This window comes from Kitasatospora sp. GAS204B (genome assembly GCF_029892155.1).
Taxonomy (GTDB): domain Bacteria; phylum Actinomycetota; class Actinomycetes; order Streptomycetales; family Streptomycetaceae; genus Kitasatospora.
Map to the genome: position 1 here is coordinate 56,219 of NZ_JARZAG010000025.1, position 56,438 is coordinate 112,656.

General features: G+C 71.6%; 57 protein-coding genes (2 of these 57 running past the window's edge). 28 read left to right on the plus strand and 29 right to left on the minus strand.

The genetic code is table 11. The features are described from left to right. The 5 genes from P3T41_RS28495 to P3T41_RS28515 form a co-directional block, all read right to left on the minus strand. A protein-coding gene (locus P3T41_RS28495) for an OsmC family protein (protein ID WP_280693411.1) crosses the window boundary here: on the minus strand, nt 1-98 show its 5' portion. The gene continues 346 nt to the left of window position 1, outside the view; 98 of the gene's 444 nt are visible here — the first part of the coding sequence; the start codon lies at nt 96-98; the stop codon falls past the left edge of the window. After that, nucleotides 95-400, minus strand: coding sequence for a GNAT family N-acetyltransferase (locus P3T41_RS28500; RefSeq protein WP_280693412.1), 306 nt, complete (start codon nt 398-400; stop codon nt 95-97). Before P3T41_RS28500 ends, P3T41_RS28495 begins: the two co-directional genes overlap by 4 nt. 91 nt (nt 401-491) lie before the next feature. Further along, entirely contained in the window at nt 492-1,412 is a 921-nt protein-coding gene (locus tag P3T41_RS28505; RefSeq protein ID WP_280693413.1) for a glyoxalase, read from the minus strand. A gap of 57 nt (nt 1,413-1,469) precedes the next feature. Continuing rightward, a complete protein-coding gene (locus P3T41_RS28510) occupies nt 1,470-2,192 on the minus strand; it encodes a YoaK family protein (RefSeq protein WP_280693414.1) in 723 nt (240 codons plus the stop codon). 87 nt (nt 2,193-2,279) lie between these two features. Then, complete coding sequence (locus P3T41_RS28515) at nt 2,280-4,169, minus strand: amidohydrolase (protein WP_280693415.1); 1,890 nt, start codon at nt 4,167-4,169, stop codon at nt 2,280-2,282. Between the two features lie 313 nt (nt 4,170-4,482). On the opposite strand from P3T41_RS28515, the gene P3T41_RS28520 reads away from it, so the two are divergent. After that, the gene (locus tag P3T41_RS28520; protein WP_280693416.1) at nt 4,483-5,145 is read left to right on the plus strand and encodes a hydrolase; all 663 of its coding nucleotides are present in this window, start codon (nt 4,483-4,485) and stop codon (nt 5,143-5,145) included. A 35-nt stretch (nt 5,146-5,180) separates the two neighbouring features. Further along, a complete protein-coding gene (locus P3T41_RS28525; protein ID WP_280693417.1) occupies nt 5,181-5,663 on the plus strand; it encodes a DoxX family membrane protein in 483 nt (160 codons plus the stop codon). Between the two features lie 81 nt (nt 5,664-5,744). Here the strand turns inward: P3T41_RS28525 and P3T41_RS28530 are convergent, their stop codons facing one another. Further along, complete coding sequence (locus P3T41_RS28530) at nt 5,745-6,176, minus strand: MarR family transcriptional regulator (protein ID WP_280693418.1); 432 nt, start codon at nt 6,174-6,176, stop codon at nt 5,745-5,747. Nucleotides 6,177-6,264: 88 nt separating this feature from the next. Between P3T41_RS28530 and P3T41_RS28535 the strand changes: the two genes are divergently transcribed. Further along, nucleotides 6,265-6,996 (plus strand): hypothetical protein, encoded by a 732-nt coding sequence (locus P3T41_RS28535; protein WP_280693419.1) that lies wholly within the window; start codon nt 6,265-6,267, stop codon nt 6,994-6,996. A 156-nt stretch (nt 6,997-7,152) separates the two neighbouring features. On the opposite strand, the gene P3T41_RS28540 is transcribed toward P3T41_RS28535, so the two are convergent. The 5 genes from P3T41_RS28540 to P3T41_RS28560 all read right to left on the minus strand — a co-directional run bounded on the left by P3T41_RS28540 (nt 7,153) and on the right by P3T41_RS28560 (nt 11,098). Continuing rightward, nucleotides 7,153-7,671, minus strand: coding sequence for an ATP-binding protein (locus P3T41_RS28540; RefSeq protein ID WP_348533703.1), 519 nt, complete (start codon nt 7,669-7,671; stop codon nt 7,153-7,155). A gap of 370 nt (nt 7,672-8,041) precedes the next feature. Beyond that, the gene (locus tag P3T41_RS28545) at nt 8,042-9,271 is read right to left on the minus strand and encodes a helix-turn-helix transcriptional regulator (protein ID WP_280693421.1); all 1,230 of its coding nucleotides are present in this window, start codon (nt 9,269-9,271) and stop codon (nt 8,042-8,044) included. A 281-nt stretch (nt 9,272-9,552) separates the two neighbouring features. After that, complete coding sequence (locus P3T41_RS28550; protein ID WP_280693422.1) at nt 9,553-10,185, minus strand: glyoxalase; 633 nt, start codon at nt 10,183-10,185, stop codon at nt 9,553-9,555. A 5-nt stretch (nt 10,186-10,190) separates the two neighbouring features. After that, the gene (locus P3T41_RS28555; RefSeq protein ID WP_280693423.1) at nt 10,191-10,655 is read right to left on the minus strand and encodes a helix-turn-helix transcriptional regulator; all 465 of its coding nucleotides are present in this window, start codon (nt 10,653-10,655) and stop codon (nt 10,191-10,193) included. 32 nt (nt 10,656-10,687) lie between these two features. After that, entirely contained in the window at nt 10,688-11,098 is a 411-nt protein-coding gene (locus P3T41_RS28560; RefSeq protein ID WP_280693424.1) for a VOC family protein, read from the minus strand. Between the two features lie 135 nt (nt 11,099-11,233). Between P3T41_RS28560 and P3T41_RS28565 the strand changes: the two genes are divergently transcribed. After that, nucleotides 11,234-11,761: a hypothetical protein gene (locus P3T41_RS28565; protein ID WP_280693425.1), complete on the plus strand. Its 528-nt coding sequence runs from the start codon at nt 11,234-11,236 to the stop codon at nt 11,759-11,761. Nucleotides 11,762-11,785: 24 nt separating this feature from the next. Here the strand turns inward: P3T41_RS28565 and P3T41_RS28570 are convergent, their stop codons facing one another. From P3T41_RS28570 to P3T41_RS28625, 12 genes are all read right to left on the minus strand, one after another. Further along, nucleotides 11,786-12,589: an ABC transporter permease gene (locus tag P3T41_RS28570; RefSeq protein ID WP_280693426.1), complete on the minus strand. Its 804-nt coding sequence runs from the start codon at nt 12,587-12,589 to the stop codon at nt 11,786-11,788. Between the two features lie 7 nt (nt 12,590-12,596). Continuing rightward, on the minus strand, nt 12,597-13,517 hold the full coding sequence (locus P3T41_RS28575) for an ABC transporter permease (RefSeq protein WP_280693427.1): 921 nt from the start codon (nt 13,515-13,517) through the stop codon (nt 12,597-12,599). Beyond that, nucleotides 13,517-14,719, minus strand: coding sequence for an ABC transporter substrate-binding protein (locus P3T41_RS28580; RefSeq protein ID WP_280693428.1), 1,203 nt, complete (start codon nt 14,717-14,719; stop codon nt 13,517-13,519). The genes P3T41_RS28575 and P3T41_RS28580 overlap by 1 nt, the downstream gene beginning before the upstream one ends. A 17-nt stretch (nt 14,720-14,736) precedes the next feature. Next, the gene (locus P3T41_RS28585) at nt 14,737-15,792 is read right to left on the minus strand and encodes an ABC transporter ATP-binding protein (protein WP_280693429.1); all 1,056 of its coding nucleotides are present in this window, start codon (nt 15,790-15,792) and stop codon (nt 14,737-14,739) included. A gap of 122 nt (nt 15,793-15,914) precedes the next feature. Continuing rightward, entirely contained in the window at nt 15,915-17,342 is a 1,428-nt protein-coding gene (gene rox / locus P3T41_RS28590; RefSeq protein WP_280693475.1) for a rifampin monooxygenase, read from the minus strand. A 316-nt stretch (nt 17,343-17,658) separates the two neighbouring features. After that, nucleotides 17,659-18,003, minus strand: a complete 345-nt coding sequence (locus tag P3T41_RS28595; protein WP_280693430.1) for a DUF1036 domain-containing protein — start codon at nt 18,001-18,003, stop codon at nt 17,659-17,661. 12 nt (nt 18,004-18,015) lie between these two features. After that, entirely contained in the window at nt 18,016-18,291 is a 276-nt protein-coding gene (locus tag P3T41_RS28600; RefSeq protein ID WP_280693431.1) for a hypothetical protein, read from the minus strand. A gap of 181 nt (nt 18,292-18,472) precedes the next feature. Continuing rightward, nucleotides 18,473-19,900 (minus strand): FGGY-family carbohydrate kinase, encoded by a 1,428-nt coding sequence (locus tag P3T41_RS28605; protein ID WP_280693432.1) that lies wholly within the window; start codon nt 19,898-19,900, stop codon nt 18,473-18,475. A gap of 72 nt (nt 19,901-19,972) precedes the next feature. Beyond that, the gene (locus P3T41_RS28610; RefSeq protein WP_280693433.1) at nt 19,973-21,436 is read right to left on the minus strand and encodes an FAD-binding oxidoreductase; all 1,464 of its coding nucleotides are present in this window, start codon (nt 21,434-21,436) and stop codon (nt 19,973-19,975) included. A gap of 63 nt (nt 21,437-21,499) precedes the next feature. Continuing rightward, entirely contained in the window at nt 21,500-22,276 is a 777-nt protein-coding gene (locus P3T41_RS28615) for an SDR family NAD(P)-dependent oxidoreductase (protein WP_280693434.1), read from the minus strand. A gap of 63 nt (nt 22,277-22,339) precedes the next feature. Next, nucleotides 22,340-23,809, minus strand: a complete 1,470-nt coding sequence (locus P3T41_RS28620; protein WP_280693435.1) for an NAD-dependent succinate-semialdehyde dehydrogenase — start codon at nt 23,807-23,809, stop codon at nt 22,340-22,342. Nucleotides 23,810-24,134: 325 nt separating this feature from the next. Beyond that, complete coding sequence (locus tag P3T41_RS28625) at nt 24,135-25,118, minus strand: IclR family transcriptional regulator (RefSeq protein WP_280693436.1); 984 nt, start codon at nt 25,116-25,118, stop codon at nt 24,135-24,137. A gap of 367 nt (nt 25,119-25,485) precedes the next feature. Between P3T41_RS28625 and fae the strand changes: the two genes are divergently transcribed. From fae to P3T41_RS28650, 5 genes are all read left to right on the plus strand, one after another. After that, nucleotides 25,486-26,043: a formaldehyde-activating enzyme gene (gene fae / locus P3T41_RS28630; protein ID WP_280693437.1), complete on the plus strand. Its 558-nt coding sequence runs from the start codon at nt 25,486-25,488 to the stop codon at nt 26,041-26,043. 84 nt (nt 26,044-26,127) lie between these two features. Further along, the gene (locus tag P3T41_RS28635; RefSeq protein ID WP_280693438.1) at nt 26,128-27,042 is read left to right on the plus strand and encodes an NAD(P)-dependent oxidoreductase; all 915 of its coding nucleotides are present in this window, start codon (nt 26,128-26,130) and stop codon (nt 27,040-27,042) included. A gap of 323 nt (nt 27,043-27,365) precedes the next feature. Next, the gene (cyaB, locus tag P3T41_RS28640; RefSeq protein ID WP_280693439.1) at nt 27,366-27,926 is read left to right on the plus strand and encodes a class IV adenylate cyclase; all 561 of its coding nucleotides are present in this window, start codon (nt 27,366-27,368) and stop codon (nt 27,924-27,926) included. Between the two features lie 193 nt (nt 27,927-28,119). Further along, entirely contained in the window at nt 28,120-29,160 is a 1,041-nt protein-coding gene (locus tag P3T41_RS28645) for a hypothetical protein (protein ID WP_280693476.1), read from the plus strand. A 186-nt stretch (nt 29,161-29,346) separates the two neighbouring features. Then, nucleotides 29,347-29,757 (plus strand): PPOX class F420-dependent oxidoreductase, encoded by a 411-nt coding sequence (locus P3T41_RS28650; protein ID WP_280693440.1) that lies wholly within the window; start codon nt 29,347-29,349, stop codon nt 29,755-29,757. A 107-nt stretch (nt 29,758-29,864) separates the two neighbouring features. Here P3T41_RS28650 and P3T41_RS28655 read toward each other — a convergent pair whose 3' ends face one another. Further along, nucleotides 29,865-30,425 (minus strand): TetR/AcrR family transcriptional regulator, encoded by a 561-nt coding sequence (locus P3T41_RS28655; RefSeq protein ID WP_280693441.1) that lies wholly within the window; start codon nt 30,423-30,425, stop codon nt 29,865-29,867. A gap of 85 nt (nt 30,426-30,510) precedes the next feature. On the opposite strand from P3T41_RS28655, the gene P3T41_RS28660 reads away from it, so the two are divergent. After that, a complete protein-coding gene (locus P3T41_RS28660; protein ID WP_280693442.1) occupies nt 30,511-31,359 on the plus strand; it encodes a patatin-like phospholipase family protein in 849 nt (282 codons plus the stop codon). Nucleotides 31,360-31,574: 215 nt separating this feature from the next. Here P3T41_RS28660 and P3T41_RS28665 read toward each other — a convergent pair whose 3' ends face one another. Together P3T41_RS28665 and P3T41_RS28670 are read right to left on the minus strand one after the other, a co-directional pair. Next, on the minus strand, nt 31,575-32,924 hold the full coding sequence (locus P3T41_RS28665) for an MFS transporter (RefSeq protein ID WP_280693443.1): 1,350 nt from the start codon (nt 32,922-32,924) through the stop codon (nt 31,575-31,577). A 260-nt stretch (nt 32,925-33,184) separates the two neighbouring features. Further along, nucleotides 33,185-33,934 carry an SDR family oxidoreductase gene (locus P3T41_RS28670; RefSeq protein ID WP_280693444.1) on the minus strand — a complete coding sequence of 250 codons (750 nt, stop codon included), beginning with the start codon at nt 33,932-33,934 and terminating at the stop codon, nt 33,185-33,187. Between the two features lie 91 nt (nt 33,935-34,025). Between P3T41_RS28670 and P3T41_RS28675 the strand changes: the two genes are divergently transcribed. Both P3T41_RS28675 and P3T41_RS28680 read left to right on the plus strand, forming a co-directional pair. Further along, entirely contained in the window at nt 34,026-34,424 is a 399-nt protein-coding gene (locus P3T41_RS28675; RefSeq protein WP_280693445.1) for a helix-turn-helix domain-containing protein, read from the plus strand. Beyond that, nucleotides 34,417-34,857: a hypothetical protein gene (locus tag P3T41_RS28680; RefSeq protein WP_280693446.1), complete on the plus strand. Its 441-nt coding sequence runs from the start codon at nt 34,417-34,419 to the stop codon at nt 34,855-34,857. The genes P3T41_RS28675 and P3T41_RS28680 overlap by 8 nt, the downstream gene beginning before the upstream one ends. On the opposite strand, the gene P3T41_RS28685 is transcribed toward P3T41_RS28680, so the two are convergent. Further along, entirely contained in the window at nt 34,833-35,162 is a 330-nt protein-coding gene (locus P3T41_RS28685) for an antibiotic biosynthesis monooxygenase (protein WP_280693447.1), read from the minus strand. The genes P3T41_RS28680 and P3T41_RS28685 overlap by 25 nt on opposite strands. Nucleotides 35,163-35,739: 577 nt before the next feature. After that, nucleotides 35,740-36,282 (minus strand): flavoprotein, encoded by a 543-nt coding sequence (locus tag P3T41_RS28690; protein ID WP_280693448.1) that lies wholly within the window; start codon nt 36,280-36,282, stop codon nt 35,740-35,742. A gap of 86 nt (nt 36,283-36,368) precedes the next feature. On the opposite strand from P3T41_RS28690, the gene P3T41_RS28695 reads away from it, so the two are divergent. From P3T41_RS28695 to P3T41_RS28710, 4 genes are all read left to right on the plus strand, one after another. Further along, complete coding sequence (locus tag P3T41_RS28695; RefSeq protein ID WP_280693449.1) at nt 36,369-37,166, plus strand: helix-turn-helix transcriptional regulator; 798 nt, start codon at nt 36,369-36,371, stop codon at nt 37,164-37,166. A gap of 81 nt (nt 37,167-37,247) precedes the next feature. After that, a complete protein-coding gene (locus P3T41_RS28700) occupies nt 37,248-37,850 on the plus strand; it encodes a hypothetical protein (protein WP_280693450.1) in 603 nt (200 codons plus the stop codon). Next, entirely contained in the window at nt 37,805-38,779 is a 975-nt protein-coding gene (locus P3T41_RS28705) for a terpene synthase family protein (protein WP_280693451.1), read from the plus strand. The genes P3T41_RS28700 and P3T41_RS28705 overlap by 46 nt, the downstream gene beginning before the upstream one ends. Further along, the gene (locus tag P3T41_RS28710; RefSeq protein ID WP_280693452.1) at nt 38,779-38,973 is read left to right on the plus strand and encodes a hypothetical protein; all 195 of its coding nucleotides are present in this window, start codon (nt 38,779-38,781) and stop codon (nt 38,971-38,973) included. Before P3T41_RS28705 ends, P3T41_RS28710 begins: the two co-directional genes overlap by 1 nt. 405 nt (nt 38,974-39,378) lie before the next feature. Here P3T41_RS28710 and P3T41_RS28715 read toward each other — a convergent pair whose 3' ends face one another. Further along, complete coding sequence (locus P3T41_RS28715) at nt 39,379-40,743, minus strand: hydrolytic protein (protein WP_280693453.1); 1,365 nt, start codon at nt 40,741-40,743, stop codon at nt 39,379-39,381. Nucleotides 40,744-40,954: 211 nt separating this feature from the next. Between P3T41_RS28715 and P3T41_RS28720 the strand changes: the two genes are divergently transcribed. The 12 genes from P3T41_RS28720 to P3T41_RS28775 all read left to right on the plus strand — a co-directional run. After that, nucleotides 40,955-41,677, plus strand: coding sequence for a LuxR C-terminal-related transcriptional regulator (locus tag P3T41_RS28720; protein WP_280693454.1), 723 nt, complete (start codon nt 40,955-40,957; stop codon nt 41,675-41,677). 159 nt (nt 41,678-41,836) lie between these two features. Then, nucleotides 41,837-45,040 carry a hypothetical protein gene (locus P3T41_RS28725; protein ID WP_280693455.1) on the plus strand — a complete coding sequence of 1,068 codons (3,204 nt, stop codon included), beginning with the start codon at nt 41,837-41,839 and terminating at the stop codon, nt 45,038-45,040. Further along, on the plus strand, nt 45,037-45,789 hold the full coding sequence (locus P3T41_RS28730) for a DUF4255 domain-containing protein (RefSeq protein ID WP_280693456.1): 753 nt from the start codon (nt 45,037-45,039) through the stop codon (nt 45,787-45,789). The genes P3T41_RS28725 and P3T41_RS28730 overlap by 4 nt, the downstream gene beginning before the upstream one ends. Continuing rightward, nucleotides 45,786-47,876, plus strand: coding sequence for an ATP-binding protein (locus P3T41_RS28735; RefSeq protein WP_280693457.1), 2,091 nt, complete (start codon nt 45,786-45,788; stop codon nt 47,874-47,876). Before P3T41_RS28730 ends, P3T41_RS28735 begins: the two co-directional genes overlap by 4 nt. A gap of 151 nt (nt 47,877-48,027) precedes the next feature. Continuing rightward, entirely contained in the window at nt 48,028-49,566 is a 1,539-nt protein-coding gene (locus P3T41_RS28740; protein WP_280693458.1) for a phage tail sheath family protein, read from the plus strand. 96 nt (nt 49,567-49,662) lie between these two features. Further along, a complete protein-coding gene (locus P3T41_RS28745) occupies nt 49,663-50,103 on the plus strand; it encodes a phage tail protein (RefSeq protein ID WP_280693459.1) in 441 nt (146 codons plus the stop codon). After that, nucleotides 50,100-50,555 carry a hypothetical protein gene (locus P3T41_RS28750; RefSeq protein ID WP_280693460.1) on the plus strand — a complete coding sequence of 152 codons (456 nt, stop codon included), beginning with the start codon at nt 50,100-50,102 and terminating at the stop codon, nt 50,553-50,555. The genes P3T41_RS28745 and P3T41_RS28750 overlap by 4 nt, the downstream gene beginning before the upstream one ends. Continuing rightward, nucleotides 50,552-50,710, plus strand: a complete 159-nt coding sequence (locus P3T41_RS28755) for a DUF6760 family protein (protein WP_280693461.1) — start codon at nt 50,552-50,554, stop codon at nt 50,708-50,710. The genes P3T41_RS28750 and P3T41_RS28755 overlap by 4 nt, the downstream gene beginning before the upstream one ends. A gap of 2,546 nt (nt 50,711-53,256) precedes the next feature. Further along, nucleotides 53,257-53,544: a hypothetical protein gene (locus tag P3T41_RS28760; RefSeq protein ID WP_280693462.1), complete on the plus strand. Its 288-nt coding sequence runs from the start codon at nt 53,257-53,259 to the stop codon at nt 53,542-53,544. A 59-nt stretch (nt 53,545-53,603) separates the two neighbouring features. Next, nucleotides 53,604-54,029, plus strand: coding sequence for a phage tail protein (locus tag P3T41_RS28765; RefSeq protein WP_280693463.1), 426 nt, complete (start codon nt 53,604-53,606; stop codon nt 54,027-54,029). 70 nt (nt 54,030-54,099) lie between these two features. Continuing rightward, nucleotides 54,100-54,822: a LysM peptidoglycan-binding domain-containing protein gene (locus tag P3T41_RS28770; protein ID WP_280693464.1), complete on the plus strand. Its 723-nt coding sequence runs from the start codon at nt 54,100-54,102 to the stop codon at nt 54,820-54,822. Next, nucleotides 54,819-56,438, plus strand: partial view of a VgrG-related protein gene (locus P3T41_RS28775; protein WP_280693465.1) — the 5' portion only. It continues 186 nt past the right edge of the window; 1,620 of the gene's 1,806 nt are visible here — the first part of the coding sequence; it begins with the start codon at nt 54,819-54,821; its stop codon lies off the right edge, out of view. The genes P3T41_RS28770 and P3T41_RS28775 overlap by 4 nt, the downstream gene beginning before the upstream one ends.

Here is a 56,438-nt window from a genome sequence, read left to right on the forward strand (position 1 = left end):
CGGATGTCCACCCGGTGGTCCTCGCCCGTGCTGGTGACCAGGGCGGCGGCGGACCGGACGAACTCCTCGGCGGCAGCGGCGGCGGCGGTGGTGCTCACAGGCCGAAGCGGGTGCGCTGGGCCGGGGGGACCAGGTCGACGTAGTCGGGGTGCTTGGTCAGCCAGGCGCGGATGAAGGGGCAGTACGGGAGAACGTCCGCGCCCTGCTCCCGGGCGGAGTCGAGGGCGGCGCGGGCCAGCACACCGCCGAGGCCGCGACCCCCGAACGCGGGGTCGATCTCGGTGTGGATGAAGGCGAGTTCGTTCTCGTGCCGGAAGTACTCGGCGAAGCCGGCGAGTTCACCGTCGTCCGTGATCTCGAAGCGCGAGCGGTCGGGGTTGTCCGTCACGGTGGTCGTCATCGTTCCACGCCTCCTGCTGTGGGGCGGCGCGCCGGGGGCCCGGGCGCCGCATTTAATTTATCATTCAACAAGATGGTGATCAAGCACGCGGTTACGACCGCGAGCCGCCGTCGTGGATCTCGGCGATGTAGCCGCCGGGGAACTGCACCATCGCGCTGTCGCGCTGCGGGGAGGCGTACGGGCCCCAGAGCACGGTCGCGCCGGCGGCCCGGGCCTTGGTCAGGGTGGTGGCGAGGTCGTTCACGGCGTAGCCGGTGCTCTCGCGTCCGAAGGGGTAGGGCAGGTGCCCGTCGGTGACCGCGACGGAGGTGTCGCCGAACGGTGAGCTGATCCGGATCCGCCGGTAGCTGGTGCCGGGCAGGCCGAGTTCGGCGCCCGGTGCCTGCCGGTCGTCGGAGACCACCCGGCCACCGGTGAAGGCCAGGTAGGCGTGCAGGAAGGAGCGGGCGGCGCTGCTCGGCAGGTACAGCCGGTTCTCCGGCACGGAGGCCAGCGCCGGGTACGAGGGTGCCTTGGTGTGCCAGTACAGCTGCGCGTCGATGCCGCCGGGGAACTGCACGACCGCGTCGCGGCCGATCGGGTCGGCGAACGGCGTGACGACCGTGTTCGCCCCGTCCGACTCGGCCTTGTGCACGCCGCGGTCCAGGTCCGTGACGAGCCAGCCGGTGCGCTCGGCGCCGAACGGGTAGGGGGCCGGCGTCTGGTAGTCGAAGACGGAGAGCGTGCCGACCGGGGAGAGGATGAGTTCGGACTTGGTCAGGCTGGGGGTCGGGGTGACGTCGACGGTGGCCTGCGGGGTGTTGGTGCCGCCGAAGGTCGACTCCCAGCTGCCGACGAAGGAGTCCATCGTGCCGGGCGTCACGTAGACGTGTGCCGTGTCGTACTGGGGGCCGACGGCGAGGGAGGGACGTGCCGAGTCGGGGGCCGCAGGGACCGACGGCGCGGTGGCGAAGGCCAGGGCGGTGACGGCGGTGACCGTCGTCAGCAGTCGCAGGGGCAGGCGCATGGTCATCTGAAGTGTCCTTCCGGGGGAGGGAGTTGACGGAGAGAGTGCGGGAGGGCGAACGCCTCAGTCGCGTTCGCGGTAGCCGATCGCGATCGCGGCGACCAGGAGAGTGCTGGTGAGCAGCGCCCACGCGAGGTGCCCGTGGATGACGAGCGCGGCTCCGGGCGCGGCGCCCGCGAGCATCGCCAGGACCGCGTAGAGGCGCCGGCCCAGGCGGGGGTTGGTGCCGCCGGCGAGCGAGGAGTCCGCGGCGAGGCCGGTCAGGGTGAGGGTGAGCACCGTCGTGGTCAGGTCCGGCACGCCCAGCTTGCGGACCGTGCCGTTGCGCAGGCCCATGGCCACGGCCAGCAGCGCGATCAGCGCCTCCTGCTGCGTCCGCCCGCTCGCGGTGAACGCGATGACGGTCGCCGCGGCCTGCAGCGCCGTCTCGGCCAGCAGCGCGGTGCGCAGCCAGCGCGACCGGCGGCCCTCGCGGTGCCGCAGGGCCAGCCGGCCGGCCAGCACCGAGCCCAGCAGGAAGGCCGCGAGCGAGGTCAGCGAGCCGGCGAGCGAGAAGCCGGGCGTGCCGACGAGGGCGAAGGCGACCACGACGACGTTCCCGGTCATGTTCGCGGTGAAGACGTGGCCGAGCCCCAGGTAGCTGACCGCGTCGATCAGGCCGCTCACCACGGTCAGCGCGAACAGGGCCAGGGCCAGCGGGTGGCGGTCGCGGATCTGTCCGGCGGCCACGGGTGCGGCGGCTGCGGGTGCGGCGGCCACGGTGCTCTCGGGCTGAGGTGGCGTCATCAAGGCGTCCTTTCAGGGCGGCCCGGCACCGCGCGCCGCCGGGCGGCGCGCGGTGGAGAGGGTGGAGACGGCGGAGACGGAAGGCGGTCAGAAGAAGCAGGGGTCGTCGAAAGTCGGTCCGCCGTGGCCGGGGACGAACTGCCCGCGGGCCTGGCGCCAGTCGCGCTGCTCGTCGGAGGCGGCGGCCGCCTCGACCACCAGCTCGGCCTGGCGGACGCCGGTCAGGCTGGGTGCGGGGGTGGCCTGGTAGCCGCCGAAGCGCGCCACCGGGCTCCACAGCGGGACCACGGCGGGCAACTCGGGGGCGAGGCCCTCGTGTTCCTGGGCGCTGTGCACGATGCGGCCGCCGACCACGGTGAGGACGGACTCGATGTGCGGGATGTCGGCCTCGTCCACCGTCAGGTAGTCGGCGCTGAGCACCGCCAGGTCGGCGTAACTTCCCACCCGCAGGCGGCCCTTGAGCTCCTGCTCGCCGGTGAGCCGGGCGCCGCCCAGGGTGTAGAGCTCCAGGGCCTCCTCGCGGCTGAGCCGGTTGCCGGACGGGTACAGCGTGCGTCCGCTGACGGCCCGCCCGGAGACCAGCCAGTGCAGTGCCACCCACGGGTTGTAGGAGGAGACCCGGGTGGCGTCGGTGCCCCCGCTGAGCGCCAGTCCGCGCTCCAGCATCGCCCGCACCGGCGGCGCGGTGGCCGCCGCGGCGGCGCCGTAGCGGTTCACGAAGGCCTCGCCCTGGAAGGACATCCGGTTCTGCACCGAGATGCCGCCGCCGAGTGCGGCGATCCGGTCCAGGCTCGCGGGGGAGACGGTCTCGGCGTGGTCGAAGAGCCAGCGGTTCCCGCCCGGGAAGAGGCCCTCGGCGGCGAGCTTCTCGAAGACGGCCAGGTGGCGGCGGATCGTCTCGTCGTAGCTGGCGTGCAGCCGAAAGCCCCAGCCGTTCTCCATCAGCAGCCGCACGGCCTGCTCGAACCCGGGTTCGTACGGGCCGAGTTCGGGCCGTGGCTCGGTGAAGTTCTCGAAGTCGGCGGCCGCCCAGGTGAGGTTCTCGCCGGCGCCGTTGAGGCGCAGCCACTCGTCCCCGTCGCCCGGCCGGACGGTGGCCACCCAGCGCGCCAGGTCGTCGAGTTCCTGTCCGGCGGTCTGCGGGAAGAGGTGGTAGGCGATCCGCAGGGTCAACTCGCCTGCCTGCGCGAGCTGCATGACGGTGCCGTAGTTCTCCGGGAAGCTCTGGAAGCCGCCGGCCGCGTCGATCGCCGAGGTGAGGCCGAAGCGGTTGAGCTCGCGCAGGAAGTGCCGGGTGGAGGCGGCCTTGTCGGCCTCGTCCAGGGTCGGCGCCTTGGCGAGCGTGGAGTAGAGCAGCAGGGCGCCGGGGGCGGCCAGCAGCATGCCGGTCGGCTGCCCGTCGTGGCCGCGCACGATCTGCCCGCCCCGCGGGTCCGGGGTGTCGCGGTCGAACCCGGCGGCCCGCAGCGCCGCCTTGTTGAGCAGCGCCGACTGGTACAGGTGCAGCACGAAGACGGGGGTGTCGGGGGCGGCGGCGTTCAGCTCGGCCAAGGTGGGCAGCCGGCGCTCGGCGAACTGATCCGCGGACCAGCCGCCGACCACCCGTACCCACTGGCCCGGCGGGGTGCGCTCGGCCTGGATGCGGAGCATGGCCAGCGCCTGACGCAGCGTCGGCACGCCGTCCCAGCGCAGCTCCAGCACGTAGTTGAGACCGCCTCGGATCACGTGCAGGTGGGCGTCGTTCAGGCCGGGGACGGCGCGTCGGCCGAGTGCGTCGACGACCCGGGTCCGCGGGCCGATCTGCGGTATGACGTCCGCGTCGTCGCCGACGGCGGTGATCAGGCCCGCGCGGATCGCCACCGCGCTCGCCGCCGGGCGCGACGGGTCGCCGGTGTACACCTTGGCGTTGCGCACCACCAGGTCGGCGGCGTGGTCGGGATGGCCGGCGTGGAGCCCGGCAACGGGCATGGTCGACATGGGGTCTCGCTCTCAGGAGGCCGGGCGGCGTCATTCGGAGCCAATCTAGGGAGGCCTCGAGCCGCGACTTTCCTCTGCACGCACCGGCTCTGTCCTGCGCGAGCAGGGACACCTGGACGTGGTGGAGCGCGGTGCCGTGCAGTGTGGGAACAGCCCTGGGCGCGGCGGGAGAAGAGATGTTCGGACGCCACTGGCTAGCGTCGTGGCTGTGCCGGAGCGCCTGCGGCACCGCTCGGGTTCCGAGCCTTCCACGCCTTGCGACGTCCGCGCAGACGTCCCCGTGACACCTCATCAGCCGAAAGAGAGAACCGCCATGGTCGACTTCGACTTCGTGCACGCCGCCCCCAGCTCGGACCTGCTGACGCCGGACAACTCGATGATGCTGTTCGTCGACCACCAGCCGCAGATGTTCTTCGGCACCGGCAGCGGCGACCGCACGGCGATCATCAACGCCACCGTCGGCCTGGCCAAGTCCGCCCGGGTCTTCGACGTCCCGGTGGTGCTGTCCACGGTGGCCGCCGAGTCCTTCTCCGGCCCGATCCTGCCGCAGCTGAAGGCGGTCTTCCCCGACCACGAGGTGGTCGACCGGACGTCGATGAACGCCTGGGAGGACGCGGCGCTGGTCGAGGCGGTCAAGGCCACCGGGCGCAGCAAGATCATCCTTTCCGGCCTGTGGACCGAGGTGTGCCTGGTGCTGCCGGCCCTCTCGGCGCTGGACCAGGGCTACGAGGTGTACGTGGTCTCGGACGCCTCCGGCGGCGTCAGTCCGCTGGCCCACGAGCACGCCCTGCACCGGATGACGGCGGCCGGTGCGGTGCCGGTGACCTGGATCCAGGTGCTGCTGGAGCTGCAGCGCGACTGGGCCCGCACCGGGACCTACCTGCCGGTCATGGACGTGATCAAGGAGCACGCCGGCGCCTACGGCCTGGGCGTGGTCTACGCGCAGACCATGATCAACGAGCACGCGGCCGGCTGACCGGCAACCGGGCATCAGGAAAAGGGAGTTCGTCAGTGAACACAGGTCTCCTGCTGCTCCGGCTGGTCGCCGGACTGCTGGTCGCGGGGCACGGAGTCCAGAAGGTCAGCTTCCACCTGGGCGGTCGGGGGTTGGCCGGCGGTACCGAGGAGTTCCGCGGTGACGGATTTCGCGGCGGGGTGTTCACCGCGCTCACCGCGGGAGGCACCCAGGTCGGGGCGGGGCTGCTGCTCGCGGCGGGCCTGCTCACGCCGCTGGCCGCCGCCGGCACGATGGGTGTGATGACGGTGGCGATGACCGTCAAGTGGCCGCACGGGATCTGGGTGCAGAACGACGGGTTCGAGTACCCGCTGGTGCTGATCACGATCGGCGCGGTGCTGTCCGCCACCGGCCCCGGCCGCTGGTCGCTCGACGCGCCGCTCGGGCTGCTGGCCTGGCCCGCCTGGTGGCTACCGGTGGCCGTAGTCGCCGGCGTGGGCGGCGGCCTCGCCACCCGCCTGGTCCTGCACCGGCGTTGAACCCGCGCTGTCGGCACCTGCGGATCCACCGTTGAACCCACGCTGTCGGCACGGGCGGATCCGCACCCGTGCCGGCGGCGCTCAGGCTTCTGCGATGTTGCCCTGGAGCTTGCCGAGCACCTCTTCGAAGACGGCGGTCTCCTGCTCGGACAGGCCGCGGCGCAGCCGCTGGTCGAAGGCCAGCGCGGCGCCGCGCATCGAGTCGAACGCGGACTCGCCCTTCTCGGTCAGCTCCACCTGGTGGATGCGGCGGTTGGCGGGGTCGCGCCGGCGCGTGACGAGTCCGTCGGCCTCCATCGCGTTCAGGTGGTGGGTGAGCGTCGCGCCGCGGATGCCCACCGCGTCGGCCAGTTCGCGCTGGTTGCCGAGCTGGTGCGTCTTCAGCGAGATCAGGATCAGCCAGGTCGGCATCGACCCGCCGACCTCGGCCAGTGCGTCGTCGAAAGCGCGGCCGACGTTCCTGGCGGTGCGGGCGAGGTGCAGGCCGAGCGGGGTGTGGGCGGGTCGTGGCATGGCTCGATGGTAGCACAATCAATAGATGTCGAAGCGTTTGACGTAGAAGCGTTAGAGGCCTAACGTTGCCGCTGAAGGAGGCAACGTCATGGAACTGCGAATCGTCAACCCGCGGCGCGAGTACGCGCCGCCCTCGTTCCTCGAACCCCCGCCCACCGGGTACCTCCACCTCGCCGCCGCCGTAGAGCCGGCGCGCGGGCGGACCCCGTTCCCCGGGGGCGGCACGCGCAAGGCGGCGCTGCTGAACCGGCTGAAGGTGCTGACAGCGGAGCTGGAGCAGCTGGACACGGTGCGAAAGGCCACCGTCTTCCGAGCCGTCCTGCTCCCACCGGCGCCGGCGGCCGCCGCGCACCCGGCGCGCTTCGACGTGGTGGTGCTCGTGGAGGCGGCCTCGACGGACGTTCTCGACGAGATCCGGTCGTCGGAGCCCTACCAGCGGATGGTCGCCGAGGTCACCGAGGTCGCGAGCGACACCCACGAGATGGCGGCGAAGTGCCTGCGCTACCTGGGCGATGTCGACAAGAGCCGCCAGGGGCTGTTCCTGTTCAACTACTTCGCGGCCGAGGACGCCGAGGTCGCCACCCGGCTGTGGGAGCACCTCGCCGGCTGGTACGTCACGGAGACCGGCCTGGACAACTCCACGCTGCTCGCACCCATCGGCCCGGCCGACTACGTGTTCGTCAACCACGCGCGCTGGGACACTGGCCTGCTGGGGTTCGCGGCCAAGCAGTTCAGCAAGAGCTCGTTCCGCAGCTACGTCCTGGCGAACCTGCGCGCCAACGACACGACGGCGATGCCGATCCTCTATCGGAAGGTCTGATCATGTCCGGGACCGACACGTTCGCCGGCAAGGTCGCCCTGGTGACCGGGGCCAGTCGATGGAGCGGCCCGCACCCTGACGTGCGGCTGCTACCGGGTCGGCCTGTGGCAGGCCTGTCCAGGCGCCGGAGGCTCGTGCGCATCGCTCCCCGGGCCGTCAGCCCGAGAGGCGGTCGAGGACCTGGGCTTTCGCGGCGTCCACCAGGACGGCCAAGCGCCGGTCGCCGGTCACCACTTGGTCGGACGCGACCTCGAACCACACCACCTTGCCCGCACCCGCCGGGGCCCAGCCCCACGAGTGCGCCAGTCCGGCGACCAGCAGCAGCCCCCGGCCACCGGTGACCATGTCCTGCGTGGTCGCCGGATCGGGCAGGTGCAGGCTGGTGTCCGCCACCTCCACCCGCAATCGCAGGCCCGTCCAGCGAACGGTCACCATGCACCGGGCCTTCGTGTGCTCCACGGCGTTGGCCAACAACTCGCCCGCGCACAACTCCACATCCCGCAACGCGTCGTCCGACAACGGGACCTTCCAGAACCGGGCGATGTCGACGATCAAGCGCCGGGCCGGCGGAACAGCAGCCGCGTCAGGCTCAACACCCCACTCGTACGGGACTGGGAACGACGCCGTATTCAACGGGCTCATCAGCGCGCCCCCGTCTCTGGTTGGGGGCTGCATTCGAAGGCGGTCGCGGAGGGTGGGGCGTCCCGGGCAGAGGAGGCGTTCAGCAGCTCACTCCGCCGGCGCTGCTGGCCTGCGGTACGCCGTGGCCGCCGGCCATCGGTCGGGTGGAGGGTGGAGCCGTCACGTGGGGCCGTCCACTCCGCTCCACCGCCCGGGGGTCGAAGGTGGTAGGAGTAGACACCCTCGCCGGGGACATCGACCACAACGCCAATGCGCTCAACGAGCGAGTCCCGTGCCAGGTCTCCCAACCGGGGCGTCCAGCTCGATGCGGGGCCGTTCGCGTCTGCGGGTTTGATACGTCGTCCGCTCATGGAACAGACAGTAGGCGGCCGACTACAGCTGAATATGAATCAGCGGAATACAGCTATCCGTCCAGGTGGAAGCGGTCCGACATGCGCCGCAGTTTCTCCCGGGTGCTGCTTCGCTCGGCGTACACGATCTTGCGCAGGGTGGCCCGTGCTATCGGGTGGTTCCGGACGAGTTGGGGGGCGATGCGCTCGGCTTCCTCCAGTTCGGCGAGTGCCTTGTCCCGGTTGCCGTCCCACAGCCAAGCGCGGGCCAGGTCCATCCGGTGGTGACCACGTCGGGAGTTGGGGAGCGTGGCGACCTGCGCGGGGTCTGCGCGCTCGTGCAGCATCAGGGCCTTGGAGTGGTCTCCCATCTCCAACTGGACTGAGACGGAGTGGATTTGAACGTTCCCGGAGGAGAAGGTCAGCGAGTGCCGATCGAACACGGGAACATCCGTGGCCGCCAACCTGGCTGCTGCTGCCCGTGCATGGGAAATCCGGTCTTCGGTCTCCCCGGGGCTGCCGGCGCGAGCGGCCGAAACGGCTGCGCGAAGTTGCAGGGTCCCCCAGGCCCGGACGGCGAGGGGTTGGCCGGCCTCATACTCCGCGTCGATCGACCTGAGTGCCTTGTTCGAGAGCGCCAGGGAATCCTCCCAGTCGGCGGTGGCCCACATGTCCCAGACCCGCATCCAGTCGGCCACGGCCGGCAGCACCGTGTCCCCAGATCGACCGGCGGCCCATGCCGCACGCTCGCAGGCCATGGCGATCAGCTCGGGGTGGCCGAGGGTGTGCGCTGCCGTGTGGGCGAACTTGCAGCAGACCGCGTAGATTCCGAACGCCTCTTCCCGTTCGTGGCCCGTGGCGGTCTCCGCCAGAGCGCGGGCCTCGCGCAGGAGGTCAGGCAGCACACGCAGAATCGCGACGTTCGCGGCCGCGTCGCGGAGCCGGTGAAGCCGCGCGGTCTCTTGCCACAGAGTCGCAGAGGGACGAGGGACGCCGTCGAACACGGGCACCAGGTCGTAGCGGCGCAACTCCCGGAGGATCGATGCCGCAGCCACCTGCCACTGGTTCTCGGATGCCTTCCCCGCGACGAAGGGTCGTTCGATCAGGTCGTTCGGGTGGCAGTGCAACGCCGCCGCAACCTCGTTGATGACGGCGGCGCGATCAAGCTCGATCAGCCCACGCTCGACCTTCGACACCCATCCCTGCGTCCTGCCCACCGCCGCCGCGAAGTCGGCTTGCGGCATGCCCAGTCGGAGTCGTTGACGTCGGATGCGCTTCCCGATCGACTCGCGTTCCTCAAGCACCGTGGCCCTCCCCACCGGTCCGCAATGACGCCGTCCGTACCTGACGGCTCGGCCTCCTGAGCGACAGTACCCGGAGCACGTGCCGCCGAGTGCTGGACCGACGACGATCCCCCGATCGAGACCCGGGCCTGCGGCCGCAGCGCCGTAGCAGCACGGCCGCGCGCCCGGGTCGCTCGGTGCGCATTGGCAGGGCGGCGAGGTTCTCGGCGAGCCACGCCGTTGTGGGGCTCGACTGGGGGAGGGCGGCTCGGCGGCCAGGGCAGGCAGGCAGCAGTAACGCCTCAGGGCGTGAGCGCCGACGGTGCCGCTGCGGCCTCCCAGGTGAAGCCGTCCGGGTCGGTGAACGGCCCGGTGGTGCTGTTGATCGCGAGGCGGTGCGAGCCGGTGCCCTCGGGAGAGACGCCGGCGTCCTTGGCGAGGGCGCGGCGCCGGTACAGCCCCAGCTTGACGGGGCTCGATCCGGCGGCGAACTCGACGTACATCCGGCCGAAGCTCTTCGCCACGGTGAGGCCCCGGTCGACGTAGAACCGCTTGCTCGCGGCCACGTCCGCGACGCCCAGCAGGAGCACGAGATCGTCGAACTGCCGGGTGGCCGGGCCGGTGTCCTTCTTCGCCGAGGTCGCGACCTTCCAGATCGCCCCGTCCGGGGCCTGGACGGTGCCGCCGTAGCCCCAGAGCGACTTCGCGGCGGGCTTCAACACCGTGGCTCCGGCGTCGAGCGCGGCGTCGATGAAGCCGTTGACGGTGGCCGGCTGGGAGACCGTGAGCGAGAGGGTGAACCCGCGGAAGCCGGTCGTCGGTTCCTGCGAGGAGCGCAGGCGCAGCTGGGTGTCCAGGCCGAAGGCGGTGGTGTAGAAGTGGTCGGCGGCCGTGGGGTTGGCCACGTCGAGGATGATGGATTCGATGGTTGCCATGGCCCTCACGCTAGTTGCGGCTCGGTGACCGGTGCTTCTTGATTCCTGACCGGTCTGGTCACCTGTTTCGCCACGCACGCCGGCATCCCAGCCGTCGTGCGCGCCGCGTCGCTGCGGTAGACGCTGGGCGGCACGCCGACCAGTTCAGTGAAGCGGGTGCTGAAGGTGCCCAGCGAGGAGCAACCGACCGCGAAGCAGACCTCGGTGACGCTGAGGTCGCCGCGACGCAGCAGCGCCGCCGCGCGCTCGATGCGCCGCGTCATCAGGTACGCGTACGGCGATTCGCCGTAGGCGAGCCGGAACTGGCGGCTGAGGTGCCCGGCCGACATGTGTGCGCCGCGGGCGAGTGCCTCGACGTCCAGCGGCTGCGCGTACTCCCGGTCGATCCGGTCGCGGACGCGGCGCAGCCGTGCGAGGTCGTGCAGGTGCTGCGCCGCGATGCGTGCGGGGCCCCACGAGGGGTGGCACATGTGTGGACTCCTCACCTCGCCGGCCGGACGGGTCAGCGGAGCTCCTGGATGCGGACCAGGTTGCCCGCGGGATCGCGGAAGGCGCAGTCGCGGACGCCGTACGGCTGCTCGGTCGGCTCCTGGACGACCTCGGTGTCGCCGGCCTGGACCTTCTCGAAGGTGCCGTCGAGGTCCCGGGTGGCCAGCAGGATCCAGCCGTAGGTGCCCTTGGCCATCATCTCGGCGATGGTGCGGCGCTCGTCCTCGGTGATCCCGGGGTCGGCGGCCGGCGGCGCCAGCAGGATGGAGGTGTCGGGCTGGCCGGCGGGGCCGACCGTGATCCAGCGCATCTTGCCCTGTCCGACGTCGCTGCGGACCTCGAAGCCGAGGACGTCGCGGTAGAAGGCCAGGGACGCGTCCGGGTCGTCGTGCGGGAGGGCGCTCATGTGAATGGTGATGTCCATGGCGGTCATGCTAGGTGCGGCTCCGTGACCCGCGCTTCTCGATTCCTGATCGGTTCGGCCACCCCGGTTCCTTGACACGCGTCGTCGTTGTCAAGGAACCTTGACACACGTTTTCGGCGGCGGAAGAGGTGCGGTATGCGCTGGGTTGATGAGACCGGTCGTCACGAGGGGTATCTGGCAGCGGTGCTGGCGGACGGGAGCGAACCGGGACCGGTGGCGGACGGACGCACGACCTGGTGGCTCTACAACGGGGCGGACGGCCCGCGCGCGGTGGGGGTCCGGGGAGCCTGCGAGTGCGGCTGGCGCGGCGCCGAGACGCATCCGATCGACTTCGGGGATGACGAGGCGACCGAGGGCGTGGAGCAGCGCACCGGCCCGTACGCGGACTGGGAGTACCACGTCGACCAGGCCGAGGGGATGGTGCCGCGCGATGTGGAGCAGTTGCTCGCCGCGCTGGAGAAGCGGATCGGGCAGCTGTCGGAGCGTCAGTCGGTCACCGCGCTGCGGGTGGTGGCCCGTGTCGAGAAGGCGGTCCCGGGCTACGGCATCGGCGCCGTCCGGGCCGCCCGCGCGAACCTCGTGTCCTGGGAGGCGATCGGCAAGGCGCTCGGCTGCAGCCGGCAGGCCGCTCACGAACGGTTCGCCCGCCACCTCAGTGACTGACCCCCGGGGGGCAGCGGACAGGCCCTAGCGCAGCGGCTCGCCGGAGAGGCGTTGGGCCAGGTAGACCGGCAGCACCGCCAGGACGATCAGCACCGCGGCCACGACGTCCACCACCGGGCCCTGGTTGGGGCGGGCCAGGTTGTCGAAGATCCACAGCGGCAGCGTCTGGGTGCCGGGGCCCGCGGTGAAGGTGGTCACCACGATCTCGTCGAAGGAGAGCGCGAAGGCCAGCAGCGCGCCGGCGAGCAGCGCGCTGCGCACGGCCGGGAGCGTGACGTACCAGAAGGTCTGGAACGTGTGCGCCCCCAGGTCCGCCGACGCCTCCTCGGCCGACGGCGCTATCCGTCGCAGCCGCGCCGCGACGTTGTTGAAGACCACCACGATGCAGAAGGTGGCGTGTCCGACCACGACGGTGAACAGGCCGAAGCCCACCCCGAGCGGAGTCAGCACGGTGCGGAACGCGGCGTTGAGCGCGATGCCGGTGACGATGCCGGGCAGGGCGATCGGCAGGATCAGCAGGAAGGAGACCGACTGTCGGCCGTAGAACCGGTAGCGGGTCGCGGCGAAGGCCGCCATGGTGCCGAGCACCAGCGCCACCGCGGTCGCGCCGAGCCCGGCCTTCAGCGAGGTGGCCAGCGCCGCGCGCAGCCCGGTCTCCTGCCAGGCCGCCGCCCACCAGCGGGTGCTGAAACCGGACGGCGGCCAGGCGAAGGAGCGCGAGGCGTTGAAGGAGTTCACCAGGACCAGCAGCAGCGGGGCGTAGATCACGGCGAGCCCCAGTGCCGTCGCCAGGCGGAGCAGGATCCGGGCGGTGCGGGAGAGTTGCATCAGGCCCTCACAAGCTGTCCAGCGCACCGGTGCGGCGCACGGCGAGCAGGTAGCCGATGATCAGCAGCACCGGCACGCAGGACACCGCCGCCGCCAGGGGCAGGTTGAGCGTCACGTTGGACGCGATGACGTTGCCGAGCATGGACGTGGTGCCGCCGACGATCTGCACCGCCAGGTAGTCGCCGAGGCTGAGTGAGAAGGTGAAGATCGACCCGGCGATGAGCGCCGGCCTGACCATCGGCAGCACCACGGTGCGCAGGGTCCGCCAGGGTCCGGCACCGAGGTCGGCCGCGGCGGCGAGCAGGCTGTCGGGCAGCTGCTCGAACGCGGTGCAGAGCGGCAGCACCATGTAGGGCAGCCACAGGTACCCGAGCACCATGACCACCGCCGGCACCCCGAAACCGGGGGAGTGCCCGCCGAAGGGGGCGGTGACCCAGTCCAGGACGCCGCCGTGACTGAGCATCACCCACCACGCGTAGGCCTTCACCAGGTAGCCGGCCCACAGCGGCGTCAGCACCGCCACCAGCAGCAGGCGCCGGCTGCCGGGTCTGGCCACCCGGCCGATGTAGAAGGCCATCGGAAGCGCGATCACCGCGTCGATCACCGTCACCGACGCCGCGATGCCCAGCGTGCGCAGCGCGACCGTCCGGTACTGCGGATCGGTCAGCAGCGAGCGGAAGTTGTCGGCGGTCCAGCGGTACTCGATGTTGGAGGTGAACTCGTTGGTGGTCCAGAAGGCCGACAGCAGCAGCACCGTCAGCGACCCCAGGTACGCCAGCACCAGCCAGGTCATCGGCGCGGCCAGCAGCGCCGCCAACCGCAGGCCGGGGCGCCGGTGCAGCGCCCCGGCCAGCCTGCGCACCGGCGTACGGGCCGGCAGCCGGTCCGGTGTACGGTCCGGCGCACGGGTCGCGGCGGGGGCGGTCATCAGCTCTTGATCCCGTTCCAGGCGGTGACCCACTGGGCGTACGTGGTGCAGTCGTTGCGACCGCCGCCGTCGGCGCACTGCGCGGTGGGCGTGGTCCAGTAGTAGACGTTCTTCCACCAACTCTCGTCGGTGGCGTGGTAGTCGGTGCAGAAGTTCGGGTTGTCGGTGATCTGCGCGCAGGCCTTGGAATTGGCCGGGGCCTCGCCGAAGTACTCGGCGACCTGGGCGTTGACCGACGGCGAGACGATGTAGTTCATCCACTGGTACGCGCAGTCGGGGTGCTGGGCGTGCGCCGAGATCATCCAGGTGTCGGACCAGCCGGTGGAGCCCTCGCTGGGCAGGATCGCCTGGGTCCTCACCTTGCCGTCGGCGGCGACCGCCTGGTGGATCACCTCCCAGGTGGTGCCGATCAGGTCGTCGCCGGAGTCGAACGCGGCCTGCTCCTTGGTGTAGTCGCTCCAGTAGGAGCCGATCTGCTTCTTCTGGACCTTGAGCAGGGCCACCGCGGCGTCCAGCTGCGAGGTGGTGAGGGCGTAGGGGTTCTTGATGCCGAGCTCGGGCTTGGTCTTCATCAGGTAGAGCGCGGCGTCGGCGATGTAGATCGGGCTGTCGTACGCGGTGAGGTGCCCGGCGTAGGGGGAGTCGGCGGCGAAGACCGAGCCCCAGGAGGTCGGGGCGGGGGCGACCTTGTCGGTGTTGTACATCAGCAGGTTGGCGCCGCGCCCGTGCGGGATCCCGTAGGCCACGCCGTTGACCGAGTTCCACGGCTGGTTCTTGAGACCGGGGTAGATGTCGGCGTAGTTGGGCACCAGTGCGGTGTTGACGGGCGCGACGTCGCCCCCGGCGATCAGCCGCAGCGTCGCGTCGCCGGAGGCCGAGACGGTGTCGTACTGGCCCGTCTTCATCAGCGCGACCATCTCGTCGGAGGTGCCCGCCACCTTGAGGTTCACCTTGCAGCCGGTCTGCTTGGTGAACGGGGTGACCCAGTCGACGGTCTTGCTGTCCTGCCCGGACTCGACGTAGCCGGCCCAGGCGACGATGTTGACGGTGCCCTCGCCCGGGCCGAGGGACTTCTGCGCGGGGATGTTCGGCGCGGCGAACCCCGTACTCGCACTGTTGCCACCGGCGTTCGAGCCGCACGCGGCGGCCAGCAGCAGGGCGGCGGCGGCCGCCAGGGTGCGGAGCGGGTGACGGATGCTCATGAACGTCCTCACGGTGATCAGGGGTTGATGCGGACGGTGTGCTGTCGCTGCCAGGCCAGCAGGACGGCCGACCCCCGGTGCCGGGCGGCGTCGGCGCCGGACTCCTCGAAATTCTGCCGGACGGCGACCAGTTGGCCGCCCGCTTCCAGGTCCACCAGGAAGCGGGTCTGCGCGCCCGCGTAGACGACCTCGCCGATCGTCCCGGTGACGGCGTGCTCGTCGGGCCCGGTCGGGTCGTCGGGGTGGGCGACGCGGATCTTCTCGGGACGCACCGAGTACGTCCCGGACTCGCCGAACACCTGTACGGCACAGGGGCCTTGGAGCAGGTTGGAGGTGCCGACGAAGCCCGCCACGAACGCGGTGGCCGGCCGCTCGTACACCTCGGCCGGCGTGCCGACCTGCTCGATCCGCCCGGCGTTGAAGACCGCGATCCGGTCGCTCATGGTGAGCGCCTCGTCCTGGTCGTGGGTGACGAGGACGAAGGTGATGCCGGCCTCGCGCTGGATCTGCTTGAGTTCCAGCTGCATCTCCTGACGGAGCTTCAGGTCGAGGGCGCCGAGCGGCTCGTCGAGCAGCAGCACGGACGGGCGGTTGACCAGGGCGCGGGCCAGCGCGACGCGTTGGCGCTGTCCGCCGGACAGTTCGGCGGGGCGCCGGTCGCCGAAGGAGTGCAGCCGAACGGTCGCCAGCGCCTCGGCGGCCCGCTCGGCCCGCTCCGCCCGGGGCACCCGCTTCACCTTCAGGCCGTACTCGATGTTCTGACGCACCGACAGATGCGGAAAGAGGGCGTAGTCCTGGAACACCGTGTTGACGTCGCGGTCGAATGCCGCCAGACGGGTGACATCGATCCCACCGAGCAGGACCCGCCCGGCACTCGGCGCCTCGAAGCCCGCGATCATGCGCAGCACGGTGGTCTTGCCCGAGCCGGAGGGGCCGAGCATCGAGAAGAACTCGCCCGGCCTGACCTCCAGATCGATGCCGTCCACGGCGCGTACCGCGCCGAACGCCTTGCTGACCCCGGACAGCGCGACCGCGCCGGGGGTGGGTGGGCGGGGGGATGGGCTGCGCGTCATACCGCACCTCGGTCTCGCGGTCTCTGCTGCTGGATCCTCGACTTGAGCAGAAGCCTACGAACCTGGAGGACGGCTCGGCTATCCCTTGGTCGTGCTCGGTACTTGTCGCCGGGCCGGCGCGCTCAGCTCGCGGCAGCGCCGAACCACCTCGGCAGCCGGCTGAGCAGCTCCTGCTGATCCTCACCGACCCACGCCACGTGGCCGTCCGGCCGCAGCAGCACCGCCGGCACGTCCAGTTCCTCGCTGACGTCGACGACGTGGTCGACCCGATCCGCCCAACCCGCCACCGACAGCCGCCCTGTCTGGTCGAGCAGCAGCCCGCGGCCACCGTGCATCAGCCCGTAGAGGCGCCCCTGCTTCAGCCCCACGTCCCGCAGTCGCCGGCCGAGCAGTTCGTGGCCCTCGCCGAAGTCGTAGCGGACGCCGATCGCCGTGATCTTCTCGGTCAGGTACCGGTTCACGTCGTCGAAGGCCATCAGCTCCGACAGCAGCCGGCGCACGGCCTGAGCCCCCGGATCGAGCGCCATCAGCTGCATCTGCGCGCGGGTGTTGTCCAGCACGTCGGCCGCCACGGGGTGCCGTTCGGTGTGGTAGCTGTCCAGCAGGCCCTCCGGTGCCCAGCCGTTGACGGCGGCGGCCAGCTTCCAGCCGAGGTTGAACGCGTCCTGCACGCCGAGGTTGAGCCCCTGCCCGCCGGCCGGCGGGTGGATGTGCGCCGCGTCGCCGGCCAGCAGCACCCGGCCGGTCCGGTAGCGCTCGGCCAGCCGGGTGCCGTCGCCGAAGCGGGAGAGCCAGCGCGGTGAGTGCACGCCGAAGTCGGTGCCGGCGACCAGCCGCAGCTGCTGCTTGAACTCCTCGAGGGTCGGCGGGACCGTGCGGTCCTCGGCCACCCCTTCGGCGGGCACGACGACGCGGTACACCCCGTCCGCGAGGGGCATGGCGCCGAACCGCAGCTGGGTCTTGCGGACTTCGGCCATCACGGCGGCCAGCGTCTGCGGCGGCGCGGTCAGTTCCATCTCGCCCAGCAGCGTCTCGACCCTGCTGGGTTCGCCGGGGAAGCCGACGCCGAGCAGCTTGCGCACCGTGCTGCGGCCGCCGTCGCAGCCGACCAGGTAGCGCGAGCGCAGCTGAGTACCATCGGTCAACTCGACGGTCACCCCGTCCTCGTCCTGGCTCAGCCGGACCAGCTCGTAGCCCCGCCGGATCTCGGCGCCGACCTCGGTGGCGTGCTCGGCCAGCAGGCGATCGATGGTCGGCTGCGGGATGCCGAGGACGTACGGGTGCGCGGTGTCCAGCCGCTCCGGGGACGGCTTGGCGATGCCGGCGAAGAAACCGCCGACCGGATGCTGCTTGCCGAGTGCGAGGAAGCGCTCCAGCAGACCGCGCTGGTCCATCACCTCGATGCTGCGCGCGTGCAGGCCGAGCGCGCGGACCACCTTGGTCGGCTCCGCCTCCTTCTCCAACACGAGCGCCCGCACGCCGTGCAGCCGCAACTCGGCGGCCAGCATCAGGCCGGTCGGTCCACCGCCGACCACGATCACGTCGATCATCACAATCCCCATTTTCGGCAGGTTTCGGCAACGTTCGGCAACGCTGAATTCCTGGCAGCCGGTTCCGCGGATTCCGGCTTCGGTCGACGATTCTGCGGCACGACCGGGGCCTTGCCGCAAGCCCCCCGGTGCGATATACATTGAGAGTGGTGGGGAGTGGGTACTCGCCTTTCAGACATCGCGGGAACGCCGCAGCGGCCGGGGGGCCCCCCCCCCCCGGGGGGGCCCCCCCCCGGGGGGGGGGGCCCCCCCCCGGGGGGGGGCCCCCCCCCCCGCCGCTGTCGTGCTCGGAGTTGCTGCGTTCGGAGTTGCCGCGTCAGAGAATCAGGCGCAGGGTCCAGTCGGCTGCGCCGTTGACGTCCAACTCGCGCATGCCGATGTTGATCGAGGGGTCGCTGGCGGTGTCCGGGCACCAGTCGAAGACCGACTCGGGCACATTCTCGGGGTACGGCCCTGACCATTGCGTGTTGTCCACGGCGAATGCGTACCAGTACCAGTACCGGTTGACGGCGGCGAGATTCCCGCCGTAGGCGACCGCGGAGGCGCCGGGTGCGATGACCCACCAGCCGGTCCTGCGCCAGGGCCTCGGCTGACAGTTCTGGTCGAGCCGCTCGATCATGACGTTGATGGTCTGGGAATAGCCGTTCTCGAAACGCAGCATCTGCCCCGCCCCTCAGGTCCCGGATCCGGTCGGCTGCCGCCGGACAGCCGGGCCGGTGCCCGTCTGCTCCGCCGCCGTCGGTTCCTCGACGACGGCGATGGTGCCGGAGCGTTCTTCGCGGACGGATCCTTGAACGGAGCCGACCTCCTGGGGCGTGAAGACTGCGGAAGTCTGCGCCGCCGCAGCCGTCAGCTGCTGCAGATCGACGCCTGAGGTGGGAGCGACTGGAATGTCGGGAGATTCGTTGGCCATGGGGAAAGCCCCTTCCATGCCGATCGGGCGCCGCACGCGAGTGCGGTTGGCCTGATCTCAGATTAGCTATGGAAAAGGCGTCGAGCTAGGGGGAAAAGGCGATCCGAAGAAGTAGCAAATTATGATGCTAGATCACATCGCGACTGCTTTGCGGGAGTTCACCGTCCCCGATTCTCGGGGGCACCGTTTCGAGGATGCCGGCTCCCCGCGCGCCGGGTCAGCCGAAGAGCTGATACGAGGCGCGGTAGACCGGATCCGTGCGCGCGGCGATGTCCTGGCGCACCGCGTGCAGGCGTTGGTAGAGGCGGTGGTTGTCGGGGTCGGGCGCGAAGGCGGCGCCCGGGTGGACCATGGCGGCGACGGCGTCGTCGAAGCTCGGATGCAGGCCGAGGCCGACCGCCGCGCAGATCGCGGCGCCGAGTCCGGCGGCGTTGTTGACCGCGGAGCGCAGCGCCGGGATGCCGAAGACGTCGGCGAAGATCTGCATGATCAGGTCGGAGTTGGCGCCGCCCCCGGAGACGATGGTCTGCCGGTACCGGGTGCCGAGTTCGGCGGCCATCGTCGTGCCGTGGCCGTAGACGGTCAGGGCGAGCGCCTCGAGGATCGAGCGGTAGATGTGGAACCGGCCCTGGCGGCCGTCGAAGCCGAGGATCGAGCCCTTGCGGTAGGGCGCGTCCGTGGGGGCGAGCCAGTCCAGGACGGTCATCAGCCCGTCCGAGCCGGCCGGGACGGCGGCGGCGCCGCGGTTGAGGACGTCCTCGACGGTGAGCCCCTCGCGGGCGGCGGCCTGCGCGGCCTCCTCGCCGAGCAGGTCGCGGAACCAGCTGACGGTCCACATGCCGCGCCGCACGCCGAGGCTCTCGTAGAGGTACGCGTGGGGGCGGCTGGCGTAGTTGGTCCAGAAGCCGGTCGCGTCCTTGACGTTGCGCGCCCCGGTGGTCATCCCGGCCACGTAGGTGCCGAGCGAGACCAGCAGCGTGTCGGGCCTGCTCAGGCCGCAGCCGAGCGCCTCGACGGCCTTGTCGTTGGCGGTGGCGACCACCGGCAGGCCGACCGGAAGGCCGGTGTGCGCGGCGGCCTCGGCAGTGAGGTGGCCGAGGATCTCGCCGGGCTGCACGGTCTCGAATAGCAGCTCGCGCGGGATGCCGTACTCGGCGAACTCCGCTTCGTCCGTCGTCCATCGGCCGGTGTCGGAGTCGATGGGCCACATGCCGGCGTAGTTGGCGGCGGTGTCCGTGCACCGGCCTGTCATCCGGCGGGTGAGGTAGCCGGAGGAGGTGGTGACGTGGCGCACGCGCGGGTCGGTGTGCTCGTAGGGGCGCGAGACGCGCTCGTCCATCCAGCTCAGCACCGGACCCGCCAAGGTGCCGTCGGCGAGCAACAGGGCGCGGCAGAACCGGATCGTGCAGAGACCGACGCCGACGATCTCGGCCGGGGCGCCGGGGAAGGCGGCCATGGCGCGGCGGCTGGCCTCGCCGATGGAGTCCCAGAGGTCGTCCTGCGGGTGCTCGACGACGCCGGGGCGGGGGGTGTCGTAGGGGCGCAGCGCCTGCCGTCCTTCGCAGACCACGTTCCCGAGCTCGTCGAAGACGGTGACCTTCGAGCTCTGGGAGCCGTTGTCGATGCCGATCAGGTAGCGCGTCATGCCTGCTCCGAGGTGTGCTGTTCGCGGCCGGTCCGGATCGCCGGGGCCGATGGGGAGGCGGAGGCCCTGCGGTCAGGAGCCGAGCGGGAAGATCGTGCCCTTGTTCATGATCCCGTTGGGGTCGAACGCGGACTTGAGCTTGGCCAGCAGGTGGTAGGCCGTGCCGTGCTCCTGCTCGGTCCACGCGGTGCGGTACTTGCCGATGCCGTGGTGGTGGACCATCGAGCCGCCGACCTTGAGGGCTTCTTCGACGATGATCGCGTTGAGCGGGAGGTGGTACTTCTCGATCTCCTCGCGGGGCTCGCAGTCGATCCGGTAGTCGTAGACGAAGTAGAGGTTCGTCCCGGTCTGGTAGCTGTGCGAGGAGTGCGCGCCGAGCATCGTCAGGTCCCCGGCATGGGGGTACTCGGTGCGGATGCGGTGCATCACGTTGTCGTAGAGCTCGACGGTGCGCGACCAGTCGGCGGAGACCTCGGTGGTGTAGCCGAGGTGCCGGTCGGCCAGCATGGTCGCCTTCTCGGCCTCGATCTTGTCGGTGCCCCAGTTGAGGTGGTCGAACCAGGCGCGGATCAGCTCCGGGTCGACCCTCGCGTGCGGGTACTGGGCGATCACGCGCCCGATCTCGTCGCTGGTGGCACGGACGATGCCCTTGGGGCCCTCGGCGACGAAGACCACCACGCACTTGCCCTGGTAGAAGTGGGCGAAGTGCTGGCGGGCGTCCTCGGGCGAGTAGAGCCGGACCACCGACGGCTTGAAGCCATTGGTGACGACCTCGCGGATCACCGCGAGGCCGGTGGCCATGTCGTCGACCAGGAAGCCGTGGAACTCGTTGTTCTCCGGCAGGAACTTGAAGATCTTGACGGTGACTTCGGTGATGTAGCACAGCGCGCCCTCGTTGCCGATGACGATGTGCCGGATGTCCGGTCCGGTGGAGCGGCGCGGGACGTTCTTGATCCGGCTGACCGTGCCGTCCGGGAAGACCGCCTCCAGGCCGACGACCATGTCCTCGATCGCGCCGTAGAGGGTGGAGAACTGGCCGATGGAACGGGTCGAGACCAGGCCGCCCAGCTGGGCCAGCGGCTTGGACTGCGGGGAGTGCCCGGTGGTGAAGCCCTGGGCGCGCAGCGTGTCCTCCAGCAGTTGGAGCGGCACTCCGCACTCGGCGGTCACCTGCATGTTCTCCGTGTCGATGGACAGGATGCGGTCCAGGCCGGAGCCGTCCAGGACGATGGTGTCCTCGACGATCGTCTCCAGGCCGCCCTCGGTGCCGGTGCGGCCGGTGCGCGCCACCACGTTGATGCGGTTCTCGTTGGCGAACGCCAGGACGGCGGCGACGTCCGCGGTGCTGGTCGCGTTGACGATCGCGGCCGGCACCGGCCCGTCGAAGATGCCGTGCACCGACTGGTACTTCTTGAACCGGTCGACGCTCGCCAGCCGCAACTGCTCTTCGTCGGTGACCACTTGAGCGGCGTCTACCAGCTCGGTGAGGCGCGCGACGATCTCCGCGCGGCTCAGCTTCGATACGGACTGGAGCATCTGGATCTACCTCGTTCTTGCGGGGGAACTCTGGGGGAAGGTCGGTGGGAACGGCAGGGTCGCTCAGCGGACCAGGTATCCGCCGTCGACGGCCAGCACATGGCCGTTCACGTAGTCGGAGGCGCGGCTTGCCAGGAAGACGGTCGCGCCCATCAGGTCGGCGACGTCGCCCCAGCGACCGGCCGGGATGTGGTCCAGCACGCGCTGGTCGGCCTCGGGGTCGGCCCGGGTGGCCTCGGTGATCTTCGTGGCGAAGTAGCCCGGGGCGATCGCGTTGACCTGGATGTTGTGCTGGGCCAACTCGTCGCAGTACGCCTTGGTGAAGCCGACGATGCCGTGCTTGGTCGCGGCGTAGGCGGGTGACCACTTGCCGCCGAGGAAGGAGAACATCGACGCGATGTTGATGATCTTCCCGGAGCGCTGCGGGATCATCCGGGCGACGGCCTGGTGGGACAGCTCGAACGCGGCGGTGAGGTTGACCGCGACCATCGGGTCCCACTCGGCGCGGCCGAACTCCTCGACCGTGGCGAGCTTGCAGATCCCGGCGGAGTTCACCAGGATGTCGAGCGATCCGAAGGCGTCCACGCAGCCCTGGACGATCTGCTCGGCGGCGCCGGGCGCGGTGATGTCGGCCTCGAGGAACTCCATCCGGCGCCCCTCGGCCTCGATCAGCCGGCGGGTCTCGCCGTCGTCCTCGACCAGCGCCGGCACGAAGACGTTCGCGCCGGCCTTGGCGAGCGCGAGCGAGAACGCCTGGCCGAGGCCGGTGTTGCCCCCGGTGACGATCGCGTTCCTGCCGTCCAGGGAGAAGAAGTCGCGGGAGAATTCGGTGATGTCCATGAGTGCTGCACCTTGGTTGGCTACGTGACGGTCCGTTGGTGGTGGATGAGTTGGGGGCGTGGGTCAGCCCGCGGGCCACTCCACGGCCAGGTACTGCGTCTCCAGGAACGCCTCGATCCCGGCCTGCGCGCCCTCGCGGCCCAGGCCCGACTGCTTGACGCCGCCGAACGGGGCGGCGGGGTCGGACAGCAGGCCCCGGTTCACGCCGACCATGCCGGACTCGATCCGCTCGGCCAGCCGCAGCGCGCGGCCGAGGTCACCTGAGAACACGTAGGCGGCCAGGCCGAAGGGGGTGTTGTTGGCGGCGGCCAGCACCTCCTCCTCGTCGCGGAACACCGCGATCGGGGCGACCGGCCCGAAGACCTCCTCGTGCATGATCCGGGCGTCCGGCGTGACACCGGTCAGCACGGTGGCCGGGTGGAAGTAGCCCGGCCCCTCCGGAGTCGGGCCCTGGGCCGCGATGGACGCACCACGCTCGACGGCGTCGGCCACCAGCGCGCCGATCCTGTCGATCGCGGCCTGGTTCACCATCGCGCCCAGCTCCACACCCTCCGCCAGGCCCGGACCGATCCGGACCGCCGCCATCGCCTCGCCGAACTTGCGGGTGAACTCCTCGGCCACGTCCTCGTGCACGTAGAAGCGGTTGGCCGCGATGCAGACCTCGCCGCCGCCGCGCATCTTGGCGTCCATCGCGCCGCGCACCGCCGCGTCGACGTCGGCGTCGGCCAGCACGATGAAGGGCGCGTTGCCGCCCAGCTCCATCGTGGTGTTCTTGACCGTCCTCGCGGCCTGCTCCAGCAGCAGCCTGCCGGTGCCGGTCGAGCCGGTGAAGGAGAACTTGCGCACCCGCTCGTCGTCCATCCAGACGCCGACCACCTCCGGCGCGCGGTCGGTGGGCACCACGTTGAGCGCGCCGGCCGGCAGCCCGGCCTCGGCCAGGATCTCGGCGATCGCGAGCGCGGTCAGCGGAGTCTCCGGGGCCGGCTTGAGCACGACCGTGCAGCCGGCGGCCAGCGCCGGCGCGACCTTGCGGGCGACCATGGCGGCGGGCAGGTTCCACGGGGTCACATGGGCGGTGACGCCGACCGGTTGCCGGCGGATCACGTGCCGGAAACCGCCGGCCGGGGAGTCGCCGAAGCCCGAGCCGATCCGCACGGCCTCCTCGGAGTACCAGCGGAAGAACTCGGCGGCGTAGCCGATCTCGCCCTTGGCGTCGCGCAGGGACTTGCCGTTCTCGGAGACCATCAGCCGCGCCAGCGGGTCGGACCGGCTCAGCATCAGGTCGTAGGCACGGCGCAGGATCTCCGCCCGCTGCCGGGGCGCCACCGTGCGCCAGCGGGGGAACGCCGCAGCGGCGGCGTCCACCGCTGCCGCGGCGTCGGCGGCTCCACCGGAGGAGACGTCACACAGCACCTTCGCGGTGGCCGGGTCGACGACCGGGTAGCTGCGGCCGTCGATCGCTGCCGTCCTCGCCCCGTCGATGTACAGATCGCGGACACCGGTGGGCGCTGTGACGACGTTGGTGGATTCCATGGCGGTGTTCCTCGTCTGGTTGCTTGGGCCGGGTGTTCGCTTGGGCCCGGTGTTTGCTTGGGCCCAGTGTTTGCTTGGGCCGAGCGGACGCGGCGGCGGTGCCGCGTCGGGGCTCGCAGCCGCGGCGCCGTCGCCGCGTCCCGGGCGGCCCAGTCGCCGCGTCCGCTCGGCCCAGGGGCTGGTCGGCGCGGTACGGCGGGCTCGCGTGTCAGGCCGAATCTACGAGGGGCGCGACGAAGCGGACAAGGCAACATCCAAGATCGCAACAATGGTTGCTTCTCCGACAACCACCCATGCGACGACTGCCCGGTGAGGCGGGCCCGCCTCACCGGGTGTAGGTCGTCCGCCGGTCGTCCGGGAGCCAGCCCAACTGGGTCGAGAGCTCGGCGGCGGTCCGGGCGGTGGCCTGGCCCGCCTCGGTCAGCCGAGGGCCCAGCCGCTCGCTCGGCCCCGAGACGTTGACCGCGGCGATGACCCGGCCGCGGAAGTCCCGCACCGGCGCGGAGACTCCGACCAGCCCGGGCTCGAACTCCTCGTGCTCCTCGGCCCAACCGCGCCGGCGCACCACCTGGAGCTCCGCCCACAGTTGCGGCAGGGTGTGCACGGGCGAGGCGGGTCGCCCCGGGGAGAGGTCCGGCTCGGTACCGAAGCGCACGAACAGCTCGTCCGGGGTGGCGTCCACCAGCAGCGCGCGCCCCGAGGAGGTGCAGGCGGCCGGCACCCACTGCCCCTCCCAGTCGTGGGCGCGGTAGGAGTGCCCCGAGAGCGAGAGCAGGGTGAGCACCTGCCGGTCGCGCAGCACGCACAGGTGCGCGGTCTCCTCCAGGTCCACCGCCAGGCCCTGCACCAGCGGTTGGGCCACCCTGAACAGGCGCTGCTCGTAGGTCCGCCCGGCCAGTGAGAACAGCCGCCAGCCCACCCGGTACTCCAGGGTGAGGGGGTCACGCTCCACGATGCCGTCCTCCGCCAGGGACCGCAGTGCCCGCGACACCTGGCCCTTGTCCCGGCCGACCAGCTGGGCGATCTTGACGACGCCCAGACCGCCGCCGTTCGCGCGGGCCTCGTCGGAGGCCAGCGCCTCCAGCAGTTCGACGTCACGGCGAAGACCGCGCCCATGCCCGGCGCTCGCCGGCCCGCGCGAATCGGGGGCGGCCGACGGCGGGGGCGAGGCTGCGGGCGAGGGTGACGGCGCGGCTGAGGGCGCGGACGGTCGGGGCGCGGACGGTCGGGGCGCGGGCGGTCGGGGCGCGGGCAGGCTCTCGAGGTCGCCGCCCTCGCTCGCGTCGCTGGGGGTGGGAGATGGCTGCACAGGCCAAGGGTAGGCGGCTCCGTCGGTCACCGTCCCTGGGCGACCGTGACGGTTCCGGTTGTCGCCAGCACAACCGTGGTTGCGATTGCCCGCGCAGCCTTGCCGGTCGATTCCGGGCGGACCTAGATTCCAGAGCACGTCCGAACCACGGTTGCGCGGCCGGCGCCGACCGGTCCTGCGGGGTGCCCTTGGCCGACGCCGGCTGACGTGGGCTGACCTCGGCTGAACTGGGCCGACCCCCGGCCGACTTCGGCTGCCCGTCCCGCGACCGGGTCGGGTACGCCCCGCGCGGGCCTGCCCGCGCCACGCGGATGCCACCCGTACCGCCCGTACCGCCCGTACCGCCCGTCTGTCTAGGAGCTCCGGCATGACCTTCGCCCGCACCGCCCTCATCGGCGAGTCCTTCGTCGGCCAGGGAAACAACGCGGCCCACACCAACATCGTGCTCGGCCGTCGTGGCGGTCCCGTCGAGGGCGCCTGGGCCACCGCGCTGGCCTCGCCCAGCGCCGGCTACGCGCCGTTCGTCACCGTGGTCCGCCCCTCCGTCCCGGTCAAGCCCTTCACCCTGTTCGTGAACAAGGCGGAGGCCGCCGGCGAACTGCACCAGCACGCCACCTGGGGCTCCGCCCAGGCCGGGCTGGCCGCCGGCGTCAGCGACGCCGTCGCGCAGGGGCTGATCCCCGCGGCCGAGGTCGAGGAGCTGCTGATCATCGCGGCGATCTGGGTCAACCCGCAGGTCGACGACCTGGACGAGTCCTTCCGCAACCAGCGGACCGCCGCCTACCAGGCGGTCGTCGCCGCGGTGCGGTCGCTGCCGAGCGTCGACGAGGTGCTCGCGGCCGCCAAGTCGGGCCCCGCCAACCCGTTCTACACCCCGAGCGCCGAGCAGCTGGCGGCCTCGGCCCCTGACGGGGCAGGCCGCTGAGCCAGCCGTCACGCAGTACCACCCGTCATGCAGCACCAGCCATTCACGCAGCAGTAGCCATTCACACAGCAGCGAGGAAACACCATGCGGATCGGATTCATCGGACTCGGGAACATGGGCGGTCACATGGCCCGCAACCTCATCGAGGCCGGCTATCCGGTCGTCGTGCACGACGCCCGCGAGGAGAGCGCCGCCCAGCACGTCGGCCTCGGCGCCACCTGGGCGGCGAGCCCGGCCGCCTGCGCCGCCGAGGCCGATGTGCTGATCACCATGCTGCCCAACCCGCGCATCGTGGAGGACGTGCTGCTGCGCGGTGGCGCCGCCGCCGCGCTGCCCGACGGCGCGCTGTGGATCGACATGTCGACCTCCACGCCGGCCGCAGCCCGGCGGGTCATCGAGGAGGTTCTCGTCCCTCGCGGTCTGCGGATGCTCGACGCCCCCGTCAGCGGGATGGCCAAGGGCGCCCGCACCGGCACCCTGCAGATATTCGTCGGCGGCGAGGAGGCGGACTTCGCCCGCGCGCTGCCGCTCTTCGAGGTGCTGGGCGACCCGCCGAAGGTCATGCTCGTGGGTGGCCAAGGAGCTGGCTACACCGTCAAGTTGATGATCAATCAGCTGTGGTTCTCCCACCTGGTCGCCACCTCCGAGGTGCTGGCCATGGGCGTCAAGGCCGGTGTCGACCTCGGCGTGCTGCGCTCCGCCTTGCTGGCCAGCCCCGCCGCGTCCAACTTCCTCGAGAACGACATGATGGGCATCCTCGAGTCGGGCGACTACGACGAGTCGTTCGCGATGGTGCTGGCCTGCAAGGACCTGGGCCTGGCCGTCGACCTGGGCCGTGACATCGGCGTCTCCACCGAGCTGTCCGCGCTGGTCGAGCAGATCTACCGGCGCGCCAAGGCCCGCTACGGCGACCTGTCCGGGGAGATGATCCCGGTCAAGCTCTATGAGGAACTCGCCGGCCAGGACTTCCGGCTGGCCAAGGAGACCGAGGTCTCCTGACCCCCCAGCCGCGTGGCGAGGATGCCACCCGCGCCCCCGACTGTCGCGAGCCCGGGCGCTGTTGGCTTCTTGCTCCGCCCCGCTGGTCAGCCAGTGGGGCGGAGCGCCGCGGCGGCCACTGTCCTTCGCGGTCCACGCAGCGGCTGCCCGGCGTGGCGGCTGGCCGAGCTCGGCGGCCAGGTGGGCGGTGATCCCCTCGTTCACCTGCCGCATGTCGGCGAGCAGCGGATCGAGCACGGTGGCGCCGGCTGTCTGCCACCTCGCCGGATGTTTGATGCCATGGTCGACGCAGGCGAGCGAATCGTCTGAGGAGAGGAGATCACGTGCCGATCGAGGCCGAACTGAAGGCCGTCGTCCGCGACCCCGAAGCGGTGATGGATCAGCTGGAACGCGACTGGGGGCACGGGCGCGCGCAGGTCTACCGGGACACCTACTACGACGCGCCGGACGGCTCGTTGATGCGAGCAGACCGGGAGTTGCGGATTCGCACGGTGCACAGCGACAGTGACACGCACACTGTCCTCACCTACAAGGGCGCCCGGGTGGATGACGCGTCCGGATCAAAGCCTGAGCACGAGACTCGTGTCGACGACGAGGCCGCCGCCCACGCGATCGTCCGCGGCCTGGGGTTCGTATCACGCATCGCGTTCGAGAAGCGTTGCAGGAACTACACGAGCACGCGGCACGGCCGCGAGCTGCTGGCGACCCTGGTGCGGGTGCCCGAAATCGACGGGACCTTCTTGGAGTTGGAGACCATGGCAGGGGATGAGCGTGATCTGGTGCCAGCGCTCACCGTCGTGCGCGCGGCGCTCCAGGACCTGGGGATTGGTGACGACGACCTCACGACCGAGTTGTACACCGACGCGGTGGCAGCGGCCCGGTAGACACAGGAGCGTGACGGTCACGGGGTGAGCAGTACGCGGCGCCGGAGGAGTTCGAAGCCAGCATCACAGCACCACGGTCATCGTCGCTCCCCTGTTCGTCGTCGCCAACTGATCATGCCGCACCCGCCACGGCGCACCGGAACCAGGGCACCTCGCTGGTCAGGGCGTCAGGGCGGCCCGGCATACTGACGCGGTGCCGATAGCTGAAGACCCTGACCCGCGCCCCTCCGAGGAGCCGGAGCCGACAGTCGCGGACCCGTTCGACGGGCTCGTCCTGGACGAGGACTTCGTTCGCGGCGCCGACGTCAAGGAACCGGCGGCACGCACCCGGATACTCGCGGCGCGCTGGCGGCTGGAGCCGCCGGTGGATCCGGGCGGCCGCCGCTGGTCACTCGATGCCCCCGGCCCGACCCGCCCGCGTACGAAGCGGGCCGGGTTCGCGTCAAAGCTCGGTTCAGGGGTGCTGATCGCGGTCGCCGTCGCCGCCACGGTCGTGGCCATCGGCATCGGGCCGGGCAGCGGCCTGCTCTCCCTCGGCGACTCCCCGCAGGACGTTCTGCCCTCGCACGCGCCGGGCTCACCGCGTCCGTCGACGGATGTCGCGCTGAGCGGCGGCGGGACCTCCGATGGCAGCAAGTGCGGCATGCGGGGATTCCACCGCTTCGCCCAGACGGTTACCTCCGCGCCCGCCGGCCCCGCCGCCATCGCCTTCGTCGACGGGCGGTCCGACACCCCGCCGGCGGGACCGCAACTCGCCCTCGGATCCTACGGGTTCTCCCAGGACTCGCCCGGGGATCCCGGGCACTTCACCATCGATCTCCTGCTCGGACCAGGCGCGAGTCGGTCGCTGGAGCTGTCCCCGCCGCTGGGTCCGCAGGGCGTGGCCGTGGAGATCGAGGGCCCCGACGGGCTGGTCGGCGGCGCGTACGACCTGCCGGTCAAGCTCGGCGACGGCACGGCGCACACCCCGCAGGGCAAGATCAACATCGGGTCGCCGGACGGCGCAACCGCCGAGGTGACGCTCCCCGCCCAGGCGCTCTGCCCGGGAATCGACGCCCTCGCCGTCCAGCAGCGCCTCAGCCCGCCGATCGACTCGACGAACACCATCACCGGCCCGGCGCCCTACACGCTCACCGTCTCCCTCGCCGACCCGGCGGTCGGCGCGCTCCGACGCGCGACGCGGTCACCACTCCAGGGCGACGTACTGAGCGCCACCAACCAGCTCCCCCAGTAGCGGAGTTGGACGGACCGGACTTCCTTCCACGGCGCCTGCGATCTATCGGAGCTGCTCGGCTGACAGCCGCTTGGCGGCAGCCCGGGTCTTGCCGTTTGTGCTCTTGGTCGGCGAGGTGTCCTGTGTGCGCCGGCAGGGGATTCATGTCGGTCGACACCGGCCGACGACCTGGCTAGGGTCGCGGGCGTGACGACCAAGTTGAATGATGCCGCCCGCAGGCTTCTTGACGATGTGAATCCCGCGGTGCTGGCCACCGTGAACCCCGACGGCAGCCCGCAGACCTCGGTGGTCTGGGTCGGCCGGGACGGCGACGACCTGCTGCTCTCGTCGGCAGCCGGTCGCCGCAAGGTCACCAACGTGGAGCGCGATGCGCGGGTCAGCCTGACGGTCTACGACCGGGCCGACCCGCTGCGATACCTGGAGGTGCGCGGTACCGCGACGGTGGCCGAGGACCTGGGCCGGAAGCTGGCCGTCGCACTGGCCGAGCAGTACGAGGGGCCTGGCGCGGGCGAAGAGTACCTGGAACTGCCGCCGGAGGTGGTGCGGGTGGTCGTCAGGATCACCCCGCAGCGGCTGGTCGGCACCTTCGCCGACTGACTGATCGGTTCAAGGCGAGAGAGCCCGCAGTCTTGTGCCTGGCGATGGACCGGTCCGTCCCCGCCTGACTGGTGCCGGCCGGGCGTGGCCCCGCGCCTCTCGTTCGTTCAGTGCCCCAGGAGTTCGGCGAAGCGGTCCAGCGCACGATCGGTGCGGTGGCGGTCGCCGGTGGCCGTGAGATCGAACAGCAGGCCCCGGATGACGGCCATGACCAACGTGGGCGTGACGGTGTCGTCAGGACCGGTGGAGACGTCCCGGAACGTGGCACCGAGAGTGTCGAACCAGTCGGTGATCGCCTGGCCTTGGTCGGGGTAGTTCTCGGGGTGGACCAGGCCGTCGGCGTGCACCTCGAAGAACAGCCGGACGAACGGTGCACGTTCGTCCGCGCTGATCCACGCCCAGATGCCGCGCAGCCGCTCCTGCACGGAGCCCGTCGCCGCCGGAAGGTGCTCGGCCAGGCGTGTCGCACCTCGGCGGCGGGCCTCGGCGAGGACCGCGGCGACCAACTCCTGTTTGCTGCCGAAGTCGTAGAGCAGCATCCGGGGGCTGGTGTCGAGGGCTGTGGCCAGCGGACGCAGGCTCAGCCCGGCCAGCCCGTGCGTCAGCACGTAGTCGGTCGCCCGTGCCAGCGTGCGCTCGCGCCGGGCGGGATCTGCGGGTCGCCCCACGGTGGATCTCCTCTCAGCGGCTCGGAATTGAAACAGCGTCAGCGAGTATATGGTACGACTGTTTCAATAACGAGGGGAGACCACTGTGCACACCTTCGACCGAGCACTCGTGCTGGGCCCCGGAAGTCACGTCGGCACGGCCTGGATGGCCGGGCTGGCTTACGGGTTGCGCCGCGACGGCGTGGATCTGGGCGAGGCCGACCTGATCGTCGGCACGTCGGCCGGCGCGATCGTCGGCGCGCTGCTCGCCACCGGCCAGGACCCGGGGCGGCTCGCGACCTCGCATCGCCAGCCCGCTCACCGGCTCAAGGCGGACCCCGCGCGGATGGGCGCGGTGTTCGCCGTGCTGGGCGACCGCAGTCTGGATCCCGGCGAGGCCAGGCGCCGTGTCGGCCGGCTCGCGCTCGACGGCACCGACCCCCAGGCCGATGAGGCGCTGATCGCGGGGCGCGCCGCCTTGATCGGTGCGGACGCGTGGCCGGAGCGGCGACTGCTGATCACCGCCGTGGACGCGACCACCGGTGAGCCCGCGGTGTGGGACCGCGCCAGTGGCGTGCCGTTGGTGCACGCGGTGGCGGCGAGCAGCGCCTTCCCCGGGGCCGCGCCGCCCGTTGCCATCGACGGCCGGCGGTACATGGACGGCGCGCTGCGGTCGGGCACCAACGCCGACCTCGCGGCCGGCGCCCGCACACTGGTCGTGGTCGAGCCGATGGCGCACCTGTTTCCCCGCGAGGCACTCGACCAGCAACTGGCGGCCGTGGGGGCGGACAGCGTGGTGACCATCGGCCCCGATCCGGCCTCGGTCCGCGCTTTCGGCTCGGACCCGGGCGACCTGGCGGCTTGGGAACCGGCCTACCGGGCGGGGCTCCGCCAGGCCGGCGATCTCGGCGGGCAGCTCCGCTCCATGTGGAGGGCGGAGGCCGACGCGGGCTGACTGCCGATCAGGTCGGTGATGCGCGACCGAAGTTCACCACCAGCTCGAAGCAGATCGCCACGCCAATCTGCGCGACCTCATACTCCGGCTCGGACCCCGGCCGCCATCTCCGCGGCACCGCCCACGACTTCGCGCGAAACGACGCCCGCCGTCGCGACAAGGCTTGTCGCGACGGCGGGCGTCCCGGTCCGTGCCGTCCCGGTTCGGTACGTGCGTCAGCTGTGCGAGCGCGCGGTGCGGGCGGCCTGGGCGAGGTCCAGGTGGGTGGTCTCCGGGGCCAGGAAGTGGGAGATCAGGCCGCCGAGGGCGAGGACACCGGCGCCCGTCCACATCACGAACTGGACGCCGAAGTGGTTGAGGCCGATCGGCAGCAGGAAGGTGCCGATGGCGGCGCCGACGCGGCTCATGGCGGCGGCGAAGCCCACGCCGGTGGTCCGGATGGAGGTCGGGAAGACCTCCAGTGGGTAAACCGCCGTCAGCGCACTGGACATGGCGTTCAGGAAGATGAAGAAGAGGAAGCCGATGACGACGACCGGGGTGGAGCTCGGCCACAGCGCGACCACCGCCAGGCTCGCCGCAGTGATCCAGAACGGCGGGATCAGCAGCTTGCGGCGGCCGATCCGGTCGACGACCGCGGTCCCGAGGGCGACGCCCAGCACGGCGGTGACCGAGTAGACCAGCAGCGCCATGGTGGCGTCGCTGCCCAGACCGAGGGCGTCGAAGACCTTCGACCAGAACGTGCCGATCGCGAAGTAGGGCAGCACCAGGAAGGCCCAGAAGGCGCTGGAGAAGACGGTGCTGCGGATGTGCTCGCGACTGAACAGGGCGCGGAAGCTGTCCTTGGTCTCGCCGTCGGCGACCTCGGCCTCGACGTCGATCTCCATGCCGTACCTGGCGATCAGCTCCTCGGCCTCCGCGCGGCGGCCCTTGCTCAGCAGCCAGCGCGCCGACTCCGGGACGCCGCCGCGCAGCGCCAGACAGGCCACGGCGATGATCGCGCTGCTGCCGAGCGTCCAGCGCCAGCCGCCGTTCACGTCGGCCAGGGCCGCGCCGACGATGGTGGCGACCATGTAGCCGACGTACCAGCTGACTTCCAGACTGGCCAGCAGGCGGCCGCGGTTGCGGCTGGGGGCGTACTCGGAGAGCAGCGGGGCGCCGATCGCGTACTCGCCGCCGATGGCGATGCCCATGATCAGCCGGATCACGAACAGTTGCACGCCGTCCACGACGAAGAACTGGGCGATCGATCCGATGAGGAAGACCACCATGTCGATGAGGAAGATCGGGCGCCGCCCGAGCTTGTCGGCCAGCCAGCCGAAGACCGGGCCGCCGACGAAGATGCCGATCAGCGGGGAGGCGCCGATCAGGCCCTGCCACAGCGTGGAGACGTGCAGGGCGGTGGTCAGCGCGGCGAGGGCCATGCCGATGCCGCCGATGATGTAGCCGTCGAGGCCCTCACCGATCTGGGTGGCGAGCTTCAGCTTGAGCAGTAGCCGCTTGCGGTCGCGATCGGCAACGGAGAGCTGGGGCGGGGTCGTTCGTTCGCCGACGGGCGTCGTTGCCATGTCAGTTCCTTGTCATCAGATGTTCAGTGGCCCGCGGTAGCTCTGGGCGGACGGTGGCGCGAGGCGCGGGCTGGCCATCCGGGGCAGGCATGAACCTACGGTCGGGCGTTGCGGAGAACAAGGAAGGTCTGCAGATCGCAACCATGGTTGTGCCAGCGACAACCCGCCTGCGCGGCACGCTGTAGCGGACGCGGACGCGGACGCGGACGCGGACGCGGACATGGACATGGACAAGAACGGCGCCCCTGAAGAACAGGGCGTCAGCGCATGCCACCGGAAGCGAGGATGACGTCCCCGGTGATCCAGCGCGCGTCGTCGGAGGCCAGGAAGGCCACCAGCGGGCCGTAGTCGTCGGGGGTGCCCGTGCGGCCCAGGGGAGTGGCGGCGATCGCCTGCGCTTCTTGATCCGACCCGGCGTATCCCATGGCCCTGCTGCCCTCGGTGTCCGACGGGCCGGGCATGATCGCGTTGACACGGATGCCGCGCGGGCCCAGTTCCTTGGCCGCAACGATGGTGAAGGCGTTGACGGCGCTCTTGGACGCGACGTAGAGCGAGGCGTACGGAGGGTGGGTGACCGTGCCGGCCGTCGAGACGTTGATGATCGACGCGGCCGCGATGTCGTCCTGCGCGGCCAAGGCCTGGGTGGTGAGGATGGTGCCCAGGAGGTTCGTGGTCATCTCACGCTGGAACTCGTCCTCGGTGATGTCCGACAGCGGTGCGAAGTTGACGACGGCCGCATTGTTCACCAGCACGTCGACCGGGCCGTACGCCTCGCGCGCCCGGTCGAACAGACGGCGCACGTCGTCGCTGCTGGCCACGTCCGCCTGGACCGCCATCGCCCGGCCGCCGTTGGCGGTGATGCCCGTGACGACTCGCTCGGCGCCCTGCGCATCCGTCCGGTAGTTCACCACGACGGCTGTGCCGGTCTCGGCCAGGGCCTGGGCGATCCCCGCGCCCAGGCCCTTCGATGCACCTGTGACGATCGCCGTACGTGCGTTGTTGCTGCTCACAGTGACTCCTTGGAACGTTGGTGCGTGCAGAAGTCACCGTAGGAAAGCTGATTACTATTGGGAAGTACATACTTTTTTGTAAGCTGCTGGCATGTTGGAAACAGAGCAGGTCGCGACGGCCGCCAGGCTCCTGGCCCATGACACCTTCGACAACAAGTGCCCGCTCAGGCCGATCATCGATCAGACGACGAGCCGCTGGGCGACGCTGATCGTGTCGGCCCTCATCGCCGGCCCGCACCGCTTCGCGCAGCTGCACGCGCGAGTCGGTGGCATCAGCCAGAAGATGCTGTCGCAGAACCTCAAAGCGCTGGCCCGGGCCGGACTTGTCGCCCGCCAGGTCGCGCCCACCAACCCGCCCCAGGTCACCTACAGCCTGACGGAACTCGGCACCAGCCTGGCCGGACCGCTGACCGATCTCATCCGCTGGTTCGGCCGGCACGGAGACGAGCTCCTCGCCGCTCAGGAGCACTACGACAGCCATCTTGCCTGACCTGACCCTGGCCAACGCGACAGCGGAAGAGGCCATCGACGCCATGATCCGCGAACCGGCCGAGGCCGAGTCGCACAATCGGCTTGCCTTCGCCGCCGTCTGGCGCGTGCTGGCCGGGACCACCGTCCCGAAGCGAACACGAGCTGACCGAACGTCAGGAAGAAGCAGGCATGAGCAACACCACACCCACCAGCGGCTCGCCGAGCACGGCACGGTCGTGCTCGGCGGCCGCGACCCGGACAAGCTCCGCGCGGTTGAGGCGGAGATCGCCGCACGGCCCGGCGGCCGCACGGTCTCCGTCGTGGCGGACCTGTCGGACCCCGCGGACCTATCGGACACCGTATGCAGGCGTTGCCGGTCAGCCGATCGGTGCCCAGCGCGACAGTTCCCGATACCCCCTGGGAGCGGTCAGATGGTCCAGTCGATCGGGTAGTTGACGATGGGGATGAAGGTGACGCCGGCCTTCTCGGTTATCGCCCGGGCATCCACGGTCATCTCCTTGAGCCGGCTCATCTGCTCCGCGTGCTCCTCGGACTCCCAGACGCTGACGTTGACCAGGGAACCGTCGGGCGAGGTCGCCCAGTGGTAGCTGATCAGGCCGGGCAGTGCCTTGATGGCCGGAATCAGGAAGCCGCTGATCGCCGCGGTCGCCGCCTGAACTTCCGGGAACCGGGCGGGATCGAAGTTGCCGCGTGAGACGCGGACGACTGCGGTCGAGGGGATCGAGTCGGCGGTCATGGAAGTCCCTGGGGTTGTTTACCTTCTGATGGACCGTCAGAATATGATGCCCGCCAGGAGGGTACGGAGTGAGATCTGTCACAGCGCGTCCTGTAGGGCGGCCGAGAAACCCGGAGCTGGACCGGGCGATCCTGGCAGCGGCCGAGCAGCAACGCTCCGAAGACCGAGCCCTCGAAGCGACGGCCGCCTACGTTCGGACTGAGGTGTTCTTCGCGAGCGGGATACTCCCGGTCGGCTTGCGGGCGCTGCAGGGAGCCGTAGACGCGGCTCCGGCTGCCACCGAACCACTGCAGGCGGCCATCGGGGCTCTCCACATGCGTGCTGCGGTCGTCGCGGGCCGGATGCGCGATGCCAGTGTCGCGCACATGCACCTCGCCGAGGCTGCGGGCCTTACCGCCAGCCTTCGTGAGACCCCCTACGAGGGAGCTGCGATCGGCCCGGACTCTCGGCGCATCCATCAGCTCTCCAGCTGATCCATCACCGCTTCGGGGTCGCGGACGACGGCTTTCAGTTCGGCCTCGATCGGCACGTGATCTCCTCCCGGCAGACGATTCACTCGCCTGCCTCGACCATGGCATCAGATGATCGCATCACGAACCGCGGCCAGTGCCGCGTTCCATGGATACGCGCGCGGGTTGCCCTGGCCAGGCGTGTTCGGCACGAACCCGTCGTCGCCCAGCAGGACGCGCACGCCTGCGGACCGGAGCACGGCGATGCTCTGTTCGAACTGCGGATGCGCGAGGAGCGCAGAGTTCACGCACGGCATGGTCACCAGCGGGATCCTCTTCCCGATGGCCTCGGCTGCGAAGCCGACGACGAACGAGGAGGTGAGGCCAAGCGCCCACGAGTTCAGGGTGTTGAAGGTGGCCGGTGCCAGCAGCGCGGCCGTAGCCGGAGGCCAGACATCGGGCTCGCCCGGGCGTCGGTGGCGGCTGCGTACAGGGTGGCCGGTGAGGCGCTCCAGCTCGGCGAGGTCACCAGCCAGCCAGTCGGCCGCCGTTGGCGTCAACCCCAGGCACACACTCCACCCATCGGCCTGGGCCTGCTCGACAACTGGTGCGAGGTCGAGCACGGGCGGTGCTGCGGACCCCAACAGATAGAGCACTCGATCAGTCGGCATGCTGTTGACAGTACGAGATTTGGATCACGGCGACCACGTTCAGGGGTATCGTCAGAGCGCTCGGTAGTCAGACCAGGGGATCCGCCATGGCCAATCCAGATCCTGACAGCGTCGGCGCCCGTATCGCCGCGTTCCGCAAAGTTCGCCACTTCACCCAGCGAGGCCTCGCCGACAGAGCGAACATCAGCTACAGCCTCATGTTCAAGATCGAGCAGGGCGACAAGCCGGCGAGCCCTCCAGTTCTCGCCACGCTTGCACGGGCGCTGTCGGTGTCGGTCGCTGATCTCACCGGTCAGCCATACTTGGACGCGCTCTGCCAAGACCAGCTGGACGGGTTGATCCAGCCGATTCGCGAGGCCCTGGACCTGTTTGACCTCGGTGCCGACGCTGACCTGCCGATTCGCTCGATCCAGCAGCTGACGGCGGATGCGGATCGTATGTGCGGCCTGATCCGTGGTGGCGACCTGCGGACTGTCGCTGCAGAGCTCGCTGGCCTGATCGCCGAAATTACGAGCGCCGCCTATACGGCCCCAGACGATCGCCTGTGGCAGGCCCTAGCCAGCGCCTACCGCTCCGCGTATGACATCGCCCATAAGCTCGGATTCCATGACCTCTCGGCCCTCGCCCTGGACCGCATGGCTTGGGCATCCGAACGGGCATCCGATGCTGTCAGTGCCAGCACTCGCCAATACTTGCGCTCCCTGGCCTACCTGCGGGCCGGCCAGTACCGCACTGGGATGCGCATCGCGGAGGCCGGCAGACAGCTCGCCACTCAGGCCGCCGACGGGCTTGAGAGGGAAGCCGTGACCGGGCAACTGCACCTCGGATCAGCGGTCCTGGCCGCCCGCGCTGGGCAACGGGACGAGGCAGAGCTAGGGATCTGACCCACTATCACCAAGTCGTGATAGTTGGCTTCCTTGCAGCCCGGCACGCTTCTACTGGCAGACCACCAGTCAGGAGCAGCAGTGCACGTGATGGAGCGCGCCACCGCGCGATGGATTCCTCCGGAGGGCACGGTTGAGGCCGTTGCGGCCGGCCAGTTCTGGGACGCGGTCGCCGTCCCTCAGTACATCGGCCTTGCAGCCTTGGAAATCCTCGACCAGCCTTCAAGACCGCGCCTCGGCCCGGTTATCTGGGACAGCTCCGGCCGGCCCCGGATGTACTTCCTCATCCCACTTTCCTCGCCGCTGTCATGGACCCATGAGCGCCTGCTGGCGGCTGGTTCGTTCGTCACGGTGCCGGGCCGAACGACGCTGGGGCTGCCCGGGCCATTCTGGATCGTCCCGCCCGATCCGGACGATCCGGGCGCTCTGGTGGATGCGTGCCTGCTACGGCGTGCCCTGGACCGGATGCGCACCGCTGCTGTGGCGGAGTATCACCCTGAGGGCTCAGCGCCTCAGCGGATGCTCGTAACCCTCGCTCAGCTGCATGCGGCGGCCTGCATCGTCTGTGGAGCGGAGGGCAGTGTCTTCGTGCCTGCCAGCCATGCTGTGACGCCTCCATCCGGGCCAGGGCAGCTCGCGTGGGCCGTGGTTGCATGCGCCGAGTATGCGGCGGTGGCGGCATGATTGAGAGTGACACCCGGCATCCGGGCCTGCACCGGGCCGTCCATGCCTTCCTGGAGCGGCATGCGCTGCACCATGACCCGCTCGGATATCTGGAGCACGGCTACGTACCCCTGTTCCTGGCCGGGTGGCGGGGTTCGACCGGAGAGCCGTTGGAGTTGGCCGCGTGTTGGGGGCTGTTGGTGTGGCGGCTCGATGACGTGTTCGACACGGAACTGCGCGACGCGGCGCTGAAGGTGGTCAGCGTGCTCGTCGCGCGGCTGGTCGATGTGCTGGACGGGGAGCCTGCCGAGCCAGGCGACCACCCCGCCGTGCGGGCGCTCGCGGACCTGGTCGAGCGGACTCGGGCGGTGATGCCGGAGGGCTGGTGGACGCGCTACACGGCCGAGTTGGACGCGTGGCTTCATGCGGCGGCGGACAAGTTGGAGGGCTATGTCCGCCCGTGCCGTACGCCGACGTTGCGGGAGTACGTGACGTTGCGGCCGATCGACGGTGGCATGTTGCTCGCGGCGATGTGGACCGAGCTCGCCTTGCAGTGCGTCACTCCCGACTGGACATCCCTGCCGGTGAACTCGCTGCTCAGCTGTTTCTCGGAGATCGGCACCCTGACCAACGACCTCGCGGCCAATGGCCAGGGTGACACCTTCACCGCGCAAGACGCCCTGGCCCGCTCCACGGGGCTGTCCGCCGAGCAGGCCCGCCGGCGGGTGCGCGAGCAACTGGAAGCGGAGAAGCACCGGTTCGCGTGGCTGCTCATGGCCGTACGCGCCGATGCCATCGCCGACCTCGCAGGCCGCTATCCGGCGCCCCTGTCTGCGGACACGGTGAGGTTCGCACTCGCGCTCGACCGGTTCCGGCAGGCGCTCACCGACTGGACGCGCACCAGCTCCCGGTACCAGCAGACGACCGCCCTGATCGAGAGGACCAGTTGATGAAGCCCCACCAGAGCATGGCACTCGCGGAACTGCGCACCCTCGGCCGCCGCCTGGACGCCGCCGCGAAGCAGGGCGCCGACGCCACCGTGCTCGACCCGCTGCTCACCGACATGCGGCACCTGCACGAGCGGATCACCGACCACCTGGCCGCTGAGCTCGGCCTGCCGCTCCGCTGGTCGTACGCCGGTTGACCCGGGTGGCCTGACCGCCGATCAGACTTCCGCGTCCGTCCTCAGCACGACTCGCTGTGCGGTGCGGCTCTCGCGACCGCCCTGGACGGGCAACATCGTTACGCTACACCTGGGATGACTGTACGTCAGCCACGCGCCCAAAGGGCAGACTTCGCTGTTCGCAGAGGACACGCCGGCTGCCCCGCGCGGGCAGTCCCACGTCACCGGGCCACGTATCGGCAGGCCTTCGGTGTAAGGGTGAGGGCGAAGGGGCAGTGGTGATTGCGCGGATGAACCGACCGCCCGCCGAAGGGGGCCGGGCGACTCCCCAGGAGCGCCCGGGACGTGCGGACCAGCTGCCCGCTGCTCGCCGATCGCTGCCCGTTTGCCCGGAGGGGGGAGGGATGCCCTGGACGCCGATTCGGATCAGCCCCTGGTATCGATCAGTTCTCCGCTGACGTTGAGCAGTTCGTGGCATCCGGACGCCTGCTTCCCCGAGGCAGGCGTGCCCGGCTGCTGGCAGGTCACGCTCGCCGTCACCGTCTGGTCCTCGGAGACCTCGATGGGAGTCACCCAGTGGTAGTCCTGGTTGCGGAAGGTTTCCAAGGCGATGGTCGTGATCGTCTGATCGCCGAACTTGATGGTGATCAGCCCCTGGTCGCCCTGGAAGTTGGCGACAACGATGTCGGTGATGCCGAAGACCTTGCCCTTCGGCACCTGGTAGCTGCCCACCGCGGCGGCGCCGCCGGCGGTCTGCACGTCGATCGTGGCGGAGCTCTGCTGGCCGGCTCCACCTCCGGCTGCCGCCGGGCCGCCGCCGGTGCCGCCGCTCGGCTGTCCGGATCCCGGCTTGCCGCCCGTGTTCCCGCCGGCCGAGCCCGTCGGGGCTGTGCCGGCGGGAGGACTCGGCCAGGCCGAGGCCTTCTGATCGACGGCCTGCTGGGCGGCCTGCTTCGCGGAGCTCTGCACCGTGGGCCGCACCAGGGCGAACCAGGCCAGCAGCAGCGCGATCAGCGCCGCGAGCAGCACGAGCAGCCACCTGGGGAAGATCGAGAGCTGGACGAACTCACCGTTCAGCGACTGCCGCAGGTCGGCCGACGAGAGGCCGCCCTGCTCGTCGGCAGTGGCAGTGGCAGTGGCAGTGGCAGTGGCAGTGGCAGTGGCAGTGGCCTCGCCCGCCGGGGCGGCCGCGGCCCGGCCGACGGAGATCTCGAAGGCCCGGGTGACCGGCTTGCCGAACCAGATCAACCTGCGGGTGCGGACCCGGACTCCGGCCTCAGCCGACTCGCCGGGTTCGAGTCGCACGCGGTCCGGGGCGACCCGGAAGCGCAGGTCCTCGCCGGCCTGGCCGGGGGTGAACGTCACCGTGGTGACCGCGTTCCCCAGGTTCCGCACCGAGGCGCGGTAGCGCGCGCGGAGCCAGCCGCGGCGGCGGCGGGGTGCGAGCGCGGCGCGCAGTTCGTGGAAGGGCGTGACGGTCACCGTGGTCTCGGGAACCGTCACGAGCTCGGGGCGCTCGGCGGGCAACACCCGGATGCCGAGCGGGAATTCGCCGGCCCGCACGTCGGGGGAGCGGGGCGGCGCGAGGCGCACCGTCACCGTCTCGGAGGTGCCCGGGTAGAGGGAGACGCGGGCCGGCTCGACCGTCGTCCACGGGGCGCAGGCTCCGACCACTTCCAGCGCGTACGCCTCCACGATGTCGGTCTCGTTGCGTACCGTCAGAGTCGTCGTCACCACGCCTCCGGGCGACACCGTCAGCGCGGGCAGGCCGAGTTCGGCGGATGTGGTCATACCGCGACGGTAGGACCGCCGGACACCCCGCGCAGAGGGACGCGCGGGCAAGCCGTGGGCACGCGCCTTGCCCGCGAGAGCAGACCCGGTGCTGCCCGGCGACGCCGTCGCCACGCGCTCAGGCACGCTTCAGGCCCGACCCCGTGACGTGGCGGTCCAGTCGTCCGCACCACAAGTCCACCGGCGGCGCACAGGTAGAACGGAACAGTTGATGACGTCGATCGAGACAACCCATGAGGCGGCCGTGGCGACGCGGATCGGCCATGCCCGAATCCCCGCGGTCGCCGCGGCCGCCGAGGTGCGCGTCAAGCCGAGCCGGGTGCCGGTGGCGCTGTACGCGGAGGACATCATCCTGCAGACCGGTGTCGTGCATCAGCTGCGGCAGCGCCCTGAGGTGGAGCTGCTCAGCGACGGCGAGGCCGGGCGGGCCCAGGTCTCCCTGATGGTGGTCGACACGCTGAACGAGGCGGTGACCGAACGCCTGCGCCGGCTGCGCCTCAGCACGTCGAGCCGGACCGGGCTGGTGGTGGGCCACTTCGAGGCGGGCGGGCTGCAGACCATCATCGAGTGCGGCGTCACCGCCGTCCTGCGCAGGTCGGAGGCCGACCAGGACCGGCTGGTGCATCTGATCACCGCGCTGGCCAACGGTGAGGGCGTGATGCCCGGGGACCTGCTCGGCACGCTGCTCGACCGGGTCGGGAGCCTCCAGCGCAGCATGCTCGACCCGCGGGGCCTGTCCCTGTCGACCCTGTCGACCCGCGAGGCGGAGATGCTCCGGCTGGTCGCCGACGGTCTCGACACGGCCGAGATCGCCGCGCAGACCGCCTACTCCGAACGCACGGTCAAGAACGTGCTGCACGAGATCATCACCCGGCTGGGACTGCGCAACCGCGCCCACGCGGTGGGGTACGCCATGCGCCACGGCCTGATCTGAGCCCGCAGCGCAGCCGTATCCGAGCCGGTGGCGCAGCGGCGGATTGCCCTCAGGGACACCGCCCGTTACCCCCGGCTCGGGTATCCGGGGCCTGTCCCCGCCCACCCGGGCCGGGGAGACTGCCGGGAGCAACGCCCTTCTCGGTCTGTGAGGTTGAGCGTGATCGGCGCCCCCGGTACTCCCGCCCCCGGTACTCCCCGCTCCATCCGGCGCTCGGCACGAGCAGCCGTCGCGGTCCTGCTGTCCGTGGCGGCGGCCGTGCTGACGCTGGGCACTGCGAACCCCGGCGGGCCGGGCAACGGCCGGGCCCCGGTGGCCGCCGGGGCCGCGCCGGCCGCCGGGCGGACCGTCTTCGCCGGCACGGACCACCGCAGCCTGGCGCGCGTGACGGGTGCGACGTCGAGCACACCACTGTTCGGGCTCGGTCCCGTCCACTTCGACGTGGACCCCTCGGCCCGCGGCAGCCTGCTGGTCTTCACCAGCCTGCGGGACAGCCCACTGCCCCAGGTGTACCTGCGCGACGCGTCCGGCGGGGTGCACGAGCTCACCACCGGCATGGACACCGCCGACCCGACGCTGACCCCGGACGGCAAGGCCGTCGTGTTCGACGCGCTGGAGCCCGGCGGAAGCGGCGGGAATCCCCAGCGGGACCTGTGGGTGGTCAACGCCGACGGCACCGGGCTGCGCAGGCTGACCGACACCTCGTCCAATGAGACGCATCCGACGGTCTCGCCCGACGGCCAGTGGGTCGCCTACGACTGCGACGCCGACCCGGCGCACATCCAGGTCTTCGTCATGCCGCTGGCCGGTGGTGCGGCGAGGCAGATCACCGACGTGACCACCGGCAGCGCCATCGACCCGGCGTGGAATCCGGTGAACAGCGACGCGCTCCGCAACCAGATCGTCTACACCTGGGACCAGGGCGGCCAGACCGGTCCCCAGCTGCACCTCACCTCGCCCACCGGCGGCGACCGGGCGTTCTTTCCCGGCACCGGCTCCACCTGGCAGAGCGGATCGGCTGCCTGGCTGCCCGACGGCAGCGGGGTGCTCTTCGTGAGCCCCAACCTGTCCGACGGCACGCTGACGGCGATCCAGCACGTGTACCGCGCCCCGACCTGTTCCTGCACCCCGCCCCAACCGCTCTACAGCGACGACCGGTTGATCGAGACGCCGACCTGGCTGGGCACCCAGACCGGCGGCGGGCCCGTGGTGGGACAGACGACCGCGGCCACCGCCCACGTGGCCGATGTGGAGGACGTCCTTCCCGACGGGACGGACCCGCGCGACCTGGGCATCAGCGTGCTCAGCGAGGACCCGGCCGCCGACACCAACACCAACCCCGACCCTGCGGCCGACCCGCTGTTCAATCCCCATGCCGGGTACGACCCGTGGTTCGAGCGGCAGAGCTACACGCCGGACGGTCGGCAGATCGTGGTGACCCGCTTCGAGGATTCGCCGGCCGGCCGCATCGAACGCATCTGGCTGGCGGGCGCCGACGGTTCGAATCCGCAGCCGATGAACCTCGCCGGGCGCGGGCCGAACGACTGGGACACCGACCCGGCCTTCTCACCGGACGGCAAACTGATCGCCTTCACCCGGACCTCTCCCGGCGGTGTCGGAGCGGCGTCCGGGCCGGGGCGGATCGTGATCGCGCAGGTGTCGACGGGAGCGATCGTCGGCACCGTCGAACCGCCGGCCGACCAGCCGCAGGCGTCCGAGGCCGAGCCCTCGTGGTCCCCGGACGGCAAGCTGATCGCCTTCACCAGGACCGAGGTGATCAACGGCAACGCCGGCAACAAGCACATCTGGACCGTGCCCGCCGCCGCGCTCGACCAGCAGACCGACCTGAGCCTGACGGCGTGTCCGGGCGCCTGCGACGTCATCGACGACAGCCCCGTGGTCTCGCCGGACGGCCAGCACATCGCGTTCAACCGCAAGGGCGGTGACGGCGGGTTCAACCAGCAGGACGGCATCGTGGTCACCTCGTCGACCGGCACCGGCTGCACGGTGATCCTGCCCGCCGGGCTCAGCCAGGACCCGGGCGCCTGCGGCCGCCCGCTGCCGGACACCTCCGAGACCGGCCCGTTCCAGCCCCGCGACGCGGCCTGGACGGCGGACGGCTCGCACCTGGTGGTCACCTCCCGCCGGGCGCTGGCGCCGAACTCGCCGGAGGGACTGTCGGTCTACGACTTCGCCACCGGCAAGCTCACCCCCGTCGACTGGCGGCTGCCGGGGCGGCAGAAGGAGCCGAGCGTCCAGCAGTCGGTGGACCTGAAGTTGAGCGCGCCGGCCACCACGCCCCCGGTGTCTCCCGGTGGCGGCACGACCGTGGCGATCACCGTGACCGACAAGGGACCCGCTCCCTCGCCGGGCACCGTCCTGACGGCGACGGCGCCGACCGGCGCCCGGCTCGGCGGGCTGACCGCCTCGGTCGGGCAGTGCGATGCCGGGGCCCTGCGCTGCGACCTGGGCACCCTGACGCCGGGTCAGAGCGTCCAGGTGACCGCCACGGTCATCGGCACGCAGGTCGGCGATCAACCGTTCGGCTGGTCGGTCGCCGGGACGGTCGTCAACCCGAACCCCGGCGACGAGGCGGCGCAGACCGTCGTCCCCGTCGTGGCCGCACCGCCGCCCACGTCGCCGCCGCCCACATCGCCACCGCCCTCCTCCCCGCCACCGCAGCCCTCGCCGTCCCCGCAGCCCTTGCCACCCCTGCCGCAGGCCGGCCCGGGAGTGTCGATCGGCGCCCAGCCGAACCCGGGATACGTCGGCGGCCACGTGACCCTGACCTACACGGTGCGCAACAGCGGCCAGGCGCCCGCGACCGGTCTGCGCCTGTCGCTCGGCCTGCCCGCGGGTGTCCCCAACGAGCCGCTGCCTGCCGGCTGTTCGGGCGGTGCCTGCGTGCTGGGCGACCTGTCCCCGGGCGGCAGCGAAGTCGTGCAGGTGGTGCTGTCACCCGTCGCGGCCCTGCAGACCACGATCACCGCGGTCCTGACCACCACCGGCACGGACGCCCACCCGGGCGACCACGTGGCGCGGACCCCGCTGCGCATCCTGCAGCCCCGCATCGTCGCGGTGCCGCCGATCGGCAGGCCCGGGTTCGTGACCTCGGTGCGCGGCGTGGACTTCCCACCGGGCGCGCCGGTGACGTTCACCTGGCAACCCGGCATCACCGCCGCCGCGGCGCCCACCCACCCGGCCGCCGACGGCACCTTCGCGGGCCAACTGCTCATCCTGCCCAAGGACGAGACGGGTCCACGGACCATCACCGCGAGCGGTCCCGGGTTCTCGCCGGTGACCTGCCCCTTCCTCGTGGTGGCCGGCAGCATCGGCCCGCCGGGGGAGGTGGAACGGCGGTGATCCACGAGGTCGACGAGGCACTGCGGCTGCTGCTCGCCGAGAGCGGCCTGGAGGAGGGCGGGGTCGAGCTGGTCTTCGACTCGCCCAGCCGGGACTGGGCCGCGCGGCGCAACGCTCCGACGGTCAGCGTCTTCCTCTACGCGATCCGCGAGCAGGTGGCCCGCCGGCAGTCCGGTGCCGCCGCCGAGTACGACGCGGACGGCCTGGTCGCGGCCTGGCGCACCGCGCCCCGCTGGTTCGAGCTGGCCTACCTGGTGACGGCGTGGACCAACCGACCGCAGGACGAGCACCGGTTGCTCTCGGAGGTGCTGCGCTGCCTGACCGCCGCGCCCGAGCTGCCCGCCCGGCTGCTCACCGGCACCCTGGCCCAACTCGGGCTCGGCGTCCGGCTCGAGACCTCCGGGCGCGGCGAGGGCCTGCCGTCGGTGTCCGACGTCTGGTCAGGCCTGGGCGGGGAGTTGAGGCCTTCGATCGACCTCAGGGTGCTCGCCCCGCTGGCCGGCGAGCGCAGCCCGGCCGGGCCCGCGGTCACCGAGGGGCTGGCACTGCGCGCCACCGACACGAGCGGGGCGAGCGGCGGGCCCGGCGAGGACCACGCAGACGGCCAGTCAGAGGGCGACGCAGCCGGCGACAGCCGTCGGTTGCGCTTTCGCGGCGGCGGGACGGATCCCGGCCCGGAGGGCTTCGCGGCGCCCCGGGACCGTCCGCTGCCGCCCGGTCGCCGGCGGCGCGGCGGTCCGCAGCGGTGACCCCGCACGTCGGGGTGGTCGAGAGCGCGCCGGCGCTCGACCTCGATCACCTGTGGGACCGGCTGCGCCGCGTCGAGCAGCGGGTGCGGGCCGCCGTCCGCGAGCGCAGGGCCGACGATCCGGACCCGGACGACCCGTACCGCGGCCAGTACCTCACCCCGGAGGCGGTGGAGCGGATCCTGGCGGCCCCTGCCGCGACGGGCTACGCCGGCGCAGGTCTCGGGGACCCGCCGGAACCGCCGCCCGGGTCGCGGACCGAGCGGCTCGCCGGCGCCTTCGGCCTGCTCCCGGTGGACCTCGAACTCCTGCTGGTGTCGATCGCCCCCGACCTCGACAGCCGGTTCGAACGGCTCTACGGCTACCTCAACGACGACCTGACGCTGCGCCGGCCGACCATCGGGCTGGCGCTCGAACTGTGCGGCCTGCCGGGGGCGGGCGCCGGCCGCTTCCGGTTCTCCGCGCAGGCTCCGCTGATCGCTGGCGGACTCCTGGAGATCACCGAGCCGGAGCGCCCGCTGCTCTCCCGGGGCCTGCGGGTGCCCGACCGGGTGACGGCCCACCTGCTCGGCGACGACGAACTCGACAGCGCGTTGCGCGGGTTGGTCCGGGTCAGCCGGGCCGGCGCCGGCCTGCCCGAAGAGCCGGCCCGCCGCATCGGCGCCGCCGCGTCGAACGGTGGCGGACTGGTGCACCTGCTGGACCAGGGCGGCAACGCCGGCCGGCTGGCGGTCGACGCCCTCGCGGGCACCGGTTGCCGCCCGCTGGTCCTCGACGTCGCCGCGCTCGCCACCCGCCCCCCGGAGGCCACCGTGCGCGCGCTGGCCCGCGAGGCGCGGCTGAGCGGCAGCGGCGTGGTGCTGGGCCCGCTGGACCGGATCGAACCCGAACGCCCCGAGCGCGCACGGCTGTTGCGCGAGCTGTGCGTGGAGCTCGCCGGCGTTCCGCTGATCACGTACGGCAGCCACGCGTGGGATCCGGCCTGGGCACCGGAGAGCCCGGTCGTGATCGCGGTCCCGCCGCCGGACCCGGGGCAGCGCGCCGAGCAGTGGGCGCGCGCGTTGAGCGGCTCGCGAGAAGGGACCGGCGAGGGCGCGCACGCCGCGCTGAGCGGCGAGCTGGTTGAGGCCCTCGCGCCGTACCAGCTGGACGCGGACCAGGTGGCCAGAGCCGCCGATGTGGCGGCCAGGACGGCGGCGGCCGAGCGCCGTTCGGTGAGCGCGGACGACCTGCGGGCCGCGGTGCGGGCGCAGAACGGGGCCGGACTCGCGCGCCTGGCCCGGCGGATCGAGCCGGCGGTCGGGTGGGACGACCTGGTGCTGCCCGAACCCACCGCGCGCCAGCTGCGCGAACTCGCCCTGCGCGCGAAGCACCGCGACCGGGTGCTCGGCCAGTGGCGGATGCGGCCGGGCGGCGGTCGGGGGCGCGGGGTGATCGCCCTGTTCGCCGGCGCGTCGGGCACCGGCAAGACGATGTCGGCCGAGGTGGTCGCCGCCGACCTCGGCATGGAGCTGTACGTCGTGGACCTCTCCACCGTCGTGGACAAGTACATCGGTGAGACGGAGAAGAACCTCGAGCGCGTCTTCACCGAGGCGTCGCAGGTGAACGGCGTCCTGCTGTTCGACGAGGCCGACGCGATCTTCGGGAAGCGGTCGCAGGTCAAGGACGCCCACGACCGCCACGCGAACGTGGAGTCGGCCTACCTGCTGCAGCGCATGGAGTCCTTCGACGGGATCGCGGTGCTGACGACGAATCTGCGCGCCAACCTGGACGAGGCGTTCACCCGGCGACTGGACGTCATCGCGGAGTTCCCCGTGCCGGACGAGGAACGGCGACGCGCCCTGTGGGAGCGCTGCCTGGGCCCCCGGATCCCGCGCGCGGACGACCTCGACCTGGAGTTCTGCGCGCGGCGCTTCGAGCTCGCCGGCGGCTCCATCCGCGCGTGCGCGGTGACCGCGGCCTACCTGGCCGCCGAGACCGGGCGGCCGCTGAGCATGGCACAGGTGGTCTCCGCGGTGGTGCGGGAGTACCGCAAACTCGGCCGCCTGGTGCTGGAGAGCGAGTTCGGGCCGTGGCTGGGAGGCAACTGACCGGAGGGCACCGCCGCCGGACGCCGGGTACGCGCCGTACTGCCCGCCGGGGCAGCGTTCTTGCCCCTGGTCCGGGACCACGGGACATGTCGGCGGCGGCGGCTCGGCCGCAGACTCGGTGGCGGATGATCGGGCGACCGAAGGAGCGAGTATGCCGTCGTACCTCACCCCGGGCGTGTACGTGGAGGAGGTCCAGTCCGGTGCCCGGCCGATCGAGGGAGTCGGCACGGCCGTCGCCGCGCTGGTCGGCTTCGCCGAGACCGGTCCCTTCCACGAGCCCACCCTGGTGACCAGCTGGGACCAGTACGTGCAGACGTTCGGCGGCTTCACCGAAGGCACGTACCTGCCCCATGCCGTGTACGGCTTCTTCGCCAACGGCGGCGGCTCCGCCTACGTCGTCCGGGTCGGCGGGGCGGCGGTCGGCGGCGGGCCGGCCCCCGTCGGCAGGGCACCCGAGCCCACCGCGGTCGCGGGATTCCTCTTCTCGGCGCTGCCCGGTGCGGGCGGCGACGTGTCCGTCGAGATCGCCGACGCCGAGGGCGAGAACGTCCCGGAGGACCGGTTCCGGCTGCTGGTCCGCAAGGGCACCGAGGTGGCCGAGACGTACGACGTGTCGACCCGCCGGAACAACAAGGGCTATCTGGTCACCCAGCTGCGCGAGTCGAAGCTCGTCGCGGTCACCGAGCAGCCCGGCACCGCGCCGAGCCGCCCGGAGCGCCAGACCGTCGCCCTCGCCGAGACGCCCGCGGCCGCGCCGGCGCCGGTGCCCCCCGGCACCCGGCTCGACCCGGCCGAGTACGTGGGCGATGCCGCGGCCCGCACCGGATTCGCGGGGTTGGAGGCGATCGACGAGATCACCATGGTCGCGGCGCCCGACCTGATGAGCGCCTTCCAGCGCGGCGACCTCGACGCGGAAGGGGTGCGGACCGTCCAACTGGCGGTGATGTCGCACTGCGAGCAGATGGGCGACCGGATCGCCGTCCTGGACACCCCGCCGAGCATGAACGCCCAACGGGTGCGCGGCTGGCGGATGGACGAGGCGGGTTTCGACTCCCGCTACGCCACCCTCTACTACCCGTGGATCAAGGTGTTCGACCCGGCGAGCGGCCGGAACGTGCTGGTCCCGCCGAGCGGGCACGTCGCCGGGGTGTGGGCGCGCAGCGATGCCGAGCGCGGCGTGCACAAGGCGCCGGCCAACGAGGTCATCCGCGGCGCGGTGGACCTGGAGATCCGGATCAGCAAGGGCGAGCAGGACCTGCTGAACCCGATCGGCGTCAACTGCGTGCGTACGTTCCCCGGGCGCGGCATCCGGATCTGGGGCGCCCGGACCCTCTCCTCGGACCCCGCCTGGCGCTACCTCAACGTGCGCCGGCTCTTCAACTACCTGGAGGAGTCCATCCTGTTGGGCACCCAGTGGGTGGTGTTCGAGCCCAACGACGACCGGCTCTGGTCCAGCATCCGCCGCAACATCACCGCGTTCCTGACCGAGGAGTGGCGGCGCGGTGCGCTCTTCGGCCAGACCGCCGACCAGGCCTTCTACGTCAAGTGCGACGGCGACAACAACCCGCAGGAGTCCATCGACCTCGGGCAGGTGGTGTGCGAGATCGGGGTCGCTCCGGTGAAGCCCGCGGAGTTCGTGGTGTTCCGGCTGGCCCAGTTCTCCGACAGCACGAGCCTCGTCAACGAGTGACCGGCGGCTGACCCGCGACTGACCAGCCAGTGACCAGCCAGTGACCAGCCAGTGACCAGCAGAGTCGGCACACACACGGGAAGGTGACAGGAAGTCATGGCACAAGGCGATCCGCTCGTCACACATACGTTCGGCGTCCAACTCGGCGGCTACAACGTCGAGTACCTCCAGGAGGTCAGCAACCTCGTCGTCGAACAGGACGTGATCGAGTACCGGCAGGTGAGCCAGCAGGGCAAGCTGATCGTCCGCAAGCAGCCGGGAGCGCGGCGGCCGGGCGAGGTGACCATCAAGCGCGGTCTCGACTCGAGTTCGGCCTTCACGAAGTGGATCAAGGAGACCCTCAACAAGGGTGCGATCAACAGCGCGCGGCAGAACCTCACCATCGAGGTCAAGAACACCGAGACCCGCACCGCGCGCCGCATCCAGCTGACGAACGCCTGGGTCAGCCGCTGGGAGGGCCCGACCTTCAGCGCGGGCGACTCGGGGCCCGCGACCGAGACGGTGACCATCGTGTTCGAAGAGATCACGGTCGAATGAGGCGTCGGATCGGCCTTGACGAAGTCCTGGCGCAGGTACCGGGTGCGGAGCAGTCGACCGCCGCACCCGGCCAGCAGCGGGAGCCGCACACGGAGTTCGAGTTCGAGCTGCCGCGGGGGTACGTGGACGACGACGGCACGGTGCACCGGTACGGCGCCATGCGCCTGGCCACCGCGCGGGACGAGCTGATGCCCCAGATCGACCTGCGGGTCAAGGAGAACCCGGCCTACCTGAGCGTGGTGCTGCTCAGCCACGTGATCACCAGGCTCGGCACCGTGACCGACGTGCACGCCGGTGTGGTCGAGCAGATGTACGCGACCGACGTGGCGTTCCTCCAGGACTTCTACGAGCGGATCAACAGCGAAGGCCACACCCGCGCGGCGGTCACCTGCCCGCACTGCGACGGCACGTTCGAGGTGGACCTCGCCGGTGGGCGCCTGGGGGAATCGTGACGTACGCGCCTGCTCGGCTGTACGAGGAGATCGCGTACGTCGCCTACCACTTCCACTGGCAGCGTGAGTCGATCCTCGACCTGACCCACCGCGAACGCCGGGAGTGGGTACGGGAGATCGCGCGGATCAACACGCGCGTCAACGAGGGCGGGTGAGCGGCATGGGCTTCTGGGACCGGCTCACCCGCCGGGGGACCGACGGCGCGGCGGGCGAGGTTCGCGACACGCCGGGCGAGGTGCGGGCTCCGCAGGCCGAGGAGCGGGCACCGGAGCGTCGCGGCGCGGGGTGGGACGGGGGCTGGCGTGCGGTCGCGCCGTTGACGCCGACCATCGCGCGGGCGGTGACCGGGGTCAGCGACGGCCTGCGGTTCCGGTCCCGGCTCGCGGCCTGGCAGGACCCGTGCCGGTGCGGCGCCATCGGGCATGCGCTGCTCCCGTCGGCTCCGGCAGGGATCCTGCGGGTGGTGGGACGGCCGCTGGGCCCGGCGACGGTGGCCGGTGCGTCCGGGCCCGCGCTGCCGTACGTGGTGCCGCTGCCGGACGTCGCGCCGGCGTACGTTGCGCCGGCGGCGGACGCGGCGCTGGAGCAGGCCGCGCAGGTCGCCCAGCCCGCGCGGCTCGGCGGGACGCGGAGCGGGGCGGGGCGGCAGGTGCGGCGGTCCGGAGCCGTCCAGCGACGGCTGCCCGTCAGGTCGGTGACGCCGGTGACGCCGGTGGTTCCCGGGGACCGCCTCGCCGGAGCGCGTGCTGGCAGGGCTCCTGACGGCGGGGGTGCGCCGGCGGCGGGACGGGAGGATCGGCCGCGCGCGGTTGCTTCGCGCCCGGTTCTCCCGCGTTCGGTCGGCGAGCCGCTGACCGTGGCGCCGCGGCCCCGGTCGCTGCCCGTGCGGACGGTGGCCGTGGTCCCGCCCGCCGGTGCGGCACGCGTGGCGGGGGCGACGTCGACGCCCGGGCGAGTTGCCGGGGCGCAACCCGGGCCGGGCGAGGCGCCGCCCGCCGGCACCCGCTCGCCCGTGACTCCCGGTACTCCCGTGACTCCCGCGATTCCCGAGTCGCCCACGCCGACCGCCTCGGCCCGACCGACCGACCCGACCGTGCAGCGAAGTGCCGTAGCAGGCCGGCCACTTCTCGGCGCGCCGCTGACGTCGCTGCCCGCGAGCGCCTCGCCACGGCCCGCCGCCGACGGTCGCAGCGGCACCGAGGGCAGGTCGGGTCCGGTGTCCGCGCCGATGCCGATCGTCCCCTCCTCCGCCCGGCCGGTCGGCCCTGCCGACCCGGTGACGGGCGCGCCCGGCGGGCCGGGACCGTCGGCCGTCCCCCAAGTGGGCGGTCAGGTACGGTCGCGCCCCGCCAACGCACAGCCCGAGCCCGACCGGGGTGGCGGGTCCACCGTCGTTCCGCCGACGGCAGCGCCCGCCGCACGCACGCGCGGGGGACTGGGCGCACCCCTCGATGCGCTGCCGCCGACCGCAGGGTCGCCGACCGGCACTGCCGCGTCTTCCGGCAGGCGCGCCCCGGTGCGGCGCGGCACGGGGGACGGGAGTGGATCCGCGCGCGGGAACGGCGCGCCGACCACCGGTCCCAGGCCACCGCAGCCGGCCGCTGCCCCGGAACAGACCCGGCACCCCCGCAGCGCCGGCGCCGCCCCGAGCGTGCAGACGGCCGTTGCGCCGGGCGAGTACGGGCCGACGGTACCGGTGCGCCCGCCGATCGGAGGTGGCCCGGGGGGAGGTGGCCCGGCGCGTGCGGCCGAGCCCGGCCACCGCACTCGGGGACTGCTCGGCGAGCGCCGGATGGGGCTCGCTCTCGCCGCCACACCCGTGGCGGCGGCGCCCGCGGCCGGTACCGGCCCCGCACCGGCGTCCGCCGCGTCCGCCGCGCCCGTCGTCAAGGCCGCCTGGCGGCAGGACCCGCCCGACCCTCCCGCGCGCACCGACACCCGGCCGGGCGCGGAGCCGGCGGCGCCTGGGACTTGGCGGCGCCGTGTCACCGCCGCCCTACGGCTCCAACGGCGCGAAGCTGCCCGCCGACCCGACGCCCGGCACCCGGCGCCACCGGCGGAACTCGGCGCCGACGGTGGTGAGGTGAGGGCCCGGCAGTCCCGGGCCGCGCCCGCTGCCGCGCCCGCCTCGCCTCCGTCGACACCGGTCAGCCCGTCGGGCGCGGCGGCCCGGCGCTCGCAGTCTCCGGAGCGCGGCGCTGTCCCTTCGGGAACTCGTGCGGGAGCTCGTGCGGGGCGTCCGAGCGTGCAGCGCTCGGTGTCCGGCGGTTCGCGCCGGACCGAGGCGGATGCGCGGCCGGTGCCGCCGACCGGCTCTCGCCCCACCGAGCCGACTGCCCGGCCACCGCTGCCCGGACCCGCCCCCGGGCCCGCAGCGGTCCCTGCGCAGCGCGTGCGACGCGGGCGCCGGACCGCGCCGTCCGTCGCCACCCCGACAACTGCCATGCCCCTCAGCGCTACCGCGCCCGCGCGCGCCGCACGGGGTGGACCGGGACCGAGCGTGCCCCGGGTACGCCTCGCACCACCGCAAGGAGCGGCGGCAGTCCAGCGGCTGCCCGTCGGCGCCCGGTCCGCGCGGCCGTCCCCGGGGCAGCCGGCGAGCGACGGTACCTGGACGGCGCCCACCACGGCGGCTCCCCTCTCTCCGGCGCCGCTCTCGTGGTCGCGGCCGTCTGCCGCCACGGCGCGGGTACTGCAGCGGGTGGCCGAGGAAGAGGGGCTCTCCGGGGTGCCGTTGACCGCAGTGCCCGCGCAAGCGAGCACCGCCACGACTGCGAGCACCGCCACGACCAGCACCGCCACAACCGCGAGCACCGCCACAACCGCGAGCACCACAACGACGAGCACCGGCACCCAGACCGAGGCCCCCGCCGCCCCCGACCTCGACGAACTGGCCCGCAGCCTGGTCGAACCCGTCGGGCGGCTGCTGCGCACCGAACTGCGCAGGGGAAGGGAGCGCGCCGGACGGCCGTACGACGGCCGCCGCTGAGTGAGCGACGCAGCGGCAGTACAGGTACAGGCAGCGGTGGACCGGCGACGGAGGCAGCGATGACCGACAACACTTTCGCGACGAGCGTCTTCTTCAGGCTCACGATCGGCGGCAACGACCTGGGGCAGTTCTCGACCTGCTCGGGACTCGGCGCCCAGGTCGAGATCCAGCAGTACGCGGAGGGCGGGAACAACGGCTTCGCCTGGCAACTCCCGGGCCGCATCACCTGGTCGAACATCACGTTGACCCGCGCGGTCACCGCGGACACCACCAAGATCGCGCGCTGGCTGGACGAGATCATCCGCCGGGTGGAGCCCAAGAACGGTGAAATCGTCGTGCTGCGGCCTGACTTGAGCACCATCGTCAGCTGGCAGGTGCTCGGCATCGTGCCGGTGCGGTGGCAGGGCCCGTCGTTCGACCCCTCGAACTCCCAAGTCGCCCTGGAGACGCTGGAAATCGCCCACATGGGCCTGCGCCCGTCATGACCCACCGCCGCGCACGACCCGCCACCATGGCACACCCCACCCGACAGAGCCTCCAGGAAGGAGGTGAGGAATGTCCACGGCTGTCCCCAAGAGTGTCACCCGCGCCCAACTGACCATCATGGAGCCACCTTCGACGGTCGGCGCCGAGCCGGGCGGGGAGCTTGCCAAGCTGCCGCTCCAGTTCAACCCGGCAAGTCTCGTGCTGCGCAAGACCACGGAGTGGCGCCGCACCCCGTCCCGGATGGCCGGCCAGTCCGCGCTGCCCGAGTTCGTCGGCAGCGGACCGCGCTCGCTCAGCCTCGACGTGTTCCTCGACGCGACGGCGACCCATGACAACTCGGTGGAGCGGGCGGTGAAGCAGCTGATGACGGCGTGCGTCCCCACGCCCAGCAGCCTGGCGCGCAAGACCCCGGCGAGCCCGTGGATCCGGCTGGACTGGGGCTCCTCCACGACGACGTCGTTCAACGGGGTGCTGACCGCTCTCCAGGTCACCTACACGCTCTTCGACGTGGACGGCAAGCCGCTGCGGGCCACCTGCTCGCTCGCCATCCAGGAGGCCAGTGTCGATCCGCCGGGCCAGAACCCGACCTCAGGATCGCTGGAGGCGCGCAGCACCCACCGGGTGATCGCCGGTGACAGCCTGCCCATGCTCGCCTGGCGCGAGTACGGCGACGCGACGGTCTGGCGCACCATCGCCGAGGCCAACGGCATCGACGACCCCATGGCGTTGGCTCCCGGAACCGAGTTGATCGTGCCGAGAATTGACGAACAGTCAGAAAGGGGGCGGCCATGACGACTCCCGAGTCCCGAGGCGGCCGGGCGTTCGCCGCGGACCCCGTCGTCGAGGCGCCGGGCCCGCTGCCGCCGGTCTGGGTCTCGGAGTTGGTCTCCTGCGACGTCGAGCAGAGCGTCGGCCTGCCCGACACCGCCGTGCTGATGTACCGCGACCCGAACCACACCTTCCTCGCCGCCACCGGGATCACCATCGGCACCCGGTTGCGGGTCTCCGCCGTCACCGTGCAGGGGCACGCGCAGGTGCGGCTGTTCATCGGCGAGGTGGTCGCGCTGGAGCTGGAGGTGGACACCACGGGCTCGTTCACCGTGGTCCGGGCCTCGGCGGTGACCCATCGGCTGATGCGCGGGCGCCGGGTGAAGGCGTTCCACAACATGACGACCTCGGACATCGTCCGCAAGGTCGCCGCGGGCGCGAGGCTGCAGATCGGTCGCGTCGACCCGTTCCCCGTCGTGCACCAGCAGCTCTCGCAGGCCAACGTCTCGGACTGGGAGTTCCTCCAGTACCTGGCGCGGGAGAGCGGCGCGCTGGTGCGCCTGGACCAGGACGCGATGCTGGAGTTCGTCAAGCCCGAGCCGGCAGCCTCGGCCCCGGCCCCCAGCACCCCCGCGCCGCAGAACCCGATGGTGCTGGAGTACGGGCGCAACCTGCTGGAGCTGCGCGGTGTCCTGACGGGCGCCGCCGGGGCGGACACGGTCGAGGTGCGCGGCTGGAACGTCACCACCAGGACGGCGCTGGTCGCCACCGAACCGTCGGTGGCCAGTCAGACCGTGCGACCGGGGCTGAGTCCCTCGGCGGTGGCCGATGCCTTCAACCGCGGCACCCGGCTGACCGTCGCCGACACCCCGTACCGCACCCAGGCGGAGACCACCGCCGCCGCCCAGTCGATCGCCGCCGAGATCGCCGCCGGACTGGGCGAGTTGGAGGCGGTCGTGGAGGGCGACCCGCGGCTGCGAGCGGGCACACCCATCGCCCTGGGCAACGTCGGTGCCGCCTTCTCCGGCCGCTACACCGCCACCGCGGTGCGCCACCTCCTGGAGCCGTACCGCGGCTACCGGACCACGGTGGTGGTGAGTGCGGCGGCGGACCGCTCGCTGGCCGGGCTCGTCACCGGCGGCAACGCGCCGCCGCGCGGGCCGCGGATGCCGGGGCTGGCCGTCGCCGTGGTCACCGATGTGCGGGAACCGGAGAACGGGAAGCGCGGCTGGGTGCGGCTGAAGTTCCCGTGGCTGGACGACACTTATGTCTCCGACTGGGTGCGCACGGTGCAGTGGGGCGGGCAGGGCGGCGGCGGCGTGTTCAGCCCCGAGGTCAATGACGAGGTACTGGTGGGCTTCGAGCAGGGCTGCCTGGACAGCCCCTACGTGCTGGGCGGCCTCTACAACGGTGTCGACCAACCCTCGCCGCACGATGTGCCACTGATCGACGCGGCCGCCGGCAAGGTCAACCGCCGTTCGCTGGTCTCCCGTTCGGGGAACCGGCTGGAGCTGCTGGACGTGCCGGGCGGCCCGTCCGGCGTCCGGCTGGCCAGCGGCAACCGGAAGTTGGAGGTTCGGCTGGACGAGCGGGAGGGCGGTGAGATCGTGCTGACCGTCTTCGACGCCGACGGTGCGGCG

Coding starts and splice junctions, on each gene's coding strand:
- P3T41_RS28715 (WP_280693453.1), bottom strand. CDS start 40,743: ATGACCACATCCGCCGAACTCGGCCTGCCCGCGCTGACGGTGTCGCCC.
- fae (WP_280693437.1), top strand. CDS start 25,486: ATGACCTTCGCCCGCACCGCCCTCATCGGCGAGTCCTTCGTCGGCCAG.
- P3T41_RS28610 (WP_280693433.1), bottom strand. CDS start 21,436: ATGCTCCAGTCCGTATCGAAGCTGAGCCGCGCGGAGATCGTCGCGCGC.
- P3T41_RS28720 (WP_280693454.1), top strand. CDS start 40,955: ATGACGTCGATCGAGACAACCCATGAGGCGGCCGTGGCGACGCGGATC.
- P3T41_RS28615 (WP_280693434.1), bottom strand. CDS start 22,276: ATGGACATCACCGAATTCTCCCGCGACTTCTTCTCCCTGGACGGCAGG.
- P3T41_RS28510 (WP_280693414.1), bottom strand. CDS start 2,192: ATGACGCCACCTCAGCCCGAGAGCACCGTGGCCGCCGCACCCGCAGCC.
- P3T41_RS28580 (WP_280693428.1), bottom strand. CDS start 14,719: ATGAGCATCCGTCACCCGCTCCGCACCCTGGCGGCCGCCGCCGCCCTG.
- P3T41_RS28750 (WP_280693460.1), top strand. CDS start 50,100: ATGAGGCGTCGGATCGGCCTTGACGAAGTCCTGGCGCAGGTACCGGGT.
- P3T41_RS28505 (WP_280693413.1), bottom strand. CDS start 1,412: ATGACCATGCGCCTGCCCCTGCGACTGCTGACGACGGTCACCGCCGTC.
- P3T41_RS28635 (WP_280693438.1), top strand. CDS start 26,128: ATGCGGATCGGATTCATCGGACTCGGGAACATGGGCGGTCACATGGCC.
- P3T41_RS28595 (WP_280693430.1), bottom strand. CDS start 18,003: ATGCTGCGTTTCGAGAACGGCTATTCCCAGACCATCAACGTCATGATC.
- P3T41_RS28560 (WP_280693424.1), bottom strand. CDS start 11,098: ATGGACATCACCATTCACATGAGCGCCCTCCCGCACGACGACCCGGAC.
- P3T41_RS28520 (WP_280693416.1), top strand. CDS start 4,483: ATGGTCGACTTCGACTTCGTGCACGCCGCCCCCAGCTCGGACCTGCTG.
- P3T41_RS28530 (WP_280693418.1), bottom strand. CDS start 6,176: ATGCCACGACCCGCCCACACCCCGCTCGGCCTGCACCTCGCCCGCACC.
- P3T41_RS28765 (WP_280693463.1), top strand. CDS start 53,604: ATGACCGACAACACTTTCGCGACGAGCGTCTTCTTCAGGCTCACGATC.
- P3T41_RS28685 (WP_280693447.1), bottom strand. CDS start 35,162: ATGACCGCCGACTCGATCCCCTCGACCGCAGTCGTCCGCGTCTCACGC.
- P3T41_RS28740 (WP_280693458.1), top strand. CDS start 48,028: ATGCCGTCGTACCTCACCCCGGGCGTGTACGTGGAGGAGGTCCAGTCC.
- P3T41_RS28710 (WP_280693452.1), top strand. CDS start 38,779: ATGAAGCCCCACCAGAGCATGGCACTCGCGGAACTGCGCACCCTCGGC.
- P3T41_RS28535 (WP_280693419.1), top strand. CDS start 6,265: ATGGAACTGCGAATCGTCAACCCGCGGCGCGAGTACGCGCCGCCCTCG.
- P3T41_RS28575 (WP_280693427.1), bottom strand. CDS start 13,517: ATGACCGCCCCCGCCGCGACCCGTGCGCCGGACCGTACACCGGACCGG.
- P3T41_RS28605 (WP_280693432.1), bottom strand. CDS start 19,900: ATGACGCGCTACCTGATCGGCATCGACAACGGCTCCCAGAGCTCGAAG.
- P3T41_RS28770 (WP_280693464.1), top strand. CDS start 54,100: ATGTCCACGGCTGTCCCCAAGAGTGTCACCCGCGCCCAACTGACCATC.
- P3T41_RS28745 (WP_280693459.1), top strand. CDS start 49,663: ATGGCACAAGGCGATCCGCTCGTCACACATACGTTCGGCGTCCAACTC.
- P3T41_RS28585 (WP_280693429.1), bottom strand. CDS start 15,792: ATGACGCGCAGCCCATCCCCCCGCCCACCCACCCCCGGCGCGGTCGCG.
- P3T41_RS28515 (WP_280693415.1), bottom strand. CDS start 4,169: ATGTCGACCATGCCCGTTGCCGGGCTCCACGCCGGCCATCCCGACCAC.
- P3T41_RS28620 (WP_280693435.1), bottom strand. CDS start 23,809: ATGGAATCCACCAACGTCGTCACAGCGCCCACCGGTGTCCGCGATCTG.
- rox (WP_280693475.1), bottom strand. CDS start 17,342: ATGATCGACGTGATCGTGGTCGGCGGTGGACCGACCGGCCTGATGCTG.
- P3T41_RS28555 (WP_280693423.1), bottom strand. CDS start 10,655: ATGTGCCACCCCTCGTGGGGCCCCGCACGCATCGCGGCGCAGCACCTG.
- P3T41_RS28500 (WP_280693412.1), bottom strand. CDS start 400: ATGACGACCACCGTGACGGACAACCCCGACCGCTCGCGCTTCGAGATC.
- P3T41_RS28570 (WP_280693426.1), bottom strand. CDS start 12,589: ATGCAACTCTCCCGCACCGCCCGGATCCTGCTCCGCCTGGCGACGGCA.
- P3T41_RS28665 (WP_280693443.1), bottom strand. CDS start 32,924: ATGGCAACGACGCCCGTCGGCGAACGAACGACCCCGCCCCAGCTCTCC.
- P3T41_RS28695 (WP_280693449.1), top strand. CDS start 36,369: ATGGCCAATCCAGATCCTGACAGCGTCGGCGCCCGTATCGCCGCGTTC.
- P3T41_RS28690 (WP_280693448.1), bottom strand. CDS start 36,282: ATGCCGACTGATCGAGTGCTCTATCTGTTGGGGTCCGCAGCACCGCCC.
- P3T41_RS28550 (WP_280693422.1), bottom strand. CDS start 10,185: ATGGCAACCATCGAATCCATCATCCTCGACGTGGCCAACCCCACGGCC.
- P3T41_RS28675 (WP_280693445.1), top strand. CDS start 34,026: ATGTTGGAAACAGAGCAGGTCGCGACGGCCGCCAGGCTCCTGGCCCAT.
- P3T41_RS28540 (WP_348533703.1), bottom strand. CDS start 7,671: ATGCAGCCCCCAACCAGAGACGGGGGCGCGCTGATGAGCCCGTTGAAT.
- P3T41_RS28565 (WP_280693425.1), top strand. CDS start 11,234: ATGCGCTGGGTTGATGAGACCGGTCGTCACGAGGGGTATCTGGCAGCG.